This window comes from Photobacterium pectinilyticum, assembly GCF_024357955.1.
GTDB lineage: Bacteria > Pseudomonadota > Gammaproteobacteria > Enterobacterales > Vibrionaceae > Photobacterium > Photobacterium pectinilyticum.
This window is the reverse complement of sequence record NZ_JANEYT010000034.1, coordinates 1-50,641: the sequence shown is the minus strand read 5'-3', so window position 1 is coordinate 50,641 and position 50,641 is coordinate 1. Positions and strand designations below refer to the sequence as shown.

Here is a 50,641-nt window from a genome sequence, read left to right as displayed (position 1 = left end):
GCGATCGCGGCCTACGGCCGCTCTCTAAAAAAGAACCCCACTTAAAAAGTGGGGTTCGTCAGCAATCTGAAGCCAGCTGGTATACCAGCTGGCTTCATACTCATCAGAATTCAAACGAAGAGATCTATCCCTCGTTTTACAGCACTGTAGGGATTAGATACCCAGTGCCTGACCACCACCGATCTGTAGCGTTTCAGCTGTGATGAATGATGCGTCTTTGCTTACTAGGAAAGAGATTGCAGAAGCAACTTCTTCTGGCTGACCAAGACGACCAAGCATGATGCTGTTAGCCCAAGAAGCAAATACTTCTGGCTTAGTTTCTTTGATTTGTGCGTGGAACGGCGTATCGATAGTACCAGGAGATACCGCGTTAACTCGGATGTTCGCTGGAGCCAGTTCTTTAGCAAGTGCACGCGTTAGCGTGTGAACAGCGGCTTTAGATGTACCGTAGATACCCGCGCCTGGGCCACCTGCGTTCCAAGCTGCGTTAGAAGTAAAGTTGATGATTGACGCATTGTCAGACTTCTTCAGGAACGGAATTGCAGCACGAGAAACAAAGAATGCACTATCAAGGTTAAGCGCCATAACTTTGCGGAAGAAATCAGTTTCCATGCCTTCGATTGGGCTACGGCCACCTAGACCACCAGCGTTGTTAACAACAACATCGATTTGACCGTATTTTTCACCGATAGCATTGATGTTTTCAGTTACTGCATGCTCATCAGTAACGTCAAAGCCACGGTATTCCGCTTCGATGCCTTCACCTGTAAGTTCAGCAACACAGCTTGCACCTTTAGCGTCTTCGATACCGTTCAGAATCACAGTGTAACCATCTTTACCAAGACGTTTAGCAACTTGGAAACCGATACCACCTGTAGCACCAGAGATAAAAGCAACTTTATTAGACATATCAATGTTCTCTTTGAGTTAGTTAATGGCTATGCCAAAGGGATCTATGAAGAGAGGCTCTTCGACATCTAGCAATCAATAATATTGTATTACAATAACACCTTTCATGAGAATTTCAAACAAAGTGAAAGGTTCAATAGTGATCTTCGTCTTGTTTAGGCACAAAAAAAGCCTTGGTACTATCACCAAGGCTCTTCGTTGTTGCTAATTCAATACTTACTTTCTAGGCCGCTGAGGCAGTTCATTGCGAGTTAAATAGCCGTCGCGATTGGTATCTAACTTATCGAAGTCACGCTTTAATGGCCCACGAACTTCATCACGAGAGAGTTTGCCGTCGTTATTTGTATCCATTTGGGTAAATGGGTCATGACCTTGGCGTTGCCCTTCTTGTCTATCCTTTGTTTTACTGTCTTGCTGATTGCGAGGCTTATGTGAATCTATTGACGCCTCAGAGCCATTAAGAATGTACTGTTTAGTGGAACGCTCAATCGCTTCAGGCTGAGCCACAAACACTGTAGCGTTGTCAGTCACACAGCGTACGTTATTGCTATAACGGATAGCATCCCCTTGTGGGCCATGGCCCTGAGGATAATCAATCCCCTCATAGACTTTTGGGTCACTTCGCTGGGCACCTGCACCATGAACATCAACCCACTCACCATTCATATTACCGAGTGAACGACCAAACGCCATATATGCCGCATTTTTGCCATTTTTCAGGTTTTGGTGAGTCGTGCTGCTCCAGTAACTCGGATAGTCCAGCGTTTCTCCCTCATTAAAAATAGGAGTCACCTCGAACACATTGTCGATAGCGGCGCTGTTAGTGGTACCTGGCGACTTGGTATAATCGACAATGGACTGTAATTCCTTAATGTTCGGCAGTCTCCAGTTACTGTTACCCGCCAATTCAAGATTTTCACAGTATTCCAGTGCTGCTGGCCAATCCATCCCAGCACCGCTATCAGCCTGCTGCCAAGTCAATCCCGTTGCATTATCAGTCACAGTCCCATTGTTGTTATTTGAAAAATCGTTAATGCCGTAATCGGTGTTGCCACGAACAACCATGACATAAAAGGTTTTCTCCCCTCCATGCGGAGACTTCATACCATAACCTTTTATACGACCATCGATAAAATTCACGCCAAATACGGTCTCATCACCATTCATCGTGGTTGACACATATTTAGTGCTACTCACATATTGAGAATCAATCAATCGCTCGCCAGCACTAAGATCACCGGACTCGAAGCCGAAGTACTCGTGATCAAGGAATGGACGAATAGAATACGTACCAGCGCCGTTTAAACCACTCGGATCCTCACCATCGAACATCATCAATGAATACAGTTCTTTGATGGTCGGTACACGCCAATCACTGTGGCCTGCCAACTGCAAGTTTGAAGCATAGGCAACCGCTTCATCATAAGTCATCTTATCGGCTGCTGTTATTTTCCCATCACCATTGGTATCCGTGGTTTGTGCCCAAATAAGACCGGTATGGTTATCTGTTACCGTGCCATCATTATTACGGGTATAACTCGGGGCGCGGCCTTGGTACTGGGCATCCTGACCAAAACCCGTTTTACCTTTCTCGGTTGGGCATTCATCTAAAACGTTCTGCGCATCAGTACAAACTGACTGATTGGTATCGACGATGCTATAGCTGTATTGCGGTGACTGGTTGGTCGCTGCGACTGTTGAGAAAGCGGTCATGCCAGTGATTGCTAACGCAGCGGTTAATTTCGAAATGCGGAGAAAAGCGCGTTTAAACTCAGTCTTTTTCATGGTTACCCCAATCAAGCTTTAATGTGTTGATGGGGTAACTATGCGCTGTAATTGTGTATGAAATATGGAGTAATTTAGGAGATTGCTTCAAGTTCAAACCGGTAACCTACCCCATAGACCGACTTTATCCAGTCACTCTCACTATCGATGGCTAGGATCTTCTTACGGAGATTTTTTATATGGCTGTCAATGGTACGATCAGTCACCACCCGGTCGTCAAAATAAATTTTATCCATCAACTGATTACGGCTAAACACCTGGCCGCTATGCTGAGAGAAATACGCCAACAAACGAAACTCCGCCGGCGTGAGATTGAGTGCTTTGCTATGCACCCAAGCTTGCATTTTAACCTCATCAATCCTTAACGTAGATTCGGTTTTTTCCGTCGACGTTGACTGAGTTCGCCGCAGTATATTCTTAACCCTAACCACCAACTCCCTTGGGCTGTAGGGCTTGCAAACATAGTCATCAGCGCCCAACTCCAGTCCCAACAAGCGGTCAATCTCATCCACTTTTGCCGTCGCCATAATGACAGGCACATCGCTAAACGTGCGCAATTCACGGTAGATATCTAAACCATCGCGGTTTGGCAGCATAAGATCCAAGATCACCAACTCGGGGGAGTGCATTTTTATCCATTCTATCACTTGGTTACCATCTTCAATGATATGACTCTCATAGCCACTATGCGACAGGTACTCTCCCAGTACATTGGCCAATGCAGGTTCATCTTCGACAATCAAAATCACGTTGCACTCTCCTCTACCTTCATCCTTGCCTTGGTAAGGTCACCACCATCTTAATCCCCCCCCGTTCTGAGGGAGCTGCATGTATATGTCCTTTATGGGCTTCAAGAATACTCTTGCAGATAGCTAAGCCCAGCCCGGAGCCGCCATGTTCCCTGCTGCGTGATTGGTCAACCCGGTATAGTCGGTCAAACAACTTAGGTAACGCCTCATTATTGACTCCCGGCGCACTATCTTCAATCGTGAGCACCACTTCCGCCCCCTTTTGAGCCAGTGAAACCCAAACATTACCACCAACATCGGTATAGCGGTAACTGTTCTCAAGCAGGTTTGATACAACCTGCTCGATTTTCTTTTGCTCCCCTGTCACCATCATTGGTTGACAATCCGCTTTAGGCCGATGCAAAACTATCTGCTTCTCCTTAAGCCTCCTTTCATAACGATCCAAGCAAGGCTTCAGCAAATGATTGAGCTCAAGGGGTTCAGCGACTATGGCACTATTTCCTGCCATATCTGCCAGCGATAGTACGCGTAACTCTTCCACCAATTTCGACAAATTAAGCACTTGGTGGTGCAAGGATTCCATATAACGGGGTTCTGGCTGGCGAATACCATCAACCAAAGCCTCCAACTCACTACGCAGAACAGCCAAAGGGGTACGTAGCTCATGAGAAATATCAGACAACCATTGCTCGCGCATTTTCTCTTGCTGTTTCAGACTCGCGACAAGATGATTAAACGCCTGTATCACATCGGTCACCTCATCATTACCCCGGATATGAATGTGGAAATCGAGATCGCCCCGCTGGACCGATTCCGCTCCCCGATGCAGTGCCCTGAGAGGTTTAAGCAGGTAACCGACTAAGCCACTAGCAAAGACTAAGCTGACAACCAAGGTCACCAATGAAATAAAAACAATATTGCGGGTTTGGGAGCGCAAGAAGCTTTCAGCCAACTCATTAGACAGCGACTGGCTTTGGAGCACCGTTATCCACCCAACTGGCCGCCCTTCATAATTCACAGCCACTTTTTCCAACCGTAAATCATTGGGAAGCGACTGTAAGTTCTGCGGAGCCCCCAACAAAGGCTCGTTCTCGAGCGAAACGAGGTTAACCCGCACCCCTAACGGTACAAAAACAGACGAGGGTTTATCTAAGGGCAATGCCTGCCCAACGTCGTCTGGGGGGAGGCCTATCCCTGGGTTAGAAGCTGGGTTAGAGACTGGGGCTGGGTGATGCCCTCGAGGGGGCGGAATTTCACCAATCTGCCGCAGCATCGATGCAAAAATATGAGGCGACTCGACCAGCCGTTTCCAACCGTATTGTTTAGAGTAATAGGCGGTCAGTTTTTCTGCCAGAGCCTCTACTTTCAGTATTTCTTCCTGATTAATAAATCGCTGAAAGCCCTCTTTGAAGCTGGAGTTGATCAGCAGGCCCATGCCAATAGCCACCAGCACACTACTGAAAAAAAGACAAAAAAAGAGTTTTCGAAATAAAGAAACCCGCATCGGCAATCCTACGTTGAAGTCACTCAATAAGCCTACAGGAAAAAATGGGAGAAAATATGAAGAACGCCAAAGATAAGACACTCATGGCTCTAATTACAAAATATCTAACGCAGAAAACAGCGATTTTAACCTGCAAGACTGAGCAAGTATTTATGTAGGTTGGTATTATTCTAGTGAAACCAAACACCTTGACGTTTGGGGTATACGAAAAGCAAAAAAGGCGCCGAAGCGCCTTTTTATCATTCAACCGAGAAGTCGATTACTTTGGCTGGTTGCTGTACGCACAACCTTCATACAGGGCTTCCTGAGTCGCCTCTGCAGAGTAGTTAGGGTTAGCAAACCATGTACTTTCATCGGCAAGGTTCACTGACACATTGATAGAGTCACGAGCACCTGGGCCTGAACGCATTACACAGATTTCTTTGTTCTGCAGCTTGTTCCACAACTCGGCACCCGCGCCTTCACGCAGCGACAGAATATCACCTTGCTCAGATACAGCACCGGCAGCATTCGCTGGACCGTATTGCTTAATGTACCAGTTCACATTTTCGAACTTGCTACGATCCAATACACCTTCGTTTTCAACGTATTCGGTGATCATGTCACGTACCGCGTAAACAGGCTCGTTCGATGAGTCCCAAATCACTTGCTCACCGGTGATCCACTCTTCGCCAAGCAAAGTACCTAAACGATAATCATTGATCGCCAATACATAATCAGCGTCAGGATTAAATTCACCGCCACGGATCTCGGTGATATCAATACGCTCACCCACCGTATTACTCAGATCCACGGTATATTGGATAGAACCATCAAAGATGTCGTAGTTGTAGGCAGGGATAGCCGAGTTGAAAGAAACCGTAATATCGTTGGCTTGGTAAGTATTGAAGTAACCGTAAGACCACTCCATGTACGCTTTCAGTTGCTCGCCCTTGATGCTAACCGCAACCAATTGGTTGTCATACATGTATAGGTTGGCACTGTCTTTCTTACGGTATTCCTGACCATCAAACAGGTTCGAGCCGTCGGAGAACAGCGCTGCGGCTGATACGTCGACTTTGATCTCATTGCCTTCAGAGTCAGAGCCTTTTTGCTCAATGTTCATGATTTGGATCTGGTTGATCAAATCCGTGATCGGCATATCCGACAACTTGCCAGTATGGATTGAGCTGTAAAGGCGTAAACCTTCGCTGTTTAGCACTTGCTCTTCAAGTACCGCTTCGTCAGCAAAACCACCTTGAGAGTTGGTGAAGTTACCTTTTACTTCACCAATTTTGATGTTGGCATCGGTAACAGAGGCATCATGGATATGCTGCATTTGCTCTTGCAGTGTATTGTCTTCTTGTACATTCTCAACCTTGCGGTTAGACAATGTAGTATCAACAATCTGCCACTTGCCTTGCGGATCTTTTTCCAGTTCGATCTCTGCTTTAGCCAGTGCCCAACCCCAGTTACCCGGCTCGATGATCTTCACTTTTTCATGGCGGTTTTCAGCATTGTAAACGCCCGATTTAGCCTTGTCTTCCTGCTCGCTGTTACCACCGACAGAAATTTCTGGCATTTCCGCACTAATATCTGCGCCTTTCTCAACTTGCTCAATGAAGCGAGCGTGCTCGTGACCCATGAAGATCACATCAAACTTATCAGCAAGCTTAGAGGCAATCTCATGAACACCGCGACCGTGCTCTTTACGGCCATGGTGAAGGGCACCAATCACCACGTCAGGCTGGTACTGTTCGATAACGTTATTTACGGTATCAGTAACCGCTTCTAACTCATCTTTGAAATCCAAGTTACGGAAATTCTCTGGGTTAGAGGCATTCCACACTTTAACGTAAGACGGTGTTAAACCAACAACAGCTACTTTGGCACCATTGTAATTGAAGATCTGGTAGCCACGTAGGAACGGGACTTCTTCTTCGTTGGCTTTACAGTCAACCGAGTTTTTATCCCAAATAACATTGGAAGAAACCACTGAACCGTTGAAGTTTTCAAGGCTACGCTCAAGAAAAGCGCGCTCGAAGTCAAACTCGTGGTTACCCGGCACCCACAAGTCGTAGTTTAGGGTGTTCATGGTTTCAACAACTGGGTGGACAGGATCGTTGTTGAATAGCTCTGCCGAGTTGCCCTGAACGGTATCGCCTAAGTCGATCAGCAAGAAGTTGTCATTGCTGGAGCGCTCGTCACGTAGCAGGGTGGCAATTTTTGAGAAACCCGCATTTCTGTCTACGCCATCAAGCGCGTAATCATAAGCGAAAATACGACCATGCATGTCACCGGTCGCACCAATAGTGATCGTCTGGCTTGTTAATTCGTTATTGGTGCCTTTCACGATTACCGATGGGGTCGGTTCAAAGGTTTTACATTCAGCGATGGATGCTGGCGCTTGATCATTGGCATAACTGGCAGTAGAAACCAGTAGGATAGCGGCACTTAACGTCGCAAGTTTAAAGGTTTTATTTTTCATCTCACAGAGCCTAATGTCTTGGAATAAACGTAGGCAATATAAGGAGAAATAATAGAATAAGTACTTAAAATTCAACCTATCTGTTTCAATTTGTAAATTCGGTAAGTTGGATAAATACCGCGTTAAATGTAAACCGTTGCATGCTACTCAATTGTAAACATGCAACATGTTAAGCACAGTTTTATGGATACATCTCGAACAAGCAATACTTCGCTCATCATTCTTTTCATCTGCAATTGACTAATACCAATCTGGATAAGTCGTTGATCAAGTATTTGCACTGGAAAAATCGCTGTTATCAAGGCAGATATTGCAGTAACTAGTGGCTCTAATTACAAAATATCTAACGCAGAGAACAGCGGTTTAAACCAGCAAGACTGATCAAATATTTATATGTAGGTTGGTATAATAACCTGCATTGTTGAACTCATGGTCGTGGGATCGTAAATCCCCAGCCAATCACTCGGCTAGGGATTTTTTAGTTACACCAATCAAAGAAAGCTAGATAGCACTTTCGATCTTATGCCCTTTCGGCAATTGGTGGGCGATCCCCTTATGGCAGTCAATACAGGTATTGCCGTCTTCGATTGCCCGGCTATGAATACCGGCAGCGACCGACTTCTGGGTGCTAAAATCCATATACTCAAAGTTATGGCAGTTGCGACACTCTTGCGAATCATTGGCTTTCATGCGGTCCCATTCACGGGAGGCCATTTCAAACCGGTGATCCTCGAACTTCTGCGGTGTATCGACAATGCCTAGCGCTTTGGCATAAAGCTCTTTCGAAGCTTGGATCTTACGCACCATTTTCGGCGCCCACTCTTTTGGTACATGGCAATCCGGACAGGTCGCCCTAACACCACTGCTATTGTTGTAATGAACCGTCCCAACGTATTCTTGATAGACGTTGTTCTCCATCTCATGACAACCGATACAGAAGCTTTCCGTGTTGCTGTACTCCATTGCAGTGTTAAACCCGCCCCACAGGATAACACCTGCAACCACACCCACGGTCAGGACTGTGCCAATTGCAAAATGGCTGGGCTTTCTGAACCACTGCCAAAAACGCCGGATGATACCAGGTCGTTGACTCTCCATAGCCCCTCCTATTGGCCGAACTTACCAGCCGGTTTAAAGGTATTCTCCACTAGCGGTGCGGCATCAGATTGCGATACATGACACTGCAGACAAAAGTAACGGCGTGGTGCAACATCACTCAGGACCTTGTTATTGCTATCCATGTAGTGAGTTGGGCTAACCCTCGGGGCACCCGTCCTGCGGTATTTATCGACATCATGGCATTGCAAACAGCCATTGTTACTCGGGTTGATCTGCACCATATCCGTTGAGTGCGGGATCAAAGGGGGTTGATGAACATATTCCAAGGCCAGCTTATCTTGCATTTTTGGCACCGGCTTAATTGGCGCAACGGTATTAGTATCCGCTATTTCCTGCGCGCCACGTAACGAGGTAACTTCTGCAAATGCGGCAAGGCTCACGACAGCCGCCAGCAGCGCAGACACAACATACTTACCCTTCATCTTTATTGGCTCCAATTCTTATTTTAAATTCCAACACTTCCTCGGAACAGACATCGATACAGCGTCCACAACTGATACAGTCTTGGCTCATCACCTTGCGATCCCCACCTTTAAGCGGTTGTCTCAGCACTTCTGGTTCGGGGCACACGTTGAAGCAATCCATGCATTTGTTGCAGGCTTCGCGGTTGGTCGCGGTGATACGAACCAGGCTTTTGCGGCCGATAACCCCATATGTCGCGCCAAGCGGACATAAATGGCCACACCAACCATGTTCAACCAATACCACGTCCAGCAAGAACACCAGCAAGATCAGCACCCAACCCGCACCCATTCCGAACACTAAACCACGGTGCAGCGCTGCCACAGGGTCAATCCAGCTCCACAGCACCGTGCCGGAGATCGCACTGCCAAGCAGCAACACAGGCAACAACCAGTAGCGCAAGCTTGATGGCCAGCGGTAACTGAGCTTGATACCCAATTTACGGCGCAACCATGCTGCCAGGTCCGTCACCATATTGAGCGGGCAAACCCATGCGCAGAACACCCGTGGTGCCAACAAGGCATAGAATCCCACCACAATGGCGCCGCCCAGCAGGGCAGCCAGTTCTGGCCAGTGACCTGCTGCGATGGTCTGCAGCAAGATCAGCGGGTCGGTCAATGGAATCGTATCGAACAAGGTGCTTGCCGACAGGTTACCCCGTAGCACGCCCAGTGCCGGGCCGATCATGAACAACGCGATGATCAGCAACTGACAACTGCGACGTAGCAGCAAAAAGCGATGTGCTTTCCACCAGCCCAGTGAAGCGGTAGCCGCTTTACCAGCATCTTTTGCCAAATGCTTAGCCATTACTGACCTCCTCCGCTGTTACCCGGCTTATAAGCAGGCAAAGTCAGATCCTCAGGGACCAAACTTTCCCCTTTCTTGGCCTTCTCTTCCCAGCCCAAACGGTAATGATGACCCAACTCACCTTTTGCTAATACCGTGGGAACTACCTTGATGGCGGCTTCATCCAGCACACAAGCTTGCTCGCATTTACCGCAACCGGTGCAGACATCCGAATGCACCGTCGGGATAAACTTGGCGTGGTAGCCGGTACGTTGGTTACGGATTGGCACTAGGGTGATGGCTTCATCAATCAGCGGGCAGACTCGGTGACATACATCGCAGCGTAAGCCCAGCCAGTTGAGACAGGTCTCATGGTCAATCAATACCGCCGTTCCCATCCGGGAGTCATCAATATCTTTCAAGCCATGATCCAGCGCGCCACTCGGACAGGCTTCCACACAGGGAATGTCTTCACACATCTCACACGGTATCGTTCGGGCGGTAAAATACGGCGTACCCGATGCCACTGGCGACAATAAGCTTGCCAGTTTCAAGGTGTCATAAGGGCAGGCTTGAACGCACAAACCACAACGCAAACAGGCCTGTAAAAACTCTGGCTCAGGCAATGCGCCGGGCGGCCTTATCGGCACCCCGCTGCTGTCAGCCTGGCTCTGTTTGCTTTGTAATCCAAGTACGGTCGCAGCCGCTCCCACACCCACAGCCGTTCGCGCAGCATCCCGAAGGAAGCGACGACGGCTTTCCGATGATTTGAGAGGTGAACGCTTCATCAGTCTGTTTCCAATAGTTAGGCTTTAACCACCTTCACCGCACATTTCTTGAAGTCCGTTTCTTTCGAAATAGGATCGGTCGCATCAAGCGTGAGTTTGTTGGTCAGCTGCCCAGCATCAAAGAAAGGCATGTACACCAAGCCTTGCGGTACTCGGTTTCGCCCTCGGGTTTCTAAATGAGTGAGCACTTCGCCCCGACGCGAAACAATCTTCACTGCATCGCCACGACGTAACCCACGTTCTTTGGCATCCAGAGGGTGCATATATAACACCGCATCAGGGAAAGAGCGGTATAGCTCAGGTACCCGTCGAGTCATCGAACCAGTATGCCAATGTTCCAACACTCGTCCGGTCGACAGCCATAGGTCATAGTCTTTGTCTGGTGATTCTGCTGCTGGCTCATATGGCAGGGCAAAAATGACCGCTTTCTTATCCGGTTTACCGTAGAAAGCGTACTCTTCGCCTTTCTTCACATACGGATCGTAGCCTTCGGAGTAACGCCAGACTGTTTCCTTGCCATCAACCACAGGCCAGCGCAAACCGCGTGACTGGTGGTACATCTCGAACGGTGCCAAGTCATGGGCATGGCCGCGGCCAAAGTAGGCATATTCTTCGAACAAGCCTTTTTGGACGTAGAAGCCAAAGTCACGAGACTCATCATTGAGTTGATCAGCGGCAATTTCATCGAGCTTGAACTTATCGACCTTGCCGTTTTTGAACAACACTTCGAATAAGGTTTTGCCTTTGAGCTCAGGTTTCTTGGCGATCAACTCCTGTGGCCACACTTCTTCTACCTTGAAGCGCTTGGAGAACTCCATCAGCTGCCACAAATCCGATTTAGCTTCGCCCGGCGGAGAGATCTGCTGGTACCAGAACTGGGTACGGCGTTCGGCATTACCATACGCCCCTTCTTTTTCTACCCACATAGCCGTAGGCAAAATCAAATCTGATGCCATGGCGGTAACAGTTGGGTAAGGGTCGGAGGTAACAATGAAGTTGGCCGGATCGCGATAGCCAGGCAGACGCTCTTCGTTGATATTCGGACCTGCCTGCATGTTGTTGTTACACATTACCCAGTAGGCATTGAGCTTGCGATCTTTGAGCATCCGATCTTGCAGGATAGCGTGATAGCCCGGTTTCGGCGGAATCGTGCCTTCAGGTATATCCCAATGGGTTTCACACATTTCGCGGTGTTTAGGGTTCGTCACCACCATATCGGCAGGCAGACGGTGGGCAAAGGTGCCGACTTCACGGGCTGTACCACAGGCAGAAGGCTGGCCAGTCAACGAGAACGGCCCACAGCCCGGCTTGGAGATCTTACCGGTCAATAAATGGATGTTATAAATCAGGTTATTGGCCCACACACCACGGGTATGTTGGTTGAAACCCATGGTCCAGTAAGACACCACTTTGGTCTCAGGATTGGCATACATCTCAGCCAATTCATTAAGCTGATCGACCGGTACCCCAGTCAACTCAGAAGTATATTCCGCCGTATAGGTCGAGACGAACTTGGCATAATCTTCAAAGCTCATCGGCGTTGAATCACCACTGCCCGGGTTTTTGGCCGCTTTCTCCAATGGGTGAGTAGGTCGCAAACCATAGCCGATATCCGTCACACCCTTGCGGATGTTAACGTGCTTGTCCATAAAGTCCTGATTCACTTTGTCGTTGGAGATAATGTAATGGGCAACAAAGTTAAGGATGGCCAAGTCAGTCTGTGGCTTGAAGATGATTGGATTATCCGCCAGCTCATAGCTACGGTGGGTAAAGGTTGATAATACGGCTACTTTCACCTTGTCGGAAGACAAACGGCGATCGGTCAGACGGGTCCATAGGATCGGGTGCATCTCTGCCATGTTGGATCCCCAAAGCACGAAAGCATCGGCATGTTCGAGATCGTCATAGCTCCCCATAGGTTCATCCATACCGAAAGTACGGGCAAAACCGACAACCGCAGAGGCCATACAGTGGCGGGCATTCGGGTCAATGTTGTTAGAGCGGAAACCCGCTTTATACAATTTGGCGGCGGCATAGCCTTCCCAGACTGTCCACTGACCAGAGCCAAACATCCCAACAGACGATGGGCCTTTGTCTTTCAGGGCTTGCTTGAATTTATCAGCCATTACATCAAAGGCTTCATCCCAACTGACAGGGGTAAATTCCCCTTCCTTGTGGTACTTCCCATCCCTTTTTCTCAACATCGGTTGAGTCAGGCGATCTTTTCCATACATGATCTTAGGCAAGAAGTAGCCTTTGATACAGTTGAGGCCCTTATTTACCGGCGCATCTGGATCACCTTGCGAGGCAACCACTCGGCCATTTTTAGTCCCGACCAGTACACTACAGCCCGTACCACAGAAACGACAGGGGGCCTTATCCCACTTCACTTCCTGATCGTCGCCTGCCGCATTGGCCACCGACACAGGAATGGTTAACCCTGCGGCACTGGCTGCGGCTATTGCTGCATTGGCCTTTAAGAAACTACGTCTAGTAACTGTCATGTTACGCTTCCTTTAGCTCAGATTGTTCTTCCATTTGGTGGTAAACCAGCGTGGTATCGAGTACTCCAGGCAATTGCTTGATCAAATCAAAATGACCAACAATATTGTTCTGCTGCTCCCCCTCAAGCACGACAACCAATTTTCCTGATTCACCAAAAATCGGCACTTCAGCCCCCGGTAGGCTTTCTATCGTTTTTTTAATTGATTCAAGCTGCTCAGCCACAACGTAAACAATCAAGCTGCAGACATGGAAATCACTCACAACAAAGCCCCCCTTTAAGGCACACCACCGAATTCATCCTAAATAAGCAAGTGATAAATTTAGCCTCAAATTACACTTATTTATTTAGTGGTTATTGTTTAATTTAGGCTTAATGCGAATAGAGTGGATACCCACAAAGGGGTATTGGGATGGATAGTTGCTTTAGATCAATTAAGCAGCAATGCCGAGATCACATTACTGTAAAACAGTAAGTTATCAGCAGATGCGGTGAGTAAAGAGAAGAGAGATAAACATCAAAGCATGCGGCACCAATTGGCAAGATGAGCAGCAAACTTGGTCGCCTCTTTTTCTACAGGCATGGCATGGCCCATCGGGCTGAAAAACACCGGCTCAACACCATAAAAATCCGCAGTGGCTTGTACTTGGGAAGCGGGTACTAGCTTATCTTCTTTACCACCAACAACAAGTACAGGCAGATTTAGAGAGAAATCCTCTGCAATAGGATGTGGCTGTAAAAACAATCGGAGATCTTCAGCCTTCAACTCTGAGAGCAAGGAGTCCAGTTGCTGCTGGCTAGGCTTAGTCGCAAATAACGCATCCATTAACACATGACGATAATACGGGTTAAGCAGCGCCAAGTTGGGCATTGCCATCACTTGACCCAGCACCATTGATAGCGCGGGATGATCAAACCACATGGCCCTATTGAGTTGACCAAAACCTTGCGGTGGCACCGAGGCCATCAAGGCTAAGCCGGCTAATTTAGAACTCAGTGCTTCTTTTTGGCAAACATGCTGGGCAATCAACCCTCCCAACGAATATCCCACCACAACAACGGGCTTTTTCTCTTGCAAAGAGACAAACTCAATAAAGGCAGCCACATCATCAATATGATCTTGAAAGGGCTGTGATGACGGCTTGCCGGAATGAGTTCCATGGCCACGAAGAGTCAGTGAATAAACCGGAAACCCTTCAGCAACCATAAAAGGCATCAACTCATGGGTAAAAAGCTGGCCACTACTAAGAATACCGTGAATAAATAATACTGGAGGATTGCTTGAGTCTTGCTGTGTGTTTGAATAATAGTATTCAAACACCCTATCAAAATAGCTGACACTTTGGCTTTGCATGCTTCATCTTCTTACCTGGATTTTTATCCATTTTAAAGTTACACCAATATTTTTATTGGACGAAAGTAACAAAAACAATAAATAAAAAAATCCAAGGGCAGATCACTCTGCCCTTTTTCGCACTTGTGTATTACTCGTAATTTACGATGATGAGAACATTTGCGTCGATGTCCCCATTATTGATATATCGGTGCTTTTCCGACGAATCAAATGAGAGGGAGCAGCCTGCGGTAATACGATAGGTATTTTGTCCAACGATCATTTCTAACTCCCCATCAGTGACAAACAGTTGCTCGGTCGTACTGTTAGTGTGATTGTCGTCGGAGTAATTACATCCCGGCTTAAAAACGCCGTAGAACACTTCATAACCACTGATTGGAGAGAAAGGAAAAATACTATGGATGATCATACGGCCATCATCATCTTTGATAGCAAGTTTGTCATCAATACTTTTGACTTCGTACAACTGACTTGAATCATCCAACAAGGTTTCAAGCTTAATTTTTAATCCATTCGCGATTTTCCAAACAGTGGCGATCGTTGGCATCGATTCCGAACGCTCAATCTGACTGAGCATTGTCTTACTCACACCGGTTTTAGCCGACATATCGCTCAGACTCAATCCCATTTTGTTTCGGGTCGCCTTTAGTTTTTCACCTAGCGCAGAAAAATCACCCATATATCATTACCTTGTATTTATTCTTTTGATGAGATTACCGTCATTAAAATGCTCATCAACCTTCATGCCGCACACCTTACCAAATACAACTCTAAAGATCATAAAAATTGATCCGTCACATAACACCATCCGTTCGCTATAGCGTACAATAACTTTCGCTATAACGTCCAAACGAACGTGATAAGGAATAAATACATGGTTTCTTTACACACAATGAGTCGACATAGAGGCTACCACCAACTTTTCGCCTGGACGCAAAGACAAAAACAAAAAAGGAAAAGGGTCAACAGCTTCATTGATGCGTTTGCTTACGCTGAAGCCTGTTCGATAAACCAAATTTCCAATACGACGTGTTGGGCCATTACCCCAACGTAAAGCACCGATACAAGATCAATTCACATTGGATAGCTTATGAAAAACTGGATGCAAAATACGATTCTGTCACCGATTCGGCGCAGAACATTCATGAAGTGGGGAGCGGCAGTGGGCGGAGCCACAGCAGCTGGAGGACTTCCATTTAAATCTATCGCAAGCACACCCGACACCACGGCAAACCCTAATGACAAGCAAACATTTTGGTCGGCGTGCTTAGTAAACTGTGGTAGCCGCTGCGCCTTACGCGTTCACACCGAAAATGGAGTGATCACCCAGATAGAAACGGATAATCGCGGTGATGATACTGAATTTGGCCAACACCAAATTCGTGCATGTCTCCGTGGGCGATCAATCAAACATCGGGTTTACAACCCAGATCGCCTTAAATACCCGATGAAGCGTGTCGGAAAACGAGGTGAAGGCCGCTTTGAACGCATTAGTTGGGATGAAGCGCTTGATCTTATGGCAGATAAGCTCAAGTACACCCTGAAAGAATATGGCAATGACGCGGTACACATTACCTATGGCTCAGGTACTCAAGGTATCCGTACCGATGGTAAAGATTGCTTCAAACGTTTAATGAACCTCACCGGTGGTTTTCTGGATTACTACGGTAACTACAGCTGGGGTCAGATCCAATTTGCCTTGCCATTTACATACGGCAATAAAAAAGCAGCAGCTTATGGATCATATACCACAGAGATAGAAAACGCAGAGCTACTTGTCATGTTTGGTTATAACCCAGCAGAGACACGTATGAGTGGTGGTGGTGAGATCCATGAACACATTAGTGCTCAGAGAAAACGTAACATCCGTACCATTATTATCGATCCTCGTTACACCGATACCATGCTGGGTAAAGAAGAACAGTGGATCCCTATCCGTCCTGGTACTGATGCCGCATTGGTAGAAGGTATTGCACACGTCCTGATCACTGAAAACTTGGTCGACCAAGCGTTCCTTGATGCCTACTGTCAAGGCTATGACGAGAAAACCCTCCCAGCAAGCGCACCAGAAAACGGCCATTACAAAGCACATATCTTAGGTTTGGGTCCAGACGGTATTGAAAAAACACCTAAATGGGCATCACAAATTACCGGGATACAGGAAAAGCAAATTATTCAACTTGCCCGTGAAATTGGTACTGCCAAACCGTGTTTCATTACCCAGGGTACAGGGATTCAACGCCAATCCAACGGTGAACAAACATCGCGTGTCATCGTAATGCTTCCTATATTGACCGGTAATATTGGCCTTTCTGGAACCAACACCGGGGATATGCCTGCTAACTATGGTTACCCAGCCCCACGTTTGCCTGTCGGCGATAATCCGATCAAAACCCGTGTTACCTTTTTTAACTGGGTTGAGGCGATTTGGCGTCATGAAGAGATGACGGATAAAACGGCTGGCTTGCTAGGTGGTGAAAAGCTAAATAACCCCATTAAGTTCATCATCTCCTGCGCCAGTAATGTGTTGATGAACCAACATGCCGAACTAAAACGCCAAGCCGAAATCATTGGTGATGAATCACTTTGCGAGTTCATAGTTGTATGTGATAACCACATGACCGCGTCTGCACGTTATGCTGACTTATTATTACCTGATGTCACTAACCTAGAAAATACCGAAGTTAGCTCAGACGGCTACTCTTCAGGCTCAATGGGGGCACTGTTCCCTCTAGAACGTGCAATTCAGCCGTTATACGAAACAAAAAGTGTTTATGAAATGTGTTCTGAACTTTCGAAGCGCTTTGATCTGTATGATGAATTCACCGAAGGCCGTACTCACGATGAATGGCTAGAGTATCTGTACGCAGAGCGAATGAAACAGGATCCAAATATCCCTTCATTGGCTGAACTACGAGAACAAGGGCCGTATCAAGTTGTCGCCCCCAAAGAGGGACGTATTGCCCTTGAGGATTTCCGCAAAGATCCAAATGCGAACCCTGTTGGCACACCTTCTGGTCGTATCGAGATCTACTCCACCAAACTGGAAACAATTGCCAAAGAGTGGGAGTTGGTCGAAGGCGATATCATCACTCCACTGCCACAATACGTCGTGTCTTGGGACAGCCATTTAGATCCTCGCGCAAAAGACTATCCGCTGCAAATTTGTGGCTACCACACCAAAGGACGCACCCACTCTACTTACCACAATATACCGTGGCTACGTGAAGTCGTATTCGATGGCTTATGGATGAACCCTATCGATGCCGCGAAACGAGGGTTAACCAGTGGTGACTCCATCAAGGTATGGAATGATCGCGGAGAGCTACGAATGGCAGTAAAAGTCACACCACGCATCATGCCTGGTGTTGCGGCTCTAGGACAAGGGGCTTGGTACAGTCCTGATAAGAAAGGGATTGACCAAGGAGGGTGTGTTAACACACTCACATCCCAACGTTCCACACCACTGTCAAAAGGGAATGGTCAGCATTCCATCTTAGTTGAAGTCGCCAAGGCATAAGGAGTGCATAAATGATTCAATATGGTTTCCACGTTGATACAAGTAAATGCACGGGTTGTAAAACGTGCCAAGTGTCTTGTAAAGATAGAAAAGATCTCCCCGTTGGTGTGAACTGGCGCCGTGTTTACGAGTATGCGGGCGGTGACTGGGTAATGAACAGTGATGGCACCTACTCTAATGACGTTTTTGCTTACTATATGTCTATTGGTTGCAACCACTGTAATAACCCTGCTTGCGTAAAAGCCTGCCCGACAGGTGCAATGCATAAGCGTTCTGAAGATGGCTTAGTGGTCGTTCAAGAAGATGTTTGTGTGGGGTGCCGCTATTGTGAAATGGCGTGCCCTTATGGTGCTCCTCAATATGATCCAGCCAAGAAAAACATGACGAAGTGCGATGGTTGTTATGACCGAATTGCGGATGGGATGAAACCTGTTTGTGTCGAGTCATGCCCACTGCGCGCTCTCGACTTTGGACCGATGCATGAGTTAGTTGAGAAATATGGTTCACGAGCGGATATTGCTCCACTGCCAGATCCACGATTGACAAGCCCTAACCTTATCATCACCACGAGCAAAGGAAGCAAACTCACGGGCGATAAGAAAGGTAGTATTCAAAACCCAACGGAGGTCGGAGTATGAGCCAGTTATCTCTCGTTTTCTTTACCGTATTAGCCCAAAGTGCTGTTGGCATGTTTATCGCACTTGGTCTCGTAGAGCTTCTGTATAAGCCAGATCGAAAAATAATGACCCGCAGCTTTATGGTTGCATTGGTACTATTAGCAATCGGGGCAACGGCTTCAATAACGCACCTTGGACAACCTTTTCGGATGTTCAATGTTGCGTTTGGCCTAGCCCATGGAAGTGCGCTCAGCCTTGAAATCGTCGCGTTAAGTCTGTTCGGAGGTAGTGCCGCGCTTTACACGGGCATGCGATTTATTGACTACAAACCTCGCCTGCAAAAGCTGTTATTACCGGTAGCCATGGGGCTTGGTATCGTGTTTGTCCTCGCCATTGCCAATGTTTATACGCTAGCGACGGTTCCGACCTGGAGCACTGGCTTTACCCCATTCCAGTTCTTAATGACAGCAGCCGTTGTTGGTCCAGTTGCAGCGGCGTTTATTTTGCGCGCCCAATCAGCGTTAGATCATGAAGCACCTGCGCAAACTGAACGCGGTCTTGCATTATCAGCAGCGCTTTTCACACTGATTGCACTCACAGGTTATGCGGCTTACCTCGTTTGGCTTGGACGTCTCGATGTGTCGTTTAACCCCTTTGACGTTGTGAGCAATTCGGTCAGCTTAATCGCTGCTCGTATCGGCCTGTTATTTGCCGGGTTAGCCCTTTGGCTCATGAGTAGTGCAAAAGTAAAAGCCCAAAGTACATCCTTTTTGTTTTTGAGCTTCGCTTTGATCCTAAGCTCTGAGCTTGTCGGCCGAATATTTTTCTACGATGTCTACATCAGCGCAAGTAGCGGTATGTAACAACCACTAATCACCGCTATGTGATGATTATAATTAACAAGTAATTTAGAGGGCTGAGTATTCAGCCCTCTCATTTTCGGAAGAGTTATGCTAGAAAAAAACAGCCAAACCTTCATCGGCTTATCGCTGGTATCGCGATTTTTGTATCGCTCATTGCATCAAGCCCCGACCCAAGAATTTTTAAACTCGATCTACGATGATAAAATCGTCAATGATTGGCCTGTTGAGGTAACGAACTCAACACTCTCTGACGGAATCTCTCTGATCACGTCAAAAGCACAGTTAACTGATATTAACGCTGACTTTGCAAACCTCTTTGTTGGGCCAAACACGCTGGGTGCGGCACCTTGGGCATCAGTGTACCTTAATGAAGAACAAACCACCTTTGGCATTCAAACACTCGACATCCGCTTTTTCTACGCCCAGTTCGGTGTAGAAGTGGATACCGGAGAACGTGAGCCCGATGACCATATCGGGTTAATATTCTCTTTTATTGCTCATCTGTGTGAATGCATTGCCGAACAATTAGAGAGCGATGAAACGCTGGAAGTAATACCGTTAACAACATTCCTTAGTGAACATGTTCTTACATGGGCACCTCGCATGTTGCAGTTAATGAGCAAAAACGCTGAAACGGAATTTTACCAAGGCATTGCACTTATCGCTGAAGGGACACTCCGCCAGCTAGCCCAATTAGCACAAGCCAAGTACCTTATCGTTCCCTTGTACCGCTGATAAAAAAAGCCTTTAGAGCCTTCTCGCTTAGCTCAACATAAACGATTGAGTGAAGTGCAGTACGACATGGAAAGCGAGATTAACTTCATATTTAAGGGCAGATTTTCCTGCCCTTTTTTCTTAACTTGGTCATAGGCGAATATAAACAGCATCTCCGCTTATTCAGTAATTATTGATTTATGCTTTATATTTACAAGTTGGACACCAACAAAGGGGGGAGCTGATGAGCCATGAGGAAGACCACCGCTCGAACCGGGTCGGCTGGTTGCGCGCTGCCGTTTTAGGTGCCAACGATGGCATTGTATCAACCGCCAGCCTCATTATTGGTGTTACCGCAGCCAATGCAACCCAACACAATATCCTGTTGGCTGGCATTGCCGGTTTAGTGGCTGGTGCAATGTCCATGGCTGCAGGGGAATATGTATCAGTCAGCTCGCAGTTAGATACCATTAAGGCGGATTTAGCACTTGAAAAGCGTTCGCTTGAAGAAGATTACGAAGATGAGATAGATGAACTGGCGCAAATCTACGAGAACCGAGGGCTCGATTCTATAATGGCTAGGCAAGTGGCTGAAAAATTGATGGAGCATGATGCGCTCGGAGCACATGCCCGAGATGAGATCGGATTGTCAGACAGCAACGGAGCTAATCCTATTCAGGCAGCAATGTTTTCTGCTGCAACTTTCACCATTGGCGCCGCTCTCCCTTTACTCGTCGCATGGCTTGTACCGTTGCCAATGCTAATCGCGATGGTTGCAGGATCCTCTCTATTATTCTTGGCCTCTCTCGGTGCTATTGCCGCACGAGCAGGAGGAGCATCAATGTCTATCGGCGCAATACGGGTCACTTTCTGGGGTGCTTTAGCGATGGCTTTAACCGCGATGGTTGGTCAGTTTTTTGGCATTGTCACCTGAGGTGGAATAAACAAACACATGCGAGGAATAAGCAACAATGACCTGTCACTCAGCCATCATTATCATCGAATTGTCTTTGTTGCCACATCATCGCAAAGGCTAGGCGCCTTTTGGTGTTTTCGCTGTCAAAGTTAAATCATCAACAACGAAAATGTATCGTTAATATGGCCAAACCACACATACTGATTCGACTCCTACTTTGGCTTTTTATTACGACATCCCCAGCTTTTTCTACGATATCGAATACCCCCCCTGACTACTTCGAATATTACGAGAACCGTTAGGACCTAGCTTGATAGCCTACCCAAGATGCCACAACTTAATCAGTTGTGGCATTTTTGAGTACTAAAAGCGGCTCATACAACTGTCGTCATCTTTTAGTCATTTTATTCAATACCTCCACAACAAGCACATCCGCAGAGTCGGCGACAAACAGAGGTTAAGGCCGCTTGATGAAAACATTGTATTAGTCCAACTCTACCACCAGCTTCTTGTAAGCTTCGTGTTGTGTTTTTACCGTCTCTTGTGGCTCGTCTGTGATTAAGCTAAACAGAATAATTGCAAGAGTGGAAAGAATAAATCCTGGTACGATTTCATACACATCAAACCAACCGCCAGACAATTGCTTCCAAAGTACAACCGTCACCCCACCGGTAATAATGCCGGCAAGGGCCCCGTTGCGGTTCATCCTCGCCCAGTAAAGACTGAATACAATTACAGGACCGAACGCTGCGCCAAACCCTGCCCAAGCATAAGATACCAGCCCTAAGACTGAGCTGTCTGGGCTTAGTGCAAGCAGCAATGCCAACAATGATATTCCGACAACAGCAAAACGTCCCACTTTGACTACGTCTTCTGAGGTCGCATTGGGCCTAAATACTTGCTTATAAAAATCTTCGGCTAAAGCAGATGAAGAAACTAATAGTTGAGAGTCTGCCGTACTCATCACCGCGGCTAAAATAGCGGCCAGAAGAATACCCGCAATCACTGGGTGAAATATGACATTCACCAACACCATGAAGATCGTTTCAGCATCAGCTAAAGGAGTACCAATGGTATTTGTTTGATACAACAGGCCAACTAAACCAACCAATATTGCGCCCGCCATGGACAAAAAACTCCAGATCACAGCAATACGGCGTGCCGTTGTCAGATCACGGTTAGTCCGTGATGCTTTAAAGCGTGCCAGAATATGCGGTTGACCAAAATAACCTAACCCCCATGCAACTAGAGAGATGATAGCGATTAAACTCAAGGGTTCACCACTGGTGTTCCTCAACATGGTAAGTAGCTCGGGGTTAAGGGTACCCAACTCATGCCTTAGCTCGGAGAAAGTCCCGTTCATTGCCAACATAGGTACAATCATCAGCGCTGCTGCCATCAATAACCCCTGAACTAAATCAGTCCAAGATACCGCTAAGAATCCCCCAAACAGCGTATAGGAGATCACACAAGCAGCGCCGAGTGTTACCGCAATGGAATAGTCGAGGCCAAAGACTGTTTCAAACAGTTTTCCGCCGGCAACAAGCCCTGAACTCGTATAGAAAAGGAAAAATAAGAGTATAAAAAACGCTGAAATCGTTTGGATCAATTTAGATTCATCGTTAAAGCGGCAAGCGAGAAAATCCGGAATAGTGAGTGAGTCAGTGGTAATGGTGTAAGTTCTCAACCTTTTCGAACTGATCAACCAGTTAGCCCAAGTTCCGACTAAAAGACCGCCAGCTAACCAAATGGCCTCAAAACCAGCGGCATAGGCGTAACCCGGTAAGCCAAGTAAAAGCCAACCACTCATATCAGAGGCTCCCGCAGAAAGCGCTGCAGGCCAAGGCCCCAAGGAACGCCCACCAAGAAAGTAGTCGCTGGCACTTGATGTTCGCATATACGCGATATAGCCAATAAGAAGCATAGTGAGCAGATAAGCAACAAATGTTGCCGTAATTACATAATTGCCATCCATCATAGTTATTATCCTCCATGATATTTATTTTTGCCTCTGGTCTCCTCCCAGAGGCACTCAATTAATGTGCTGAGCTTCCTAGCTCAAGCAACATTGCATTCCCCCCTACCGCAGTAACATTGATCGTTCTGACTTTTTCGGTAATGAACCGTAATACCAGCATTGGATCCTTAGATAGAGGTAGGTTTTCAAGATCAGTCTCCGCAACCATTGCTGTTATCGCGTTACTACGCGTGGCCAACTCGGTACTGAGCTCTACCGTTTTGGCTTGATCGCCAATATAAACAAAGTTTCGGATATCGAACTTAAGCAATGCGGCATACTGCTCTTTGGGGACAAATTGCACTAGATTTGCGATTGATTGGTGCTGAGATTTGAACGGTTCGAACAAGGCTTCAATCTCGTTGTCGTTAGTGCAAATGATGGCACTATTCCCCGCCGAAAGCAGAGCTGCCAGCATGGCAACCAACGCACGGCTACAATTTGGCGCGCCGGAGTCAACCAGAACAATACTTACCCCTCTTCCCTGTGTGTACAGTTCGTTAGTTTCACCGGTAGGGCTGGTTAATGACTGAGGCTCCGCCACTACCGCTTCGGCATGATTAAACTGGTACTGAAATACATTGGCTAACGCTGCTGGAAGTTGGTTGCCTAACTGGTGCAGTGCCTGCTTTTTATCTGAAAAGTCTGTCAGATTCCAACTCTCAAATGCAGTGAAAGAGTCGTTATAGCGGTCTAGAATTGATGTCATTGTCTGACTCCTTAAATGTGTGATGCCGGGGTGTCGTCATATTTCACCTGAGTGAAGCGATAGAGGTAATGAGGGCCTCCAGCTTTAGGCCCGGTGCCGGAAAGCCCTTGACCACCAAATGGCTGCACACCCACGACAGCACCAACCTGATCGCGATTAATATAGCTGTTGCCCACCTTGGTCTGTTTTTCAATCCACCGATACGTCGTTTCATTACGACTGTGAATGCCAAGCGTTAGCCCGTAACCGGTTGCATTGATATCATCGACCAATTGCGGTAATTCCCGCGCATTGAATCGGACGATATGAAGGATCGGGCCGAAGTTTTCTTCTTCTAGTACCGATAAACCAGCTATTTCGAACGCGATCGGTGCGATAAACATGCCGTTGTCGCAACAGGCATCCAGCTCAACCTCTTTGATTAGACGCTGCGTTCGTTTCATTTGATTAATATGGCGTCCCAGTTTTTCTTTGGCTGCCGTATCAATAACAGGACCGACGTCAGTCTTATGTAAATACGGCAGACCAACAACTAGCTCATCCATCGCACCAGAAATTAACTCGATGATATGGTCAGCAATATCTTCCTGTATACACAGTACACGTAAGGCTGAGCAGCGCTGACCCGCTGAGGCGAATGCCGAGCGAAGCACATCCCTGACCACTTGCTCTGGTAACGCGGTACTGTCGACGATCATCGTATTCTGACCACCGGTTTCAGCAATAAACGGAACGGGTTCACCCTGACGTCCTGCTAACGTTTGGTTAATCCTCATCGCTGTCTGCGTAGAACCAGTGAAAGCGACCCCAGCGACTAAAGGGTGAGAGGTTAGGTAATGGCCCACTTCAGACCCAGTGCCCGGAACAAGCTGGAAGACACCGTCTGGAAAACCGGCTTCTTTCATTAACGATGCCGCTCTTGCTGCGATCAGCGATGTTTGCTGGGCAGGCTTGCATACAACCGTATTCCCCGCCATTAAAGCAGCAGTGACTTGACCAAGGAAAATGGCCAGTGGGAAGTTCCAAGGGCTAATGCAAACAAAAACCCCACGCCCTTGACGGCTGAAAGAGACTGGCTCACCATCAAAACTGCGGGTCTTTTGAGATATAAACACTTGGTCCTGTCTCGCATAATAGCGGCAGAAATCGACGGCTTCGCGTATTTCGTCTATCGCATCGTGGATCGTTTTTCCCGCTTCTTTGTGGCATAGCGCAACCAGCTCCGCCATATTTGACTCAAGTAAGTCGGCCAGCGTATTTAGGCAATTGCCCCTTGTTGCAATAGGTGTTTCACGCCATAGTGGCCAAGCTTGATGCGATGACTCAATGGCTTGTTCAACATGCTCTCGATCGCCAAATATTACATCGCCAACCGTCACGGAACTGTCGTAAGGCGCAGTCACCTTATGCTGTACTCCTCCAGACTCTTTTAGCTCCGAATAGAGGGACTTTCCATTAATTACTGGTGCTGCAGTCCAGGCCATATCCATAAAGGCATTCACTTCCGCTTCAAACGGTTCACGTTCACTGTCGATATCAACATTGATGCCAGCAGAGTTTGGTCTATCTGGGAAGATAGCAGGAGGAAGCGAGATAGCCTTGTTATCCAGTGTCGACATATTGAGAAGTTGTTCAACAGGGTGTTGGGTCAGTAGCTCAGGTGGACAGCTAGCATCCACAAGCCTGTGTACAAACGAGCTATTTGCCCCATTTTCCAGCAACCGTCGAACAAGGTATGGCAGCAAGTCTTTATGGCTACCAACAGGGGCGTAAATGCGAACATTTGCGCCATATTTTTTCATCACATGGTTATACAGCGCCTCACCCATACCGTGTAAACGCTGGAATTCGTAATAACTCTCTTTACCCATCACGGCAATGGCTGTAACCGTCTGCGCATTATGACTGGCAAATTGGGGATATAGATTACGGTTAACATCCTTGCTGAGTACATAGCGAGCACATGCAAGATAAGAAACATCAGTGCCTTCCTTGCGAGTAAATACAGGGTAATTTTCGTAACCTCCCTGCTGCGCTAGTTTTATCTCACTGTCCCAATATGCACCTTTAACCAACCTGACAGGGATCATATCGCCCTGCTCTTCTGCCAATCGGTTTAGCCAAGCAAAAACTGGCAGAGCCCGTTTAGCATAAGTTTGCACAACAAGGCCAAATTTTCCCCAGCCTTTAATCACAGGATGACGATACAGCTTTTTAAACAAGCGCAAGGACAGTTCCAAGCGGTCCATCTCTTCAGCATCAATGGTCAGCGGAACATTCAGCTCTCGTGCTCGTTTGGCCAATGCAAGCACCGAGGTAAAAAGCTCAGTCATGACTCGATCTTCGTTTGCAACATTGTAGCGAGGATGCAAAGCAGACAGTTTCATTGAGATAGAAGGAATAGTGGCTGAATTTTGATTTTTATCTGCACCAATAATCTCAATAGCCGACATATAGTCATTAAAATACTTTTGAGCATCTTTCTTGGTTAGGGCTGCCTCACCCAGCATATCGAACGAGAAGTCATACCCCATCACCTTCTGAGGACGGCCATTTTTCTGTGCCTCACGAATATTACGCCCCAAAACAAACTGGCGGCCAATAATTGCCATGGCCTGATTCATTACCTGACGGATAACCGGCTCAGACAACTTAGTGACCAATTTAGATATCGCATTCGTCGGACTTGTGGGCTCAGTGGACTCAATGCCGCAAACCTTTCCTGTTAACATCAGTCCCCAGGTGGATGCATTAACAAATACAGAGTTCTTTCCTTTAAGGTGCGATTTCCAATCAGCGACAGTCAGTTTGTCGCGGATCAGCGCATCGGCAGTTGCAGCATCGGGAATACGCATCAACGCTTCAGCCAGACACATCAACAAGATACCTTCTTGGGTATCCAAGCTATATTCAAGCAACAAGGCATCAATCATCTGGATTGATTTTTTATCTGCGCGTATAGCGAGAATCAGCTCATTTGCCTGCAGTTCCATCTCAGCTTTTTCTGCCTTTGACGGTGTAGCCAGCGGCAGTAACTCTTGCAAAATTTTCGTTTCATCAACCATGTATAGCGATGAAGTAAGCGCCTCTAGCTCATCGATAGACTGTTTAGTAATATCCGGGCCCAACAGTTCAATCTTTTTCAACATGTAGCTACCTCGTCCTTAATCATTAGCACCCATTCCTAAAACCTTAACCTTTGAAAGGCCTTAGCTTTAATCTGTGATAACCAGTGTATTTTTGATTAAGATTAAAACTTGCTGAAAACTATTGAAAATTTGTCAAAAACTGGGAAAGTGAGGTGATTAGATGTACAAATTAGCTGCAAACATCCACAATAAAAGGTTGCTTTTAGAGCAACGTTGTTAGCTTCGCATCAGCGTTCAGATTAAGAAAAGTATTGTTTTCTATATCGAGATGGGGACGTTCCAAGATGTTTGGAAAACGCGTGGGTAAGAGAGCTATGACCCGAGAAACCAGACAAGTGTGCTACATGACTGAGCGTAAGCCCACCTTGTTCGATAAGCTGTTTTGCATATTGAACCCTCTTAGATAAGACATACTGGTGAGGTGTTAGCCCTGTGTGTGCTTTAAACTGATAGTGAAATTGACTCTCACTTAAATATACACAACCAGCTAACTGAGCAACCGTGATCTTATGATTGATATGCTTTTCGACATATTTTTCTATCGCTTTGATATCCAATCGGTACGAGCGAGGCTCTGATTGGAATATTTGCATATGCTTGTTTAACAGCGCAATAATTGTATTACTGCAGCTTTTCCCCAGCCAAAGATCATCCGGGCTTGACGCTATTTCCACTACCAATCTATTGATGATTTCTTGAATTTGACTATCCAGCTGAAAGTAGTAATCATCATAGGCTTTATCATTGAACTGTTGTAAAACATATTGGTTAAACTCACAGTCAGCAACTAGGTTCAAAACTAAAATATCGGAAGAAAAATTAACACCACCAAAGGAGTGCTTAGAAAGCTCCGTAATAATACAGCCTTGTCCAGGGACGATATAATTGCCCCTACCATTGATATCAAACTCTACGATTCCCTGCAGACCGATGACTATCTGCAAATGATCATGAGCATGATCATCTATATGAGTAGAAAGTGTCACTAGTTCAGCGGGTTTCGGCTGTTTACTAGAATTACTATATGACAACATCAAAAAAGCACTCCATTGCCTTTAGTAATAAACTTTAGTTTAAGTTATTGCTATAAACATACCACAATACCATGACAAAACCATTAACCTCAGATTATTGATTATTAAGAATAATACTTAATAATCTCACTAAAATTAATAACCTTTAAACAATGAGAGCCCAATAACGGAACAACCACGCACCAATATAGAGCATCAGTCATAGCATAATTGATTCGTTGCCAATCAATCATGATCCAACAAAGGAAGGTAGAGTGACCTGAATAAAAAGTATCCAGCCCAAACTTATCTGCTGTATGCGAACGAACATCACATCAAATTAGAACCCAGTAAAACTCATCACGACAAAGCACCCCCCTGCTCGCACTTTGCATATTTCATGATTGTTTATCACACAGGGTATGCATAACCTGCCTTTCTTCTGACGCTGAAAGGTATTTATACAATGGCAATGCCCCATTTCCCCTTCGTGAGTTCACTTGGGATGTTGCTCCTACTTGGATTGCTAATACCGTTCGCTTCGAGCCACGCAAAGCATCCCCCTTCGAGACCATTAATGATTACCTCCTGGAACCTCAATTGGCTCTCAGACGCGAAACCCAAGGTAAAGCGCCACTCCAATATTCCAACGAGAAGGACCAGCGACTATCGAGCATTTGCAAACATCATCAATGATATTTCACCTGATGTTTTGGCTTTTCAAGAAGTGGCTAACCACCAATCGATAAAAAAGATAATCTCGCTCGATAAGTATCAGGTTGCGTTCTCAAGTCGGCAAGTAATAAGTAACGACGAAATTTGGTCGCAGTTTGTCGGGTTTGCCATTCGCAAAGGCCTGAATTACCATCGCCACCCTGATCTCCATCAGCTCGATATATGGAATAACCAATACCTGCGCTATGGTGTCGATGTTACTTTGTATCAAGATGGTAAACAGTCATTGAGACTATTGAATGTACACCTTAAAAGCGGCTGTTACAGCAACCGTCACCGGAATAAAAGCTGTACGGTACTGCGCGAGCAATTCAAGGTGTTGGCTCAGTGGATGTCGCAACGCCAAGCAGAGCAACAACCATTTATTATCCTAGGGGACTTTAATCGCCGACTGGCACAAAAAGGGGATACGTATTGGCAGGGACTAACGTCTAAAGTGTCGACACCCGCTCCGATATTGATGACGGAGGGTATAAAGAGCCAGTGCCGCTCGCAGGCTTATAACAAGCGCAAGCGACGCTGGGAGGTAAGGCAATACCCCGGGTTTATCGATCACTTCATTATTGATGGCCGAATTACAGAAAAAGATACCGAGGTATCCTTTTCTGAATATCTCTTCTCAGGCCAACAGCTAAAACAGTTTCAACTCAGTGACCACTGCCCACTATCAATCTCTGTGCAGCTCTAAAGGGGCTTCTTTCAAGGTATAACTCACTTGACCACATTGACACTGGCCAGTAATGGGATAGGTTTGTTGAGTCCTTTTGCATCCTTTCTAGCATTAATTCTGCATCTATCATGACGTTAATTGATTGTTACAATAAGCCCTAATCACTTGGCGGATTATCTTTTTCCTGCTTCACATCACGCACATGAATATCCATTTGCGGGAAGGCTATTTCGATATCATTTTGCCGGAACAGGCTATCAATACTCTTGTTGATCAGGTGAATGGTAGATAGGCGGAGATCAATGGCGGTGATATAAACACGCAATTCAAAATCTAGGCTACTGGCACCAAATGCCAGAAAGAATACGGACGGCGGAGGGTCTTTGAGCACCAGAGGATGTTCATTGGCGACCTGATACAGCAACGTCTCAACTTTTTCGATATCCGACCCATAAGCCACCCCGATAGGGATCACGATACGGGTGATCGGATCGGTCAATGACCAGTTAATCAGCTTCTCGGTAATAAACGCTTTGTTGGGAACGACTATCTCTTTGTTATCCCAATCAGTGATGGTGGTCGCCCGAGTTTTAATTTTACTGACCGTGCCCGATAAATCATTAATCGTCACAATGTCACCGATCCGGATTGGCCGTTCGAATAGAATAATCAAACCCGATATAAAATTGGCGAAAATTTCCTGCAAGCCAAAACCCAACCCAACTCCGAATGCCGCAACCAACCACTGCAGGCTAGACCATTGAAAACCGATCAACGAACAAGCACTGAACACCCCAATCAACATCACTAAATAGCGTAGAACAGTGGTAGCTGCATAGCCTGTTCCTGGTGACAAATCTAGCCTGCGTAATACCAACAGCTCGAGAATACCGGGCAAATTTCTCACCGCGATGAAGGTAACCAGCAAGGTGATCAGCGCATCAATCAGCGAGCGCAACGTGATATCCACCATCACCGCACCCGTTTCACCGACTTCACTCACCTGCCACACAACCACTTTGCCTAGCCAGCTGGTCATCTCAAGAGCACTCGACCACAAGGTCAACATGGCTATCACCAACCCAATCAAGGATAATCCCCTCAGAAGGGTAAGCGATTGCTCACTTACCTGCTCGGCATTTAGGCTGTTCTCTTCAACTTCAGGCATCACCTCTCGCAGCTCTGCCAACTCTGGGGGCTCACCGGCTTGTTCCTGCTGCTGGGCAATGAGCTCTTCACGCCTTTCCAACAGACGTTGATAGCTCAATTGACGATGCTCCAACTTAAGCCATCGCTCCCCCATCTGGTAAACCAGCAGTACGCCCAGCATCAAAAACAGCGTCAGTTGCTGGTAATGCAGTAGCACCCAAGAAGCGAGGTACAGTCCAAGGACCGACATCAGCATAATGGCGAAGAAAGAGCCAATGACTAAACCGCGGATCAACATCAACGGAAAGCCCTGATGCAACGGTGATGGCAACACCATGGGTAACCGCTCACGCTTGAACAAAAAAGCGTAGATATACGTCATGCAGCTGACCAACAACAAGAATAGCACCCGAGATGCTTCGGCTTCCTTCTCGCCAGACACCAGTTCAGAACAATATAAGGCAAGCAAAATAATGATTAACGGCCAACGAAGTCGGCGGCTTTCACGATGGAGATACCGGCAAATTTCTGATGGCCAGTTAAGATGCAAATCCAGCACCCCATCCTTAGCGGTTAAGCTCTGAATGAGTTCCAGCACAAACAAGCCCCATGCGCTGGTAGTGATCAATGAGGGGAGATCACCTGACGTCGGCTGAGGCCACAGCCAAAAAATGCCAAGGGCAGTCAAGCCATACCACAGCGGCCAAACAACAGCCCGAAACAAGGCAAGTGCAAACAGAATCAAGGTGTAGCGAAATTTATCTTTAAGCGGGTGCCCAAACAGGCTTTTATATTCCAATCGATGCTGATCACTCAGGCGGGATAGCTTCATTCTCAATAAAAAAAACAGCAGAGTATAACCAGCAATAGAAAACACCAAGGTCATCTGTTGTTGTTGTGAAGTGCGCTCGAACAGAACCTTGAGAGGAGTATGGGCTCCAAACCACACATCCATCTCAAAGCGGGTGAGATTCTTCCATAACGGCAGATTGCTGCGGATCCATAATTGTTGCTCACGAAGGAAAGAGCGTGCGCTATTCACCTCATCTTTATATTGGATACTCGCAGCTTGAAGACGACTCAGTTCGGTGATCAGTTTGTCGTACTCTTGGCTTAACCGGCTCAGCAACTTTTTATTTAGGTCTTTTCTTTGTAGTTCAAGCAGCCCTTCACCATCGGGGTTATCCACGGACTGATCCCTTGCTTGCTCATTAAGCATAACATCCGAGCGAAGCTGGCTGATTTCATATTTTCTGATATGAGCCTTGGCGATCTGATCCGGAATCACATTCACCGCGACCCGGGTCGGTAAACGCTGTAACTGAGCCCTGATAGAAGCGCCAAAGGACGTGCTCTCACTTAGCCAATCCAGATTGTTCTTGATAAGCACTTGCTCATCGGTGAGGCTCTGCCTTTCTACTTGGATACGGTGAATATCAACTCGGGCATCATCCACTTCCAGCAATACTCGCTCTAACTCTTTAGCCAGGGCTAGTAACTTGGCCGCCTGCTCTTGCCGGGATATGTCTTTTTCCGCCTCTGGCATCTTATTATCCAGAAGTGCTCTATTGTTCTGCTCTACCTTAGCGATAAGCGCCTTAGCCGAGCCTTGCTCTATGGCGGTCAGGCGATTTTGCAATTGGATCTGTAGCGGGATGGCCAACTCTATTTTCTTCGCCAACAAGGCCTTCTCAAGCTGAAGTAACTCACTACGTTCATCCAAGGTTTGCTGCTCTAGCAACTTCTTGTCTTTCTCCAGCTGCAGCGTGGCTGAGTTAGCCGTAGCCAGCCAAACTCGCAGCTTATCTGTGCTGTCACTCACTGTCAGCGATGCTTGATCCAACTGGCTATTTAGGCTAGCAATTTCCTTAGGGAGGGTATTTCTAGAATCATTGAGTTTTTTTCGTTTATCGGCATTGGCTTTCGATGCTGTTTGCCATTCGCTTAGTGAGGCACTCAAACGGGCCAGTGCCTGGGACAGATCATCATAAGATTCAAGGTGATCAGTTTGGAAAACCGGAAGTAAGTCAGCATCTTTGACCTTCTTGCTCAACAACGCTCTCTGCTGGGGAAACTGGGTAATGAGGCTACGCAATCGCTCTCGCTCATCAGCTAAGGTTTTCTGGCTTTTTAAACTCTGAGCTAAGCTTTGGTATTGCTGAATAAGATCTTCATCTTTGGGGCTTTCTGTATTCAAGCGCTCAATTTCACTATCGACATAGTCAATATCCGGCAGCGTCTGCGCACCTAACCCCGCAGTAAGTAACAGCGATAAACCAAGGCAAAAAATGAGCTTTCTAGCCAGACTCCACACCCACACCCACACCCACACAGACCCCAAAATCAAAGATACTGTTAAAGTGTAGAAGTCGCTGTTATACGGAGGGTATCAAGATTAATACCTAATAGAAGCTAAACTTAAGATCAGCACAAAGCAAAGAGCGGGGAAAAACACGATGAGCTATAAGCATATCTTAGTTGCTGTCGATTTATCTCAATCCAGCCAAACCGTGATTGATAAAGCCGTCTCATTAGCTAAAGGGACTAACTGCAAACTGTCCTTTGTATATGTCGGTGTTGATAAAGTCGTTTTGGAACAAAAAGAAAAACGCACCATACAAGAAAAACTACAAACACTCGCGGATCAATGTGATTACCCGATTACAGACACCTTGGTGGTGGTTGGCGATCTCCATATAAAACTATCTGGGGTCGTTAAAGAAATGGATATCGATTTAGTGGTTTGCGGCCATCATCACAAATTCTTCAGCCGACTATTCTCATCGGTCCCCAAACTGGCTAATGCCATTGAAGCCGACTTGTTAGTGGTTTATCTCAATCAGTGATGTTTTCTCTCATCTTCATTCCCACCGCTCTATTCGTCAATATACCGATCAACCAGTGAGTGACGATGCACTTAACGAGAGCGTACTTCACGACCTTGAGCAACAAGGTTTCATGAATCACTCAAAATAAAATTGCGTGTTGATTTAAGAAAGGCGTAAAAAAGACGATTATTATAATCAGCGAATGATCAACGCTAACAAACAATCGTCTTCTGCTTGCACTTCAGGTGAAATTAGAAGTGGAAGACCAATTGAGCTGATGCACCGTAGTTATCTTCATTACCATAAATGGCCGCAATATCTAACCCAAATTTACCAAAGGGTTTCAAGCCAATACCAGCGGTAAACAGGTCATCGGAAAAATCAGTCATACTATGGATGTAGCCCAAACGCAGCTGAGCCACACGCCATGCATCCGCTTCTATACCAATACGGGCAAACTGAGTTTTATACGCTTGCTCTTTGAACGGCTTGTTGCTGTTCAAATCGACATCTGCAGCAACCGTGAAGCGGGGATGGTTATAAGCAAACGCTGTAGTGTATTGCGCCTCAACCTCATAAGTCACTTGATTACCAGAGCTCTCATTTGACGTCAATGATTGGGAAAAGACATTTTGCACAGATAAACCTAGCATCACATTACGACTCAGCGCGTAGGCTGCCCCGATATCGGCATTAAACGCCGACTTATCGACATAGTCAGAACCGATGTCGATATCGTCATCATCGAAGGTGTCGATACCCTGCTTGTAGTTAAATGCCATTAATTGCTGTAATTTAGGGGAAACCCCTAAGCTTAGGTCGCGATCTAAGAAAATAAATTCTTTGGCAAAGGTAAAGCCAATATCAACCGTACCACCAGCAACTGCCTGCCCAGTTGAGTTAATGACTTCATGGTTGGCAATATCATCCTCGTCGATATCAGTAAGAACCAACGCGGTCACATTGCTAGAAATGAAAAAGTTTGTGCTAACCATTCGATTGGGAATAGCGACAACCATACCGACATTTACATCACCATCGATACGACCATCATCCAAATCTTTCAGCGCTGCCGTCCACTCATCTACAAGATCAGGATTACCCGCTAATTGATCATTCAAATCTTGAAACGCATCCACCCGATCATGTAGATCATTGCCATCATAAACTTGAGCGCCGATAACCGGTAAGATCATACCAAAACTGTCATGACGTTTATTCTGTGTTGCCAATGCCGGGTTATGAAAGCTCGCCGTCAGGTAGTTGGCTGATGCAACACCAACGCCACCCATACCAACACTGCGTGTATCAGAGAGCGTGTTTGAAGCCGCTGCCGAGTACGACAAAAAAGCCATTGCTATCCCTGCTGCTGCTCTTTTCACTGTCACCATGTTAGTCCCTGAAGTCTATTATCATATTTCTTTTGAATATTGTGCAATTAAAACATGGCTGTGAACACTGAGCTAGTCACATTTTTGTTTCAAGTTGATAAAGAGTGATGGGGGTAACGAAAGCCTTCAAAATTCGGCTTCCTAATCGCCTAGAGGGCACGCTTGATAAGCAACGAGATGAAACAACCCCCTATTTATTGATCGCAATCATAAAAGCCGCCTATACCTAGCCAGTTAAAAAAAATGAAATAAATATGAATCAATTCTGAAACAGAAGATAAATATTTTATACTTTTTTAAAAACGAGAATAAAAAATGTTTAGTAAAAAAAATGTTTCCCGCCGATCTTTTATGGGCGGAATGGCTAAAGTTGGCACAGTTGCAGCTTCGACATCAATCCTAACAGCATGTAATAGCAGTAGCTCCTCAGAAGAGAAAACCAGTATCGCCGGAGTGAAAGTCGCAATGCTTGCAGATGTTCATTTCCATGATGTATTTGGTCATTACGAATTTTCAAAATTCAACAGCGAAGTAACAATACGAAGCATGCAGGACTCGTGCGAATCTACTCGTATGTTCAACGAAAACTACTTTGCCTTTATTGAGGCACTTGAAGAGTTAGGCCAACAAGGTATTAAATATATCTGTTTACTAGGCGACTTCTCTGATGATGGCCAAGTCGACACCTTAAAAGGGTTTAACCGTGTTGTAGAACCATATATTGAAAAGTACGGTTTTGAATTCTTTTTGACTAATGGCAACCATGATCCTGTTCGGCCATATGGTGCCCACCAAACAAAGAACTTCTTGCATCACACCGGGGCCAGCATCGCGGTAACCAGTGATGAGGACCGCAACTTCACGCCAAATAATGTACTGATTGGCCAACACATTACGAAAGGAATGTGGGCTACGGGCTATCAGGAAATGTTTGACGCATTGGGGCAATACGGTTTTCAGAATAAACCAAGCTATGTCAGCTACGAAACCCCCTGGGGCAGCGATAAGTTTGAAGATCGCGGTCTTATGATCAGCAAGGAAGACGGTGGTAATACGTTCTGGTGTCCAGATGCCACCTACCTGGCCGAGCCAGTTGAAGGCCTATGGATTGTCTCTGTCGACATGAATATCTACCTGCCTAACGACGACGGTACCAGCTGGAGCCACGCCTCTATCGGCTGGGAAGAAGGCAAGAAGTACAAGCCCCAGGTAATGGATTGGCTAGCCAATGTAACGGCACGTGCTGAAGCTGAAGGCAAAACGCTGATTGTATTTAGCCATTACCCAGCAACCGAGTACCTCAACTCGAGCGCAAACGACTTTTACTATGTATTCAATGACGGCTCTTACAACAACACCCGCGTACCTTCAAGCGATACTGCTGAGCAGGTCATTAACGCCGGTGTAAAGATGCAGTTTGGCGGCCATATTCATGTTAATGATACCGCTGTTCATCAAGGCGAAAACGGTACCCTCATTAATATTCAAGCACCGTCTCTGGCAGCCTACACACCATCGTACAAAGTCGTCACCTGTCATTCACCAACATTGTTCGAGATAGAGACCAAGACCTTACAGGATGTGCGCGACTTCGATGCTCTATTCCCTTATTACCAGCTTGAAAAAGAACATCGCGAATGGGTTGGTGCAGATGTACAGTGGGAAACCATGTTGGAAGCCACTGACTACCGTGATTTCATGTTCCGCCATTTGGATGTACTAATGCACATGCGACTAAAAAATGGCTGGGGAGGGGATATTACGGCACTTTTTGAGGCGGCCACACCACTCTACTGGCTAATGATGTTGTCATGTTATGAGGGAACACTCGATAACCAACAAACATTGGCTTTGATAGAAGCAATGACAATCGAGGCAAACAATAGCGACATATTGACTATTTTTGCCGAGTGGGGACTTGAAGATAAAGCTATTGACGCTCTGGCCATGGTAGACGGTCACTGCAGCACTTTCCTGATGAATCGTGATCAAATGATGGCCGTGAGCTTTAAACAATTGTGCCTTGCCACTTTGTATCAGCGCAACGGTGACGAGCTAGCACTACAAGATCTGAATTACCAACTGCTTGTACCAATCCGGGTTGCAATGGAAATGTTCAAGCACAACGATGCAGATGGCGATCTGGAAAACATTGATTGGGACACCGACTACATTAATCAAAACCCAGCCAGTGGTGGCAGCGTACAAAAAGATCAAATTGACTTGTTACTGCTTCGGACTCGTTTTGCATCATTTGCTCGCATTTATCATCAACTAGGCAAAGCCAAACCCGCAGATCACTTCTTTGTTGATCTCACCACGGGCTATGTTGAAGATTTGGCAGGCAATAAGCAGTTTTAAGTCAATACGATAAAGTCCTTTGACATTGAATGCCGCTTACTTAAAGTGAGCGGCATAAACCTCTGGTATTTTTACCTTAATTACAGTTACCCTGCCTACATAAAGATAACTCATACTGGCAGTTTCCAATGAAAGACCAAACCTACATCGACCATGATTTTTCAGAGCAAGACTTTGAATATACCCACTTCGAAAACTGCACCTTCATTCGTTGTAACTTCAACCGAGCCAATTTGAACGAATCCGCGTTCATCAACTGCCAATTTATCGAGCGTGGTGACGTCGAAGGGTGCCGTTTTGAATATACCAAACTCAAAGAGGCCAGCTTCAAAGACTGTAACCTCAGCATGGCAAACTTCCGAGGCGCACAATGTTTTGGCATCGAAATACGTGCCTGCAATTTAAAAGGGGCTAACTTTTCCCTAGCTAGCTTTGCCAACTACCTGACTCAAAATAACTACTTTTGCTCAGCCTATATTTCGGCAAGCAATTTAGCCTTTGCCAATTTGGAAGACCAGCGACTGGAGCAGTGTGAGTTGTTCGAAAACCGCTGGACTGGGGCTAGCTTGACGGGAGCGTCATTCAAAGGTTCTGATCTCAGCCGAGGTGAATTCTCACCTGATAGCTGGGGACAGTTTGTGATAGAAGAGTGCAATCTCTGCCATGTCGATTTAACCGGGCTTGACCCAAGAAGGGTTAGCCTCAAAGGTGTCATGATCTGCGATTGGCAGCAAGAGCAGCTACTCGAACCGTTGGGCCTGATTGTGACGGCGGGTTAATCACTAGGCCCCCTCTGGGGGCCTAATTAAATCACAATCGCCACAGCAAAACTGATATCAAACTCACTACCACCTTCTAAAGAAAGCCAAGGTTGCGGTGAAAGCGCAAAATCATGAAACTTAATCACACTTTTCTCAATTTTTAAGAAGGAAGTCAGGTCACTATAATCAAAGCTGCTATCCTTGTAGGTGAAATTGGCCAGAGATACATTATTTTTCAGGTTGCTTTAGGAGGTCGTATGTTAGGAGAAGATCACTCTCTGCTTCATGAATTCCCGCAATACAAAGATAAAATCACCGCTTTATCCGCAAACAACGAGGCATTTGCCCAGGATGCCAAACAATATAATCAGTTAGATAAAGAAATCCGAGTGCTTGAACTCAGAGGCTCCCCGATTGAAGATGATGCCATGCTTCAACTCAAGCACCAGAGGGCTGAATTAAAGGACTCGCTTCACCGCCGTTTGCTTAACGGAAGTTAACTCTGAAACACTTTAGGCCACCGCTTGGTGGCCTCTGACGTCAAATAAAAGTGACTAGAAGCCATAATCCGATCCACACCTCATATTCTGCCTTGTAAATGCGCTTTTCTGTTAACAAACATGAACCACGCAGGCAATCGAAAAGCAACCGATATACACTGAAACTAAAAGCCATGTGTGTTATGTGTGTTTAAGGAGGCCGTATGAAACTCAATCGACTATTGGTTACCATTGCTCCTGAGCAACCTCTCAATGATTCCTTTCATCAGGCATTTGGATTTGCTAATCAATGCTCTGCACAAGTTACCCTATTAGCTGTTATTGAAGAATTATGTGAATTAAAAGAGGTGGCTGAGCATTCAGATACTGCCGTCAATATCATTGATGAAGCGAAAAATTTTTACCATAAACAGCTTAATCATCATGTTGAAGTACTCAACGCTCAATACCCCAACATTACCTTCAACACCCTTGTTCGTATCGGCATCCCACACATAGAAATAATTAAAGAAGCCAAAGCATCACAAGCCAGCATGGTGGTTATTGATTCCACAAGAGATGACAAGAAGTTAGCCTGTCAACGTGGACGAAATACCTTAAGCATCATCCGTAAATCGGAAGTACCTATCTGGTCTATCAGCTCTTATTCCAAACCGATTGATCACGTTGTAGCAGCCATTGATCTTAGCAATATTGAATATCAGGGTTTTAATACCAAACTCATTGAGCTAGCGTTGGAATATTGCGAAATAACTGGTGCAGACTTAACGCTATGCCATGCATGGCGACTTGACTCCGAAGGCTACCTGAGAAAATGGAGTGGCTATGATGATAACGATATTGAGCAACTCTCGCAAAAAATGAAAGCAGAGAGGATCGAGCGCCTGAAATCTTTGTTAGCACCGCACCAAAATAGCGTTGTTAATACCAAAATAGAAATTGTCGAGGGGGAAGCGAGGGAAGTACTACCGCTCTATGCCTCAGCTAAAGGCGTCGATGTCGTCATTCTGGGCTCACTCTCACGTACTGGTATCGCTGGCTTCCTCATGGGCAACACCGCAGAATCTATGATCAACCAGCTTAGTTGCTCTGTCTTAACCCTCAAGCCTGACTCCTTCAAATCACCAGTGTAATACTGATAGAGCACAACAAACAAATAGCAAAAAGCCAACACCTCTCGGTGCTGGCTTTTCAGTATAAATAGAGTATCAGAGCTGTATTAGCGCATGATCATCTGTTCGCGACCAGGGCCGACAGATACCATTTTCACCGGTACACCCATTAGCTCTTCGATACGCAGTACGTAATTTTGTGCCGCTTTTGGCAACTCTTCAAACTTGCGGCAACCAGTGATGTCTTCGCTCCAGCCTTCCATTTTCTCATAAACAGGCGCTAGAGACGCGGTTTGAGGCCAAATTGGGTTTTCGCTATGATCGCCATCGTAAGCGACGCAAATTTTCAGGTCGCTAAGGCCACTTAGGCAGTCCACCTTCGTCAGGGCGATTTCAGTCGCCGCCTGAAGCTCAACACCGTTTTTGGTCGCTACCGCATCAAAGTAACCCATGTCACGTGGACGACCCGTTGTCGCACCGAACTCACCCGCGGCTTCACGGAAAGCATCTTGCTCTTCCATCGCGGTGATCAGCGTGCCTGTACCCACTGATGAACTGAACGCTTTAGCAACAGCAATCACTCGCTCAGGACGAAGGGCTGGCAAACCACTACCAATACCCGCATACATTGACACAACATTAGAAGATGTTGTCCATGGGTATTCACCGTACGTCAAGTCACGGCCAGCACCCAACTGTGCTTCGAATAGTAGGTTCTTATCTTCAGCCTGCAGTGCTTTAAGCGGTAAGGTCACATTGCAAATCGCATCACGCCATGGCGCCGACACTTCTAGCAACCACTCAGTCATCTCTTGTGCTGTTTGGCTAAACTCGAAGCTTGGGTATAGGGCTTTAAGCTGTGGCAGTTTCCAGTCCATCCAGAACTGAATACGCTCACACAATACTTCAGGCTGCTTTAACCAACCAACCAGAATACCTTTTTTCATAACGCGGTCGCCGTAAGCAGGTGCTATGCCCTGACGGGTTGAACCGTAGGCTGCATCACCCAAGCGCACTTCTTCTAGGGTATCTTCAAGAGCGTGGAGTGGAAGACACAAGGTAGCTCGATCAGAGATACAAAGGTTAACGTTAACCCCTGCAGCTGCAACTTCTGCTAACTCGGTAGTAAGAGGCTCAGGGCTGATCACCATACCAGGGCCTAGCACCGCAAGACAGTCAGGGTTAAATACGCCGCTTGGTAGCTGGTGCAGTTTGAATGTTCCCAAATCATTAACCACAGTGTGGCCAGCATTGTTACCACCTTGGAAACGAATACTCGCAGAGGCTTGTTCAGCAAGGAAATCAACGATTCGGCCCTTACCTTCATCACCCCAGTTAGCACCAACAACAACGATAGACGACATAATTAACTCTCCCAAACAATGATGAGATTATGCTAAGGCGACTCGGCCAATAAGAAAAATTAATAATCGTTATAACTCCGATAAGGATTTCATATGGGAATTTGTGACAAAGGGCGTAGAATAAACACACTCATCGTTAGCGGTTCAATAAGCGAGCCTTTATGTTAGATCTCAACTGGCTGAATACCTTTGTCACTCTGGCTCAATTAGAGCATTTTGGTAAAACGGCGTCAGAGCTGCACATGACCCAACCCAATGTAAGCTTGCATATCAAGCAGTTGGAGAAGACTACCCGGGTCAAGCTGGTTGAGCGTAATCCGTTCCGCCTGACCCAAGCTGGAGAGCGCTTATTGCAAAGTGCGCAGTCAACATTGCAAGAACTGCAGGTATGCCAGTCAGACCTCAATGCGATTAACGATCTATCCCAAGGTACTCTTTCTATTGCAGCCAGTGACATTATCTCTCGCTTGCTACTGATTAAACCCTTCCAGTCATTCAAGCATGAGTTCCCGGGCATCGATCTCTCTCTGTTCAACACCACCTCAACCCAAGCGGCCGAGCTGGTCAAAAGTGCCAAAGCAGATTTAGGCTTCGTGATAGCCCAAAAAGAAAGCCAGCCACTACACTTTACCGAACTGCGTCAAATTCGCTGGTGCGCACTGGGTAATGGTTTGAGTGATTGGCAGCAGCAGGCACTGGATGAAAAGATCACCGGTTCGGAAGAAGAACCGACACTGATCCTATTGGGTCACGATACCCGTACCCGTGATCTGATTGATCTCGCTTTGCCTAGCCTTCACTTACCTAAATACCGGGTAATGGAAGTCGGCAGTGTCGATGCCCAAATTGACTGGGCCGAAGCGGGGTTTGGTATTGCCATCGTGCCAGCGTTTTCGCTCCACCCAAAACTCAACCTGAAAAGTGCCATCACCCCACTTCCTAATTTCCCAACCACCAGCTTGGGCTATATTGTGCGCCAGAACCAAGTGCTATCGCGGGCAATCAAACAGCTATTGCAATGGGTAAGTGAAGAGATCGCCAATTCCCCTCACAGTAATCCTACAAACTAGCCTTCAACCTTCGAAAGCCGAGGATAATGTAATGATATTTAATAATCAGGAAGTGATTCATAAAGAAATGCGAAGACATTACTATTGGCTTGTCTACGGCCCACAGGTGGTGTTATTAACAGTTATTAATTAACCACTGAACGCTACTGATTTAGGGACAACAATATGAAATACACCGTATATTTATCAGGTGAAATACATACCGACTGGCGAGAGAAAATAATAGCCGGAGCCCAAGCCCAAAACCTTCCTGTGACATTTACCTCCGCTGTGACAGATCATGATGCGAGTGACGCAGCAGGTGATGTTTTAGGCAAAGAAACAGACAGCTTTTGGCGCGATCACAAGTCGTCTAAAGTTAATGCGATACGAACAAAGCTGATGATTGAACAATGCGATATTGCAGTCATTAGATTTGGCGACAAATACAAGCAATGGAACGCGGCTTTTGATGCCGGCTACTGCGCAGCGCTAGGTAAATCTTATATCACCTTACATAGCGAAGAAATTATCCACCCATTAAAAGAAGTCGACGCCGCTGCAATGGCTTGGGCTAAAACGCCAGAACAAATCGTCGAGATCCTCACCTATGTCATCAGCACCAAATAGCCCGATATAGGCATACCGGTAAATATGACTGTTATCATAAGAGATCTAGCGGAGAGCTGAGTGTCGTACACGTCGGGCAGGCCTCCCTGCGGGACTCATTCGACCGAAGGGCGAACGCCAAACTCAACGCATACAAAAAAGCCTCAGTCTTTCGACTGAGGCTTCGTTGTAGTGGCGGAGCGGACGGGACTCGAACCCGCGACCCCCGGCGTGACAGGCCGGTATTCTAACCAACTGAACTACCGCTCCAATTCTGTATGAAACTCGATGGTAACCATCCAATTTCTAGAATGTGGGGAGACGCTCTGGGAATGGAGGATTTGAACCCTACTTCCCCAGAAGTCAAACAGCCAGTAAAAATACTGACTATTAAAATGTGGCGGAGAGATAGGGATTTGAACCCTAGATACGCTACAAACGTATGCCGGTTTTCAAGACCGGTGCTTTCAACCACTCAGCCATCTCTCCGTTGTGGGGGAGATAATATAGATCCCTTAGAGTGTTGTAAACACCCCAAAATCTCGACCGCTCACAATACCACCAGTTTTCCGATTTTTTGAGGGATAACCGATCAAGTGGCGACAATAAAATCAAATTCTCCAACAACGCCACCCGATAATTGTTTAGGTTCAAACTGAAGATACTGTCGCTCACGCCCACCCCACCACTCATTACCCGTCTGTCCTTTAAGGTAAAGTTGACTAGTCAATATCTCATTGGCCCCTTGCCAAAGTTTCACATGAATATGTGGCGGTCGGCCGGTATATGGCACAGGATAAATCGTGCGGAACTGATATTGGCCTTCATTATCTGTCTCTACTGCGCCAAAACCAGCAAAATGGCGGTCAAATGCTTGATTATTTGGCTGCTGCGGGTGATCGTATACTCCTTCGCCGTCACATTGCCAAATCTCTACCTTGATACCAGATAAAGGCAATCCATGGGAATCCAATACGCGTCCCAGCAAAGCTATCGGTTCTCCGGCTAATCCTTGTTCCTGCAAAATCAAATTTGCCCTCATCGGAATTGGCTCTACCGGATAAAATGGCCCTTCAGCCTGTGACGGAGTGATAGTATAAGGTTGTTTTGCCCAAAGAGGTTTCGCAAACAACATCGACCACAATGCCAAAAAATGCCGTCTCTTCATCACCATTTCTCCCTTAGCTGACTTACTTACAGTGTGGCAGCCAATAAAGAAATTGCGTTGAAGATCCCTGTCTATTATCTTCAGCCTGTGCCACGATAATATAAAATCATATAGGAAAAGAAATGACACTCTCTCATGCAACATTAGTCATACCCGCTCATATGTTGCCAGGTGGTATTGCCCCAATAGCACATGAATTTGGCTTTGAGCATGTCGAGAAACAACGCCTTGAACACGGTGATGCTATCACATTGACTCAGTTTGCCTTTAACTCTCCCCTAACCGAACATAACGAATTGGACGCCGATAAAACCTTCGATAGTGCTGCCAAGTATTTTCTCTGGCACCTTGCCAAAGGCACTCCCTATCAAATCACCAAGTCATTCAGCGATGGCAGCCAAAGTATCAAAAGCTACCTATATCGTAACAACAGGCTAACTTCGCACGCTTCCCCTCTGGAAGAGCTATTAGCCAATAGCCAATAGCCAATAGCCAATAAGCATATGGCATCACCTTTTTGTTTAACTATGAAGGACATCCCATACACTTATAGTCAACTCTGATTATAATTCAAACACGTGTTTAAAAGGATGTTAACTATGTTGCTCTACAAAACGGTTGTCGGAATCAATAAACAGCTCAACAAATTAATCACGATTCCGTTTCCCCAATTGGAAATGGGTGCCGATAGTGTGGCCAATGCGGGAGCCTTAATGGCCTCAAAAGGGGCGAAAAAGGTGCTAATCGTTACCGATGCGATGATTAACTCCCTCGGCTTAACCGCTTCGCTTTGCGATTCACTGAACGTACAGGGGATTGAGTTTGTCATCTATGACGAGGTCAAACCCAATCCGAGCATCGCCAACGTGGCGGTAGGGGCAGATTTATTCAAAGAGCAAAAATGCAATGCCATTATTGCTATCGGTGGCGGATCGCCAATTGATTGTGCCAAAGCTATTGGGGCGAAAATTGTTCGCAACAAACCGGTTCGCCGGTTGGCGGGTAAATTAAAGATCAGGAAAAAATTACCGCCCTTTATGGCTATCCCTACCACTGCGGGCACAGGCTCAGAAGCGACTGTCGCTGCTGTGGTGTCGGACCCGAGTGCACGAGAGAAATTCGCGATTATCGATCCGGCCATACTGCCTGACTTTGCGCTGATTGATCCCAAACTCATGGTCGGCCTACCCAAGCCGATTACTGCAGCAACCGGTATGGATGCGCTGACTCACGCTATTGAATCATTTATTGGTACCTACCACACCCCACTCACCGACAAATATGCCACCCAGGCGACCGAGAAAATATTCGCTCATTTACCGACCGCTTTTGAAGATGGGGCTAACCTAGAGGCCAGAGAGCAGATGGCTGTCGCTTCTTATGAAGCTGGATGTGCCTTCACCCGTGCTTATGTCGGTTATGTCCATGCTTTTGCCCACCAGCTAGGCGGCATGTACAACGTTCCCCATGGACTTGCTAATGCCGTGTTGTTACCCAAAGTACTGAGTTTATTGAAACCTTACTGCGAACGGCGGTTAGCATTGCTTGCCGAAGTGATCGGATTGGACACCGCAGAGGAGTTTATCGAAGCGGTCAGCAATCTTAATGCTCAACTGAATATCCCAACCTCCTTCCCTGAGCTAAAAGAAGATGAGATCCCATTGATCACTAAACGTGCTCTTGCTGAAGCCCATGGAACCTACCCAGTTCCCGGATACCTAAGCCAGCAGCAAGGCGAGGCACTGCTCACCCAGTTTCTTGAGCCATCCTAGCCCCTCCGAAACCAACACATACTAAAAAGCCTTAGCATTTCTGCTGAGGCTTTTTTGTCGTGGCGGAGGGCTTACCCTAGATACGCTACAAACGTATGCCGTTTTTCAAGACCAGTGCTTTCAACCACTCAGCCATTTCTCCATTGTGTGATGGATATTCAGGACACTGTAGACCCCGACCAAACCCAAGCGCTCACGATGCAATCAATCATAACAAATAACAACCAAACTTATTAATAAACAAATAGTTACACTATTAATTATTAAACTGTTAGTAGCGATAAATTAGCTGTAGCGGTGAGGAAATATGAGATGCTTGAAAAGGTGATCTGACCACATGATTTTTTATGCAAGTGGAACTATCAACACTACCCCTGTTTGGGTGGAGAGAAAAGCAAGTTTTCATGGAATTTGCACAATTTTGGAATGTGTCACAAAGTCGATCTGAACGTCTTAACGCCGTCATAATCGTCTGATAAAGATAAGTTGATTTCGACGCAGGTATTAATTAGGAGGTTAATGTGTCTATCAATTCTATCGACCACAATGAGATGTCTGATGTGTCTTCCAAGTGGGATTTCAAAGATGAAACCGCTTCGCACATCTCCAAAAACAAACGCCAGCAGGCTGAAGCACGCCGCCGTATTGAGATGCTTCGCGACATTCGTGCTAGTGGCCTAACGATTGAGGAAGCTAAAGAGCTTGGGCTGATCCATTAAGCCTCACCCCCAACGAATACAAGATGAACAACAAAGTAACGACCGTAGAATTTGAAGTAAAACTAAACGATAGATTCTTTCTATCAAAGTAATCTGTTAATCCTGCTTTGCTTATACTTGGGTAGTCGTTAAATTAGTAAGCAACAAGACTTACTGGAACCCGATTATGACTACAATGACTACCCGCTGTCCTCACTGCAAGGCTATAAATCGTATACCAACAGAACGAGTGAACGACATTGCGACTTGTGGCGCCTGTAAGGATCGATTGCTAGATGGCATACCTATCGAAGGGACAACGGACAACTTCCTTTCCCTTATCCAAAGCGACAAGCCTATTGTGGTTGATTTCTGGGCCCCATGGTGTAATGGCGATGTTGGCTTCGCCCCGATCTTCGAAGATGTTGCGAAAGAACGTAACGGTGATGTGCGCTTTGTCAAAATTGATACGGAAGCGCAGCAAGCGCTGGCGGCACAATACCGTATCCGTAGTATTCCAACCATCATGGTGTTTAAACACGGTCAAATGGTTGAGACAATCAATGGTGCCCTACCGAAAGGTCAATTTGACCAATGGCTCAATCAGGCTTTGACTAAGTAAACGTTGTAAAAAAGCTCTAGCCAAGAGACTAGAGCTTTCTATAACATCACGACTTATTCGAGAGTAACTTACACTTTAAATTGCTTCAGCTGATCACCCAACGTAGCCGCAGCTTCGCTCAGTGATTGGCTTTCCGATGCCAAATGCTGGGCTGCTTTATTGATATCGTCAGTCGCGGTATGGATAAGGTTAACGGTGTTGTTCACCTCTTCCGTTACCGTACCTTGCTGCTCTGCCGCCGTAGCAACTTGCATGATCATATCGTTGGCATCTGTTACTAACCCAGCGATACGGTTAAGCTCGTTCTGCACCTGCTCGGTATGTTCAACGCTGTATTGTGTCTGCTCGGTGCTTTCCGCCATCGACTTCACGGTATTTAAGGTACTTTGTGTCAGCTTGTCGATAGTATCCTGGATCTCAATCGTCGACTGCTGAGTGCGACTTGCTAAATTACGCACCTCATCGGCTACCACAGCAAACCCTCGGCCTTGCTCGCCAGCACGCGCTGCTTCAATAGCAGCATTGAGTGCGAGCAAGTTGGTTTGCTCTGAAACCCCTTGGATCACCTGGGTCACATTGCCAATTTCTTCTACCCCGTCTTTTAGCTCACCCACACGCTGATCAGAATTCTCGATTCCCTGAGAAACGCTGTGAATCGCGGCCATCGCCTTCACCATGCGTTGGTTACTGGCATCAACCTGCGCATTGATTTCAGCGGTCGAAGCAGAAACCGTCTCGGCATTTTTAGCGACGTCAGTAATTGTTGCGCTCATCTCTTCCATCGCTGTAGCCAGTTGAGCTAACTGCTGGTTTTGCTCGGTAATGGATTGAGCACACTGCTCACTGGCTGCAGCAATCGTCCCAGCCATACTAACCGACTGCTGAGCATTGAGATTGGCTGCTTGCAGCGTCGTTCGCAGAGAAGAAGAAGCTTGGTGAAGCACTTGTGCAATTTGACCGATCTCATCACGGCGATCCATGGTGAAATTCTGGGTCAAATCCCCTTGTTCCAGCTTGCGAACTCTATCGATCAATTGTTGGAGCGGCTGACTGATATCATTGCTAATCCAAAGCCCTAATCCAACCAAAATAGCGATAGCGACAAGGCTGACACCGAACTGGAAAACAATACTGTCGAAGAAGCGTTCTTCAATATCCATTAAATGAACACCGGTGCCAATTACCCAGCCCCATTTAGAAAAGTTCTCAACATAGGAGATTTTCTCAGAAATCTCACCGTTAGGTGCGATCCAAGCGTAATCTAAGAAACCGCTACCAGATCGGCGACTTATGGTCGTCATTTCTTGCCAGTGCTGCTTACCTGATGCATCGGTAATGGCCTGCATCGATTGCCCTTCTTGCTGCTGACGCAATGGGTGCATAACGAGCGTATTATCCGTAGCTATCACCCAAAAATAGTTATCCCCATCGAAGCGCATAGCAGAAAGTGCCGATTTAGCTTCCTGCTGAGCAGTCTGTTGATCAAGTGGATACTTGTCCGAGTAATATTGAACCAAAGAAATCGCCGCTTTCACTTGCTCCTGCATTGATTCTTGACGGTCAACAATGTCACTCTGGTAACTTTCATTGACCTGGAATACTGCATTTACTAGCATTAAAATAACTGCAATGGCGATAAGTGCCAATAATTTGACCCTTACCCCATAATGCCGTAATAGGTTCATAGCTCCCTCTTTAAATAATTTACTATTTTCCAAATATTATGAACGACCAATCTGCTTTATTACTTACAACATTCAAAAAACTTATATCCTTAATCAAAAATATTGTAAATATGTATAAAATAGCGAAGCACAAAATCCACCCTAGCAGCCATTTGCAGCTCCCACGACATCACTGTTATTGCTTTTACGGCTGATGATTTTTACTCCTCAGCGAAAAACTATTTGGTAGAATGACGTCATCCATACAAACAATAACGACACAAGGATGAAAACTGTGAGCAAATCAGCCAATATTCCGGCGCTAAGCCAAATCAATGTTTTTCCCGTTAAATCGATTGCTGGCATTAGCCCATCTCAAGCATGGGTTGAGCTGCAAGGGTTGAGCTTTGATCGCCGATTGATGGTCACCCGGTTAGATGGCAGTATGATCACTGCAAGAAAACATCCACAATTAGTCAAAGTATCAGCGGCTCTTCTTCCGAATGGTTTGGTCCTCACCTTCCCGGGCCAGCCATCTCTCAAGCTACACTATGCTGACTTTGCGATGACTGAATCGGTTGCGACCGTCTGGAAAGACACCTTCAACGCCTACCTCACTACCGAAGCAGCCAATGAATGGTTCAGCCAAGTCATCGGCGAACCGGTTCAACTGTTATTTACGGGTGAACAATCACAACGCCTAAGAGCAAAGCTCAATCAAAATGTTAGCTTTGCCGATGGCTACCCATTGCTCATCATCAGCGAAGCATCGCTGGAAGAGCTCAATACCCGCAGTCCACAGCACCACACCATGGATCAGTTCCGTACCAACTTGGTTGTATCGGGAACAGAGCCTTTCGCAGAGGATGGCTGGAAGCGTATTCGTATTGGCGAAGTGGAATTTGAAGCCGTGAAGCCTTGCTCGCGCTGTATTTTGACCACGGTAGATCCGGCAACCGGAGAGTTCAGCCAACTAAAAGAACCACTTAATACCTTGTCGGCCTTCCGCTCAGACGGCAGCGGCGAGGTTTATTTTGGTCAAAATCTGATTGCCCTAAACGAAGGTATGATCAGTGCAGGCGATAAAGTTGAAGTCCTAGAAACCAAGCCAAAAGAGATTTATCTGGATAGCGGCATCCAATCCGTTACCCTGACTTGCGTTGAACGCGAAGACATTGCCCGAGACTTTTCTACATTCTGGCTAGAGCCGGTAAAACAGCAATTACTTCCAACTTATCAGCCGGGCCAGCACCTGCCAATCCAAGTTGAAATCAACGGCGAATACGTTGCCCGCCGCTATACCCTATCTTCGAGTCCTTCGCGCCCAGGACGCTATGCGATATCGGTAAAACGTGTCGATGACGGCCGAATTTCGAACTGGCTCCATGATCATTTCCAAGTAGGCGATACTTTGGTGGCCCAGCAGCCTGGTGGCAGTTTTCATTTAGGCCATCACACCGACAAGTTACTGCTGCTCTCTGCTGGCAGTGGCGTGACACCAATGATTTCGATGCTGCGTTATCTCGCCGACCATGATCAGGTGCGGGATGTTGTTTTCTATCATCAGTGCAGCTCCCAAGCCGATATTCCTTATCTTGAAGAATTGAATAAACTTGAAAAACGGTTCCCACAATTGAAAGTAATGATTTCTCTTAGTCAGCCGGATAAAAACTGGAAAGGCTTGTCAAAGCGGCTTGGCGCTGCCCATCTAGAGCAAATCGATGCTTTGGTTGAGCGACAAGTCTTCGTCTGTGGCCCAAATAATTTCATGGATGATGCAAAAACATTACTGCTCAATGCAGGCCTCGATCCGGCACAATATCACCAAGAAGCGTTTGGTCCTGTTACACGTCAGAGCAACAAAGCCCAAACGGTGTCTATCAGCATCAATGGCTATTTGTTTAGCGGTAATAACCAAAAGACCTTGCTTGAACAGGCAGAAGCCTCTGGACTTAACGTGTCCAACAGCTGCCGAGCAGGGCTCTGTGGTGCTTGTAAGATGACGCTTGAATCCGGTGAGGTAGACCAACCGGATGTCCCCGCTTTGCTACCAGGCGATAGAGAGTCAGGCAAAGTGTTAGCGTGCTGCTGCGTCCCGAAAACCGATGTCGAGCTAGTCGACTAGATTCTCGAAATACTCAATATAAAGCAGCCACCTTTCGGTGGCTCAGATTGATGACAAAGGCCTGGCTTTTAAGCTAGGCCTTTGATCTAATAGAGGTATCGAAATATGGATATCTCGAC

At 46.4% G+C, this 50,641-nt stretch carries 40 protein-coding genes and 2 tRNA genes; 18 read left to right on the top strand and 24 right to left on the bottom strand.

Features of this window, described 5'->3' with window-relative positions:
• Window positions 1–153: 153 nt before the first annotated feature.
• The 13 genes from NHN17_RS15005 to NHN17_RS14945 form a co-directional block, all read right to left on the bottom strand.
• Window positions 154–909: an SDR family NAD(P)-dependent oxidoreductase gene (locus NHN17_RS15005; protein WP_255043385.1), complete on the bottom strand. Its 756-nt coding sequence runs from the start codon at window positions 907–909 to the stop codon at window positions 154–156.
• 216 nt (window positions 910–1,125) lie between these two features.
• Window positions 1,126–2,694 carry an Lcl domain-containing protein gene (locus NHN17_RS15000; protein ID WP_255043384.1) on the bottom strand — a complete coding sequence of 523 codons (1,569 nt, stop codon included), beginning with the start codon at window positions 2,692–2,694 and terminating at the stop codon, window positions 1,126–1,128.
• A gap of 74 nt (window positions 2,695–2,768) precedes the next feature.
• Window positions 2,769–3,443, bottom strand: a complete 675-nt coding sequence (locus NHN17_RS14995) for a response regulator (RefSeq protein ID WP_255043383.1) — start codon at window positions 3,441–3,443, stop codon at window positions 2,769–2,771.
• Between the two features lie 19 nt (window positions 3,444–3,462).
• The gene (locus NHN17_RS14990) at window positions 3,463–4,947 is read right to left on the bottom strand and encodes an ATP-binding protein (RefSeq protein ID WP_507237093.1); all 1,485 of its coding nucleotides are present in this window, start codon (window positions 4,945–4,947) and stop codon (window positions 3,463–3,465) included.
• Window positions 4,948–5,206: 259 nt separating this feature from the next.
• Window positions 5,207–7,414 (bottom strand): bifunctional metallophosphatase/5'-nucleotidase, encoded by a 2,208-nt coding sequence (locus tag NHN17_RS14985; protein ID WP_255043381.1) that lies wholly within the window; start codon window positions 7,412–7,414, stop codon window positions 5,207–5,209.
• Window positions 7,415–7,915: 501 nt separating this feature from the next.
• The gene (napC, locus tag NHN17_RS14980; protein WP_255043380.1) at window positions 7,916–8,512 is read right to left on the bottom strand and encodes a cytochrome c-type protein NapC; all 597 of its coding nucleotides are present in this window, start codon (window positions 8,510–8,512) and stop codon (window positions 7,916–7,918) included.
• 8 nt (window positions 8,513–8,520) lie between these two features.
• Window positions 8,521–8,955 carry a nitrate reductase cytochrome c-type subunit gene (locus NHN17_RS14975; RefSeq protein ID WP_255043379.1) on the bottom strand — a complete coding sequence of 145 codons (435 nt, stop codon included), beginning with the start codon at window positions 8,953–8,955 and terminating at the stop codon, window positions 8,521–8,523.
• Complete coding sequence (gene napH, locus NHN17_RS14970; protein WP_255043378.1) at window positions 8,945–9,802, bottom strand: quinol dehydrogenase ferredoxin subunit NapH; 858 nt, start codon at window positions 9,800–9,802, stop codon at window positions 8,945–8,947. Before napH ends, NHN17_RS14975 begins: the two co-directional genes overlap by 11 nt.
• Window positions 9,802–10,569, bottom strand: a complete 768-nt coding sequence (gene napG / locus NHN17_RS14965; RefSeq protein ID WP_255043377.1) for a ferredoxin-type protein NapG — start codon at window positions 10,567–10,569, stop codon at window positions 9,802–9,804. Before napG ends, napH begins: the two co-directional genes overlap by 1 nt.
• 17 nt (window positions 10,570–10,586) lie before the next feature.
• Window positions 10,587–13,073 (bottom strand): nitrate reductase catalytic subunit NapA, encoded by a 2,487-nt coding sequence (napA, locus tag NHN17_RS14960; protein WP_255043376.1) that lies wholly within the window; start codon window positions 13,071–13,073, stop codon window positions 10,587–10,589.
• A gap of 1 nt (window position 13,074) precedes the next feature.
• Entirely contained in the window at window positions 13,075–13,335 is a 261-nt protein-coding gene (locus NHN17_RS14955) for a chaperone NapD (protein ID WP_255043375.1), read from the bottom strand.
• A gap of 254 nt (window positions 13,336–13,589) precedes the next feature.
• Window positions 13,590–14,426, bottom strand: coding sequence for an alpha/beta hydrolase (locus NHN17_RS14950; protein WP_255043374.1), 837 nt, complete (start codon window positions 14,424–14,426; stop codon window positions 13,590–13,592).
• Between the two features lie 130 nt (window positions 14,427–14,556).
• Window positions 14,557–15,105, bottom strand: a complete 549-nt coding sequence (locus NHN17_RS14945) for a helix-turn-helix domain-containing protein (RefSeq protein ID WP_255043373.1) — start codon at window positions 15,103–15,105, stop codon at window positions 14,557–14,559.
• Window positions 15,106–15,516: 411 nt separating this feature from the next.
• On the opposite strand from NHN17_RS14945, the gene NHN17_RS14940 reads away from it, so the two are divergent.
• From NHN17_RS14940 to NHN17_RS14920, 5 genes are all read left to right on the top strand, one after another.
• The gene (locus NHN17_RS14940) at window positions 15,517–17,946 is read left to right on the top strand and encodes a DMSO/selenate family reductase complex A subunit (protein WP_255043372.1); all 2,430 of its coding nucleotides are present in this window, start codon (window positions 15,517–15,519) and stop codon (window positions 17,944–17,946) included.
• Between the two features lie 11 nt (window positions 17,947–17,957).
• Window positions 17,958–18,584, top strand: coding sequence for a DMSO/selenate family reductase complex B subunit (locus NHN17_RS14935; protein ID WP_255043371.1), 627 nt, complete (start codon window positions 17,958–17,960; stop codon window positions 18,582–18,584).
• On the top strand, window positions 18,581–19,426 hold the full coding sequence (locus tag NHN17_RS14930; protein WP_255043370.1) for a dimethyl sulfoxide reductase anchor subunit family protein: 846 nt from the start codon (window positions 18,581–18,583) through the stop codon (window positions 19,424–19,426). Before NHN17_RS14935 ends, NHN17_RS14930 begins: the two co-directional genes overlap by 4 nt.
• Window positions 19,427–19,513: 87 nt before the next feature.
• Window positions 19,514–20,161 carry a TorD/DmsD family molecular chaperone gene (locus NHN17_RS14925; protein WP_255043369.1) on the top strand — a complete coding sequence of 216 codons (648 nt, stop codon included), beginning with the start codon at window positions 19,514–19,516 and terminating at the stop codon, window positions 20,159–20,161.
• A 223-nt stretch (window positions 20,162–20,384) separates the two neighbouring features.
• Entirely contained in the window at window positions 20,385–21,074 is a 690-nt protein-coding gene (locus tag NHN17_RS14920) for a VIT1/CCC1 transporter family protein (RefSeq protein ID WP_255043368.1), read from the top strand.
• A gap of 466 nt (window positions 21,075–21,540) precedes the next feature.
• Here the strand turns inward: NHN17_RS14920 and putP are convergent, their stop codons facing one another.
• The 4 genes from putP to NHN17_RS14900 all read right to left on the bottom strand — a co-directional run bounded on the left by putP (window position 21,541) and on the right by NHN17_RS14900 (window position 27,965).
• Window positions 21,541–23,031: a sodium/proline symporter PutP gene (putP, locus tag NHN17_RS14915; protein ID WP_255043386.1), complete on the bottom strand. Its 1,491-nt coding sequence runs from the start codon at window positions 23,029–23,031 to the stop codon at window positions 21,541–21,543.
• Window positions 23,032–23,092: 61 nt separating this feature from the next.
• Entirely contained in the window at window positions 23,093–23,782 is a 690-nt protein-coding gene (locus tag NHN17_RS14910) for a 1-pyrroline-5-carboxylate dehydrogenase (protein ID WP_255043367.1), read from the bottom strand.
• Window positions 23,783–23,793: 11 nt separating this feature from the next.
• Window positions 23,794–26,931, bottom strand: coding sequence for a bifunctional proline dehydrogenase/L-glutamate gamma-semialdehyde dehydrogenase PutA (gene putA, locus NHN17_RS14905; protein WP_255043365.1), 3,138 nt, complete (start codon window positions 26,929–26,931; stop codon window positions 23,794–23,796).
• A 239-nt stretch (window positions 26,932–27,170) separates the two neighbouring features.
• Window positions 27,171–27,965 carry an AraC family transcriptional regulator gene (locus NHN17_RS14900; RefSeq protein WP_255043364.1) on the bottom strand — a complete coding sequence of 265 codons (795 nt, stop codon included), beginning with the start codon at window positions 27,963–27,965 and terminating at the stop codon, window positions 27,171–27,173.
• A gap of 556 nt (window positions 27,966–28,521) precedes the next feature.
• Between NHN17_RS14900 and NHN17_RS14895 the strand changes: the two genes are divergently transcribed.
• Complete coding sequence (locus NHN17_RS14895; RefSeq protein WP_255043363.1) at window positions 28,522–29,367, top strand: endonuclease/exonuclease/phosphatase family protein; 846 nt, start codon at window positions 28,522–28,524, stop codon at window positions 29,365–29,367.
• A 139-nt stretch (window positions 29,368–29,506) separates the two neighbouring features.
• On the opposite strand, the gene NHN17_RS14890 is transcribed toward NHN17_RS14895, so the two are convergent.
• On the bottom strand, window positions 29,507–32,812 hold the full coding sequence (locus NHN17_RS14890) for a mechanosensitive ion channel domain-containing protein (RefSeq protein ID WP_255043362.1): 3,306 nt from the start codon (window positions 32,810–32,812) through the stop codon (window positions 29,507–29,509).
• Window positions 32,813–32,954: 142 nt separating this feature from the next.
• Between NHN17_RS14890 and NHN17_RS14885 the strand changes: the two genes are divergently transcribed.
• Window positions 32,955–33,344: a universal stress protein gene (locus NHN17_RS14885; protein ID WP_255043361.1), complete on the top strand. Its 390-nt coding sequence runs from the start codon at window positions 32,955–32,957 to the stop codon at window positions 33,342–33,344.
• Between the two features lie 233 nt (window positions 33,345–33,577).
• Here the strand turns inward: NHN17_RS14885 and traF are convergent, their stop codons facing one another.
• Window positions 33,578–34,717, bottom strand: a complete 1,140-nt coding sequence (gene traF, locus NHN17_RS14880) for a conjugal transfer protein TraF (protein ID WP_255043360.1) — start codon at window positions 34,715–34,717, stop codon at window positions 33,578–33,580.
• 315 nt (window positions 34,718–35,032) lie between these two features.
• Here traF and NHN17_RS14875 point away from each other — a divergent pair, with 315 nt between their 5' ends.
• The 4 genes from NHN17_RS14875 (at window position 35,033) to NHN17_RS14860 (ending at window position 39,472) form a co-directional block, all read left to right on the top strand.
• Window positions 35,033–37,078, top strand: a complete 2,046-nt coding sequence (locus tag NHN17_RS14875; RefSeq protein ID WP_255043359.1) for a metallophosphoesterase — start codon at window positions 35,033–35,035, stop codon at window positions 37,076–37,078.
• A 128-nt stretch (window positions 37,079–37,206) separates the two neighbouring features.
• On the top strand, window positions 37,207–37,857 hold the full coding sequence (locus NHN17_RS14870) for a Qnr family pentapeptide repeat protein (protein ID WP_255043358.1): 651 nt from the start codon (window positions 37,207–37,209) through the stop codon (window positions 37,855–37,857).
• Between the two features lie 239 nt (window positions 37,858–38,096).
• Entirely contained in the window at window positions 38,097–38,339 is a 243-nt protein-coding gene (locus NHN17_RS14865; protein ID WP_255043357.1) for an HP1242/YdcH family protein, read from the top strand.
• A gap of 203 nt (window positions 38,340–38,542) precedes the next feature.
• A complete protein-coding gene (locus tag NHN17_RS14860; RefSeq protein WP_255043356.1) occupies window positions 38,543–39,472 on the top strand; it encodes a universal stress protein in 930 nt (309 codons plus the stop codon).
• Between the two features lie 86 nt (window positions 39,473–39,558).
• Here the strand turns inward: NHN17_RS14860 and NHN17_RS14855 are convergent, their stop codons facing one another.
• Window positions 39,559–40,815, bottom strand: coding sequence for an adenylosuccinate synthase (locus NHN17_RS14855; RefSeq protein ID WP_255043355.1), 1,257 nt, complete (start codon window positions 40,813–40,815; stop codon window positions 39,559–39,561).
• Between the two features lie 161 nt (window positions 40,816–40,976).
• On the opposite strand from NHN17_RS14855, the gene NHN17_RS14850 reads away from it, so the two are divergent.
• Together NHN17_RS14850 and NHN17_RS14845 are read left to right on the top strand one after the other, a co-directional pair.
• Complete coding sequence (locus NHN17_RS14850; RefSeq protein WP_255043354.1) at window positions 40,977–41,885, top strand: LysR family transcriptional regulator; 909 nt, start codon at window positions 40,977–40,979, stop codon at window positions 41,883–41,885.
• Window positions 41,886–42,050: 165 nt separating this feature from the next.
• Window positions 42,051–42,494: a YtoQ family protein gene (locus NHN17_RS14845; protein ID WP_255043353.1), complete on the top strand. Its 444-nt coding sequence runs from the start codon at window positions 42,051–42,053 to the stop codon at window positions 42,492–42,494.
• A gap of 172 nt (window positions 42,495–42,666) precedes the next feature.
• Here NHN17_RS14845 and NHN17_RS14840 read toward each other — a convergent pair.
• The 3 genes from NHN17_RS14840 to NHN17_RS14830 all read right to left on the bottom strand — a co-directional run bounded on the left by NHN17_RS14840 (window position 42,667) and on the right by NHN17_RS14830 (window position 43,641).
• Window positions 42,667–42,743, bottom strand: a tRNA-Asp gene (locus NHN17_RS14840).
• A gap of 128 nt (window positions 42,744–42,871) precedes the next feature.
• Window positions 42,872–42,962: transfer RNA gene (locus tag NHN17_RS14835), tRNA-Ser, on the bottom strand.
• Between the two features lie 103 nt (window positions 42,963–43,065).
• Window positions 43,066–43,641 carry a dioxygenase family protein gene (locus tag NHN17_RS14830; RefSeq protein ID WP_255043352.1) on the bottom strand — a complete coding sequence of 192 codons (576 nt, stop codon included), beginning with the start codon at window positions 43,639–43,641 and terminating at the stop codon, window positions 43,066–43,068.
• Between the two features lie 122 nt (window positions 43,642–43,763).
• On the opposite strand from NHN17_RS14830, the gene NHN17_RS14825 reads away from it, so the two are divergent.
• The 4 genes from NHN17_RS14825 to trxC all read left to right on the top strand — a co-directional run bounded on the left by NHN17_RS14825 (window position 43,764) and on the right by trxC (window position 46,733).
• Window positions 43,764–44,126: a hypothetical protein gene (locus tag NHN17_RS14825; RefSeq protein ID WP_255043351.1), complete on the top strand. Its 363-nt coding sequence runs from the start codon at window positions 43,764–43,766 to the stop codon at window positions 44,124–44,126.
• 114 nt (window positions 44,127–44,240) lie between these two features.
• Window positions 44,241–45,413, top strand: a complete 1,173-nt coding sequence (locus tag NHN17_RS14820) for an iron-containing alcohol dehydrogenase (RefSeq protein WP_255043350.1) — start codon at window positions 44,241–44,243, stop codon at window positions 45,411–45,413.
• A 521-nt stretch (window positions 45,414–45,934) separates the two neighbouring features.
• Window positions 45,935–46,132, top strand: coding sequence for a hypothetical protein (locus NHN17_RS14815; protein ID WP_255043349.1), 198 nt, complete (start codon window positions 45,935–45,937; stop codon window positions 46,130–46,132).
• Window positions 46,133–46,298: 166 nt separating this feature from the next.
• On the top strand, window positions 46,299–46,733 hold the full coding sequence (gene trxC / locus NHN17_RS14810; RefSeq protein WP_255043348.1) for a thioredoxin TrxC: 435 nt from the start codon (window positions 46,299–46,301) through the stop codon (window positions 46,731–46,733).
• A gap of 68 nt (window positions 46,734–46,801) precedes the next feature.
• On the opposite strand, the gene NHN17_RS14805 is transcribed toward trxC, so the two are convergent.
• Window positions 46,802–48,418: a methyl-accepting chemotaxis protein gene (locus NHN17_RS14805; protein WP_255043347.1), complete on the bottom strand. Its 1,617-nt coding sequence runs from the start codon at window positions 48,416–48,418 to the stop codon at window positions 46,802–46,804.
• Between the two features lie 265 nt (window positions 48,419–48,683).
• Between NHN17_RS14805 and NHN17_RS14800 the strand changes: the two genes are divergently transcribed.
• On the top strand, window positions 48,684–50,522 hold the full coding sequence (locus NHN17_RS14800) for a hybrid-cluster NAD(P)-dependent oxidoreductase (protein ID WP_255043346.1): 1,839 nt from the start codon (window positions 48,684–48,686) through the stop codon (window positions 50,520–50,522).
• The last annotated feature ends 119 nt before the right edge of the window (window positions 50,523–50,641 follow it).

Excerpts from the sequence above, each read along its gene's own strand:
- NHN17_RS15005 (WP_255043385.1), bottom strand. The coding sequence starts at position 909 with ATGTCTAATAAAGTTGCTTTTATCTCTGGTGCTACAGGTGGTATCGGT.
- NHN17_RS15000 (WP_255043384.1), bottom strand. The coding sequence starts at position 2,694 with ATGAAAAAGACTGAGTTTAAACGCGCTTTTCTCCGCATTTCGAAATTA.
- NHN17_RS14990 (WP_507237093.1), bottom strand. The coding sequence starts at position 4,947 with ATGCGGGTTTCTTTATTTCGAAAACTCTTTTTTTGTCTTTTTTTCAGT.
- NHN17_RS14985 (WP_255043381.1), bottom strand. The coding sequence starts at position 7,414 with ATGAAAAATAAAACCTTTAAACTTGCGACGTTAAGTGCCGCTATCCTA.
- napC (WP_255043380.1), bottom strand. The coding sequence starts at position 8,512 with ATGGAGAGTCAACGACCTGGTATCATCCGGCGTTTTTGGCAGTGGTTC.
- NHN17_RS14975 (WP_255043379.1), bottom strand. The coding sequence starts at position 8,955 with ATGAAGGGTAAGTATGTTGTGTCTGCGCTGCTGGCGGCTGTCGTGAGC.
- napH (WP_255043378.1), bottom strand. The coding sequence starts at position 9,802 with ATGGCTAAGCATTTGGCAAAAGATGCTGGTAAAGCGGCTACCGCTTCA.
- napG (WP_255043377.1), bottom strand. The coding sequence starts at position 10,569 with ATGAAGCGTTCACCTCTCAAATCATCGGAAAGCCGTCGTCGCTTCCTT.
- napA (WP_255043376.1), bottom strand. The coding sequence starts at position 13,073 with ATGACAGTTACTAGACGTAGTTTCTTAAAGGCCAATGCAGCAATAGCC.
- NHN17_RS14950 (WP_255043374.1), bottom strand. The coding sequence starts at position 14,426 with ATGCAAAGCCAAAGTGTCAGCTATTTTGATAGGGTGTTTGAATACTAT.
- NHN17_RS14945 (WP_255043373.1), bottom strand. The coding sequence starts at position 15,105 with ATGGGTGATTTTTCTGCGCTAGGTGAAAAACTAAAGGCGACCCGAAAC.
- NHN17_RS14940 (WP_255043372.1), top strand. The coding sequence starts at position 15,517 with ATGAAAAACTGGATGCAAAATACGATTCTGTCACCGATTCGGCGCAGA.
- NHN17_RS14935 (WP_255043371.1), top strand. The coding sequence starts at position 17,958 with ATGATTCAATATGGTTTCCACGTTGATACAAGTAAATGCACGGGTTGT.
- NHN17_RS14930 (WP_255043370.1), top strand. The coding sequence starts at position 18,581 with ATGAGCCAGTTATCTCTCGTTTTCTTTACCGTATTAGCCCAAAGTGCT.
- NHN17_RS14925 (WP_255043369.1), top strand. The coding sequence starts at position 19,514 with ATGCTAGAAAAAAACAGCCAAACCTTCATCGGCTTATCGCTGGTATCG.
- NHN17_RS14920 (WP_255043368.1), top strand. The coding sequence starts at position 20,385 with ATGAGCCATGAGGAAGACCACCGCTCGAACCGGGTCGGCTGGTTGCGC.
- putP (WP_255043386.1), bottom strand. The coding sequence starts at position 23,031 with ATGGATGGCAATTATGTAATTACGGCAACATTTGTTGCTTATCTGCTC.
- NHN17_RS14910 (WP_255043367.1), bottom strand. The coding sequence starts at position 23,782 with ATGACATCAATTCTAGACCGCTATAACGACTCTTTCACTGCATTTGAG.
- putA (WP_255043365.1), bottom strand. The coding sequence starts at position 26,931 with ATGTTGAAAAAGATTGAACTGTTGGGCCCGGATATTACTAAACAGTCT.
- NHN17_RS14900 (WP_255043364.1), bottom strand. The coding sequence starts at position 27,965 with ATGTTGTCATATAGTAATTCTAGTAAACAGCCGAAACCCGCTGAACTA.
- NHN17_RS14895 (WP_255043363.1), top strand. The coding sequence starts at position 28,522 with ATGATTACCTCCTGGAACCTCAATTGGCTCTCAGACGCGAAACCCAAG.
- NHN17_RS14885 (WP_255043361.1), top strand. The coding sequence starts at position 32,955 with ATGAGCTATAAGCATATCTTAGTTGCTGTCGATTTATCTCAATCCAGC.
- traF (WP_255043360.1), bottom strand. The coding sequence starts at position 34,717 with ATGGTGACAGTGAAAAGAGCAGCAGCAGGGATAGCAATGGCTTTTTTG.
- NHN17_RS14875 (WP_255043359.1), top strand. The coding sequence starts at position 35,033 with ATGTTTAGTAAAAAAAATGTTTCCCGCCGATCTTTTATGGGCGGAATG.
- NHN17_RS14870 (WP_255043358.1), top strand. The coding sequence starts at position 37,207 with ATGAAAGACCAAACCTACATCGACCATGATTTTTCAGAGCAAGACTTT.
- NHN17_RS14865 (WP_255043357.1), top strand. The coding sequence starts at position 38,097 with ATGTTAGGAGAAGATCACTCTCTGCTTCATGAATTCCCGCAATACAAA.
- NHN17_RS14860 (WP_255043356.1), top strand. The coding sequence starts at position 38,543 with ATGAAACTCAATCGACTATTGGTTACCATTGCTCCTGAGCAACCTCTC.
- NHN17_RS14855 (WP_255043355.1), bottom strand. The coding sequence starts at position 40,815 with ATGTCGTCTATCGTTGTTGTTGGTGCTAACTGGGGTGATGAAGGTAAG.
- NHN17_RS14850 (WP_255043354.1), top strand. The coding sequence starts at position 40,977 with ATGTTAGATCTCAACTGGCTGAATACCTTTGTCACTCTGGCTCAATTA.
- NHN17_RS14845 (WP_255043353.1), top strand. The coding sequence starts at position 42,051 with ATGAAATACACCGTATATTTATCAGGTGAAATACATACCGACTGGCGA.
- NHN17_RS14830 (WP_255043352.1), bottom strand. The coding sequence starts at position 43,641 with ATGAAGAGACGGCATTTTTTGGCATTGTGGTCGATGTTGTTTGCGAAA.
- NHN17_RS14825 (WP_255043351.1), top strand. The coding sequence starts at position 43,764 with ATGACACTCTCTCATGCAACATTAGTCATACCCGCTCATATGTTGCCA.
- NHN17_RS14820 (WP_255043350.1), top strand. The coding sequence starts at position 44,241 with ATGTTGCTCTACAAAACGGTTGTCGGAATCAATAAACAGCTCAACAAA.
- trxC (WP_255043348.1), top strand. The coding sequence starts at position 46,299 with ATGACTACAATGACTACCCGCTGTCCTCACTGCAAGGCTATAAATCGT.
- NHN17_RS14805 (WP_255043347.1), bottom strand. The coding sequence starts at position 48,418 with ATGAACCTATTACGGCATTATGGGGTAAGGGTCAAATTATTGGCACTT.
- NHN17_RS14800 (WP_255043346.1), top strand. The coding sequence starts at position 48,684 with ATGAAAACTGTGAGCAAATCAGCCAATATTCCGGCGCTAAGCCAAATC.